Genomic DNA, 56,178 nt, shown 5'->3' with positions numbered 1-56,178 from the left:
GAAGCCGTTCCGGTCACCCATCTCATACCCGATGTAGAAACGGTACTTCTGCCAAGCCTCGTAGAAGAGTGCGATGGCTCGGTGACTGAAGATGTCCAGGAATGCATGGGCTGATCCGTCTCGCTGCACCAGCTTCCGATCGATCAGTATTTCTGTGTAGCAATGGGGAAGTACCCCGGAGGGGCCAGTCAATCCGAGAAAGCCCACCTCCATCTCCAGGGGGGTACCCTCCTTCTCTTCCTGGAGCATCCGAGTCTCGAATCGCTGGATTTCGCTGGAGGGAAAGGACAGCGAAAGAGGCGTACGGAATCGGAACTGGCGAGGGAGTTCGGCCTTGCTGCCCGAGGCTTTTCTCGAGAGTTTGAGCAGACGTATCGCCTGAAAGAAGCGGAATCGGAAGGGTTCCGATTTCAGGCGGTCCATCAGATCAGTGCTGTTTCTCCGGCCCTTGCTGGCCAATGGTGGACCTCGTCTTCCTGTTGTCGCGTGAACATGTGGAACTTTACGAAACTGTTGGGGGCACAGAAATACGCCAGGAACCGCTCCAGGATGCTGGCGAAGAGAAAGAGGTTGGAGCCCACGTAGCCGTTCTCATCGAAGGTCATGGTGACCTCCAGTCCTCGTGCGAAGCTCACAAATCCCGGCCCGGGCAGCCGGGCGGTTGTCGGCTTGGTTTCTACGGAAACGATGCCCTGGATCTGCTTGGCCATGGCCGGGGAATCGGTGTAGTTGTAGAGCCCCAGGATCTCCTGGAGGGCCTCCTTCCCGTGGGCGACCATGGACAGCTGGTTGATGGAAAGATGGGAGATGAGGCGCCATTGGAGCCCTGCTTTGGCGGGCATACGGAGGCTTGGCGTGGGTTTGCGCAGCAGGGCGACGCGTTTCACGATGCCATGGTTGGGAACCGTGAAGCCCTCCCCAGTGTTGCCGGCGCCTCCGAAGGGGATGGAGGCCGGCAGGTCCCGGTTCGTGCAGGTGAGCTCCAGGCTCAAGACTTCGGACTCCGGACGCACAGGCTTGAAATCGAGGTCCACCAGGGCGAGTTCCACATCGGTGCCCCGGTCGTCCCGGCGCGTGGAGGCCTCCCGGGTGGCGTACCAGTAATAGGACTGCTCCCGCTCGGTCGAAAAGTGGTTGATGGAATAGAAGGGCGGCACCTCTTGGTGGATCTCCTCCCCGAACCCCTTCTCGACCCGAGTCACGGCGTCGATGGAATAGACCTCGAAGCCGCCGACCTTCCGACCGTTTACCGTCACGGGATAGGTGGACTGCTGGTTGGTGATCCGGATGGGATCCCCGGCCTGCTGGAAGAGGTTCACGAGGGGGACGCAGCCGAGCTTGAAGTTCTGGGCATTGAGGGTTTGCAGGAGCCGCGTGTGGCGCTCCGTCTCGGCGTAATGGGAGAGGAGCAGCTGGATCTTCAGGCGGGAACCGGGGTGGCGCAGCTTGGGGTGATCCAGGCCGGTCACTTCGAAGAACATGAACTTGTCCGGGAAGGCGAAGTACTCCGTAAGCAAGCGGTACCCGGGAAAAGAACGGGTGTCGAAGTCCAGAAGCCCCTCTTCGGGGCTGAAGCCCACTGGGCGGAGGGCCTCCTTGGGGAGGATCACGGTGTGGGAGGGGTCGTCACTGCCATCGGTGACGCGGATGCCGATGAGCTTCGAGAAGATCAGCTCGTAGAGCAGGTGCATCAGCGGGGCGTTCCCGTCCAGGAAGAAGCGCAGCTTGTCCAGCTTCAGCGTCTCGAAGTTGAGGTTCGAGAGGGTGTTCAGCTCCAGGTTGATGACGGCGGCCGCCGTTGTCAGTGTCCGGAGGTGGGCCGAGTTCTGGGCCAGCTCCAGTCCCGCCCGGTTCAGGGCAATCGGCCAGAGGTCAAGGTCGTAGCAGGTCCGGAACTGACACTTCACTCCCTGGATTATCGGGGCCACGACCGGGTGGTGGCGCGGGATGGTGTAGCGTCCCGACAATTCCGGCTTGTCCGGGTCCGTGCTGATCTGGACGATCGTGGCCGAGGGGATGGGGCGCAGGTAGTGCGGGTAGAGCACCTGGATGAAGGCTTCGGTGATCTCGGGGTACTCGTCGTCCAGCTTTCGGTGGATCCGGGCCGTGAGGAAGGCGAAGGACTCAATGAGCCGCTCGACGTGGGGGTCCTCGCACTGTTCTCCGTCGATCTGGAGGCGGCGGCCGATCTTCGGATAGCGGAGGGCGAATTCCCCCGCCATCTCGCGGAGGTAGCCGAGTTCGCGCTCGTAATAGGGAAGCAGTTCCTCCAGCAAGGCTAGTCCTTCACTTGGTAGGTGTTCGAAGAGAGTTGGAGCATGGCGTCGAAGCTAACCGGTGGTCGTGTGGGGTGCACCCTCAGTAGGGCATCCACCCGGAAGCGCATCACATGGTGGGTGTCCCGGGAGATCTCCAGGGACACCTTGACGTTGGCGAGGCGCGGCTCGAAGCAATCGATGGTTTTGCGGAGGTTGTCCTGGAGGAAGACGCGGTCCTGAGGGTTGAGGAGGCTCAGGCTGCTCAGGTCACTGATGCCGAACATCAGGACCGACCCCTTGGCGAGGGGGAAGCTTTCCAGATTCTCCTCTCCCATGTAGGTCGATCGGGTATTCAGCAGGAGTTCGAGATCCCGAGCCACCGCGCGTTTGTAGCGTGCAACGTCGAACAGGAACTCGGACTGGGATTCGCTGGAAAGGTCTGGACGGTCGTCCATCAAACGGTCCAGCAGGGAGGAAGAGACCAGGGTCTGGCGGGAAGTCGGGTACGCCATGGGATCCGGCTAGGTGGCCGAGGGTGACTGAAGGATGGTCGTGACGGAGGTCAGCCTCTGGACCCTCTCCAGGTCCTTCAGCTGGGAACGAAGGACGAAGGTGAAGGTTAGAAAGAGGACGATCGCCACCAGGACCAGGAGGGTATAGAAGATCCACAAGGGAAGTTCGTGGCGAACGAAGTCGCCGAACTGGAAGCTGGGCTGCCAGTGGGGAGCGAATTCGGGCTTGGCCCCCCTCAGGCCGCTGATCTCCTGGCCGAGGCGGGCAATGAGGAAGCCCAGCTTGTCTTCGCCCTCCAGCAGATAGCGGCCCTGGAATCCGAGAAGGAGACAGGTGTAGAACACCTCCAATGTCTCAAGGTTCTTCTGGGGTTCAAGACGGAGACTCTCCAGCCGGTTGAAAAAACCATCCCCTGCGAGGTGCTCTCCAAAGAGCCGCAGTTGCAGGGGGCTGCGCTCCCAGGCGTCCCGGATCTCGAACTGTGAATTCAACACGATCTCGTCCATGAGGGCGCAGAAGGCGTACTTGCAGCTCTGGATGGCGCTGGCGCTCTTCCCGAAATTGGCGGCGTTGCGCTCGAACTGCGCCAGGAAGGCGTCCACGCGGCGGTTGAACTCCTCGGCGCTGTGCGGGGTGGTCCCGCTGCGAAGGAGAAAGAGGAGGTAGATGCCGTCCTCCATCAGATCCTTGAGCGGGGGCGCCTCGGGAGCCGAGGTGCCCATGAGTTCCTGGTTGATTTCAGCTGGGGAGAGGGTGGCTTCCATGGTTCATCTTTCTCAACGGAATACGGCGATGAGTTCGAGCTTCATTTCCGGGAGGGCGGCGGGGACGTAGATGCAGATGCTCCGGGAGGTGAGCATCCTGTCGTAGATCAGCCCGTGGGGGTCCATCTCGAAGTAGTGGTTCCCGATGCGCACCGGCACGGCGGCCGGGGTCTGGGTGACGTGGTTGAGGCGCACCCCGGCCATGGCGGAGTGAAGGATCTTCTCCACATCGTCCGGACTTCCCACCTTGAGCTTGAGGGGCACGTTCTCGATGATCTGGTTCGCCGGGTGCTCTGAAGACACGGACAGGTAGTAGTCCGTGTTCTCGGCGAAGCGGTCGCTTTCGAGTCGCCCCACAAAGAAGGAGGGCCGGGTGCTCACCAGGGGGATCACGGCGAAGCGGCTGGAGATCACGGTCTCGAGAAGTTCGCGGATCAGGGCATCGAGGCGCTGGAAGGTCTCGGTAAGTTCCAGGTGCTTGTAGGTCGGGATGTCATTCAGGGTGAGGGTCGAGGAGAAGGTGACCAGCTCTCCGGCCAGCTGAGCCAGATCCTTGTAGACCTCCTCGGGGTGGGCCTGAGGGAAGCGCAGGAGGTGGTTCAACAGGGGGAAGCTCCGGTTCACCGTGTGGAGCAGCCAGAAGGAGGCGATGTCCGAAGTGCCATATTCCACGACGCTCTTGACGCGTTCCCGATGGGAGGTCGTCAGGGACTGACTCTTGATCATCAGGATATCGAGGATCCTCCGGAGCGTGGCCATGACGGGCGGGGCGCCCTGGATGGACAGCAGCGGGGGCACGAAGGTTTCGTCCACAGCCCAGGCTCCCGTGGGGCGCTTGAGCAGTCGCGTCACGGGAACGGACAGGAAACCGTCCCGGTTTTCCTCCTCCATCAGGAGGGTCACGTTCACCTTGAGAGCTTCGATCTCGGATTCCAGCGCTTCCGTGAAGAGATCCACGGCCTGCACCTTCTCCGTGAGGTACCGCGCGGTGCGCTTCGTCTCGGTGCCAGGATTCGCGGAGTTGTGACCATAGGCATTGAGCAGGGGCAGGCAGGCGTGGACGACCACCTCGGAGCCCAGATTCGGGATGTCGTTCAGGCTGCGGGCCAATGGCAAAGGCTCCGCATGGGGGGCTTCGAAGAAGGTGCCGTCCTGGAACGCCATTTCGAGATGGCTGAAATGCATGAGTCCGCTGGCCAGGGCGTCCAGATCCACTTCCAGGGCGCGGACGCCCCAGGGATGCGCGTACATCTGGTTCAGGCACCTTCGCAACTGGGCGTCGAAATGAAGATCCTGCTGCTGGAAATGCTGAGGGCGAAGGAAGATGCCTTCACCCCACAGCATGCGATGCGCCTTGGTCACAGTGTCATCCAGAAAAAGAAGATTGGAGAAGCGAGGGGAATAATCATCAGGACCTCAGCGGGTCACGGGGTGCGGATGTGCGGAGGGTGCTAGGGCTTAGGGGGCGTGGAAGCCTCGGCCTGTCCCCCGCAATCGGGCTTGGCGTCCAGGGGCTGCCCCGGGATGGGCTCCGGCTTGCAACTGGTGAGGGAGAGGTAGCAGTCCTGCAATTCGATGGAAACGGGGCCCTTGTCCCTGCCCTTGAGCTTCAGCCTCTTTTTCTGCTCTTTGGTCGGTTTCAGGTCCTCCACCTTGACCAGGAAGCGCCAGTAGTTCGGATCCGGTTTCCGGAAGAAGCCGACGACGCCGACATAACGCGTGCCTGGAGGCAGGTCCATGGTCTCAGTCAGGTTCGAACCCGGCACCACGACGTATTCGGAGCGCCCAATGTACTCGGAGCCGAGCAGTTCCTGGTCTGTTCGCCCGCCAGCGAGAAGATCGAAAGCCAGCTTGGAGAACTCAGTCTTGTCCTTCAGGTAGTAGGTGCGCACCACTACGGAAAGAGGCTCACCACTGGTATCCCGGTTGACGGTCGCGGAGGCCTTCGCCTCCAGGATGACCTTGGTGGGCGGAGTCTGCGGGATGAGCTTGGGTGCCTTGTCGCAGGCCAGGGGGGCCAGCGCAAGAAGCCCAGAGAGGAGCAGCACTTGTCGGGTTTTGTAAACATGATTCATTTTCATTGGGCCCTCTAGTGATCCACGTCAGGGGGATGGTATCATGAATTGTTATGTTCTTTAGCCGATAACATTGTCTGCAAATGTGGCTAACTTGCCTCAATTCAACCAAAGCAAATTATCTAAAATACTATTTCTTCACTAATCTCTGCATGGATTGGGTTTTGGTAGGGTCGCTAAGAAAATGAATAAAACCTTGCTAGCTGAAAGCTGAAGAGCCCCTTGCTTCCTGTTCGTGGCAGGCATCGGGAATCGTCTGGTGGTCGGGTCGCTCGAGGGTGTTTTGTTGGTCTAATTGTTGTTTATAGGGAATATGATGAGAGCAGCCTCTGTTGTCCCTTCAGGTGTCATCCAGCCCTCGAAGCTTTGGAAATACCCCCTGGGGTTCCTCTTGCTGACGGCCCTTTGGGGGGGGGCGCTCTCTTTCTGTGCCAAGCCTGGCACCCTGGTAGCCAGACTCCCCAGGGGCGTTCGCATCGCCTTGGTCATACTGCCGCCCCTCGTGATCGCGGGCGGTCTATTCCTCTATGCCCGCCGACCTTCCGTTCGGAAGCGGGAGCGGGAGCAGGAGGAGCAGCTGGCGGCGGAGCGGGAGGCCGAACGGGAGCGCCAGGAGGAAGAGGCGCGCCAGGTGGAACTTCTGGTCCACAAGAGGTTCTATCTGGAGGTTCTCTCCCTCGGGTTGGCCGCGGAGCACCTCAGGCAGTCGGAGATATGGGAGGCGATCCGGGGTGAGGAGACAGCTTCCGTTCTTCCCGAGGACCCGGATCTGTACCCCATCCGGGTTGAAGCAAAGGAACGCGATGCCATGGAGCGGGAGGCGGAAATCCTGCAGGCGGCCCTGGGCTGGATGACAGACGAATGGTCCATCCCCACCTTCATCGCGGGCCCACCCCTCTCGAACCCCAAGATGGCCTCCCTCCTGGAGAGCAACCTCGCCGATGCCGTCACTCAGGCGGGACTGCCGGGCAAACCTCTGAATATCGTCGAATGCTTTCATGACGAGACCCCAGACCAGGTGATGGAAGCCCTCTTCGAATTCTTTGAGAACAACGCTGAAGTGCCTGCGGTGCTCCTCCTGGCCGAGGATGGCCTTGTGCTGAGGGACTGCCTCCGTGCGGAAGGGGCCCAGACCCTTCTTCAGGAAGGCAGCCGCAGCCCGCAGGATGTGGTGTGGTCCATGGTGGCCCTTGTGCTCGGTCGTCGGGATCGGCTTGACCCCATGCGTCGTCTGGTCCCCCAGGAGGCAGCCCCCGACAGCGTGTTCAAGCCCTTCTGGGAAAAGGAGCAGCCCAGGCGTTCGGCCAAGAGCTTTGAGCCCACCTCCTGGGTGCCCCAGGTCTGGTCCAAGCGTCTTCTGGACAGCTTCTCGAAAATGCCGGTCATGGGCCATCTGCACCGCCCCCAGTTCGTAACCTACGAGACGATTGGTGAAGCCTCCCGAGCCAAGGCCTTCCAGGAAAAATGGAACGAGCTCATGGATGGCCGGGCGAACGAGGAAGATCTCGCCCACCTCTTCTTCGACTATGGCGCCCCGGAGCAAGGGCGTCGGCTCACGCCCTTGAGCCGATCCCTGGGAGACTTCGACCCGGATTGGGATGCCTGCGATCAGGGGGTCAATCTGCACCGCAGCCTGGGGGATGCCGGATCAAACGGAGCCTTCCTGGGCCTCGCCCTGGCCGTGATCGCCGCCCAAGAGGAGGGTGGGATGGGGGTCAGCGTCAACTTGCGCCAGGAAGGCAAGGCGAGCCTCTTCATGGTTACGGAATCCATGGGAAAGCCGAGTTCCGGCAGCGAACAAAACCCACATCAGACTGCGGTCGCCTGAGCGCTGCACCCACGGTCAATGGAAGGAGTTGAAGATGCGAGGAATTATCCGATTGGGAGACAGCACGAGCCACGGAGGCAAGGTGATCAGCGCCTCGAGCCGCATGACCATCCTCGGGGTGCCCGTGGCCCTCTTGGGCGACACCTGCACCTGTCCTATACGAGGCCACAACAACTGCACCATCGTAGAGGGCGTTTCCACCCAGCTAGTGGACGGGATTCCCGTTGCCTTCGAAGGTTGCAAGACCTCCTGCGGCGCCACCCTGATATCCAGTATGGGGGGCGTGGGGTTGGTGTGAGGGAGACCTTGATGTCGTAGTTCGTGGTGCCATCGTCCGGCACGAAGCCGTCGGGCAGGCAGATGCCGCGCTCCGTGGGGATTTCAGGGGGCTTCTGTAGGTGGTAAATCAGTGTTCTGAGCGCCTTGATGCCCCATCCCCATGGCAGCAAGGGTACGCTTCCTGTCCCGCCTCCTGACCGCCCAGAACCCAAGGATCGGCAGGACGGCAGCCATGACCATGACCAAGGCTGCTAGGTTCTGGTGGAAGCGGACCATCCTTCTGGCTGCCCGCAGGAGCCAGGGCATCAGCCCCTCCCGGGCCAGGAAACTGGAGAGTTCGGCATAGCTCAGGCTTCCCGGAGTCGCTGCCCGGGCAGCCTCCGCCGACATCCCCGCCAGGATAGGATCCAGGTAGGCCTCCACCCTAAATCGCTTCAGTTCCTTGGTGGTCTGCTTCTGGGCCATGGAGCCGCCCAGGTCCACAAGGAGTTTCTGCAGCATGGGGCCCGCCGCTCCCTTGGCGAGCTCGGGCATGGCGGACTGGGCATAGACGTTCACCACCCCGAGGGCCCGATTGACGGCGACCTTGCCCACAGTATCCATCTCCTCCCGGAAGACCTTGACCTCCATCTTTTCCTGTCCCGCAGCGAAACGCTCTACACCTGTGCGGATCGTTTGAATGGCCTCCTCCTGCGAGGTGTGTGGTGCCCGCAGGGCCAGGGCGCAGGCGTAATGAAGCCCCCCGAAGAGCAGGGCTTCCCGTTTGCCGAACTCCTCACTGGCGAGGGCGACGACTGAATTCGTTTCCGCAAAATTCCGCACCGTGCGCCAAGCGCCCTCCCAGAAGCCCACATAGCCGCAGCCCAGACTGAACACCACCAGATGCAGGGCACACACACTGCCCCGCCACCACTTGGCATGGGGGCGTTCCAGCTTATAGCCTCCGCGGGCCCGCAACGCCAGGAAGATGCCGAGGCCCAGACCCGCCCCGACCAGGAGTCCAATAACGGTCCATCCGGTGATCGACCAGCAGGCTGACGTGGGCAGGTTCTGGGCTAGCCAGAGGAATAGGGTCTTGGACATGTCGTCACTCCCTTTCGAGGCTGGGTGCAAGGGCGCCATGGGCTGTCGGGTAATTGGGGCGAAGCAGCAGGTGTAAAATCGAGGTGCACATGATGGCTGGGACCGCCAGATTGAAGACCGGGATGGCCAGCAGGGCCATGAGGGCCACGCCGATCAGCAGCAAGGGCCTCCAGCGCCATCGGAGGCTGGGACGCCAGGGGGGCAGGGAGGGCATCCGTTTCGCAGCCACCGCGAATAAGGCGCGCGGGTGGATGTAGCAGCCCAGAAGGATCAGGGTGATCCCGGCGATCACGGGCACACTGAGGGCGAGCAGGATCAGGAACACCCGAAGAGTGGGGGATCTTCCCTTGATCTCGACGGGAGGCGTGGATGGGGTTTCTCCCCCATACCTGCGACCCACTTTGAGAAGCGTCTCGGAGAGGAGCAGACGGGGGGCTGTCAGGTAGATGCTGGTGGCCACCACGAAGAGAAAGGCCAGAACGACGAGCACCGCTACCACCATCGCCAAGACGATGAGTATCTGCAACAACAGCGGGAACCCGCCCCCGCCGCCAAAGTCTAAGATGCTCTCGCCCCGGAACATCGGCAGGCTCTTCGCGACCGTGAGCAGAACACCCTGGGCACTCGTCATGGCCAGCAGATCGGCAACCTCCCCAATCCGTCGGTGGAAGACTTGGCACAGCAGGGTCCAGAAGCCGAAAGCCCCCATGACCAGGAAGGCCGACCTCCATAGGAGGCGCCGGGAAAGCGCATCCCGTACCCCCAGACCGAGGCAGGTCCCCGCCTCACGCAGGGCCTTCCACCAAAGAGCGTTCTTCAGGCGCTTCAGATGCATGCGGTGGATCTCCGGGACACTGCTGCCGTGCTGTTTAAAAGTGGCTTAGGGCCACCCAGTAAATCCCTGTATTTTCAGGGATTCGCCGACACATCACCAGGGTTTCCAAGGAAGGAACCAATCGAGTTATGCCCTAAGGCGAAGTTACTTGGTGGTGGGTTTCAGCTTTTCGAATTCCGGCATCAACGGGATCGTGGGGCGCATGCGGAGGCTCTTGAGCAGGCCCTCATAACGGGAGTAGGTGACACTGAAGGGGGGTGGATTCTTCTTCAGGATCGGGGCACCCTCCTTATCCGCCGTGAAACAACGCAGATCCAGGGAGACGGTGGGCAGCACCTGGGAGTCCCCCCAGCCGCCGTAGCCGGTGTACATGAGGTAGGTCTCGAAGGGGGCTTTCCCCTTGGGGCGCTGGTGGACCACGATGCCACCCTGCTGGGCGGTGAGGGCACCGATGCGGGCACTGCGGGGGCCAATGCGATCGACCTTGTACCCCTCCAGCTCACCCCCTATGCCAGCCATAGCGCTGCTGGTGGAATGGAACCAGGCCGGTTCCGAGCCCAGCTCCCCCACCGTGGCGGTGCCCAGGGTGTAGATCACCCCCGGCGTGTCCTGGTAGCGGAGGGAGACCTTGATATCGTAGGTCGTGGTGCCATCGTCCGGCACGAAGCCGTAGGGCAGGCAGATGCCGCGCTCCGTGGGGATTTCGTAGAGCTTTCGCGGGCGGTAGGCGCGCACAAAGGCATCGAACTTGGGTTTGCGGATCTCCAGGGGAGGTTCGCCATCCCCTTGACTATCCATGAAGCAGTGCAGCCTGCCATCCCGCCAGAGGTAGGCATACAAGGTCGAGCCAGCGACATAGGCGACACTATCCGGGATTTCCAGGTCGTAGGGGTGCCACGCCTTCTCGATAGCTTTGCTCCTGGTTTCATTTTCATGGATATCGGTTTCCAGCTCCTGGAGGGATTTGGCAATGGCGATGGGATCCTCTTTGTTCGGGTTTTCCCTCAAGGTTTCGATGGTCCAGGTTTTACCCTCCGATTCACTCTTGAGTCTCTTGATGGCAAGGGACTTCCCCACCGCATGCAACTGGATCTGCTCTTCTAGGCCCTTTCTGGGCACGGGTCCCATGACCCTGATGGCGATGCGGCCCACCTGGGAGTGTTCATCCTCCCCAGCAATATCCCCAGGGAAGCCCTCATAGTTATGGTTTTCGGAAAAATCCCGCCAGGCGGTGTAAGCGATGCCCCATTCCATTGCCCGGGGGACATCGAAGACCAGCCGCCCCAGGCACTCCTGGCGGATTCCAGGCGGAGTGACGTAGCCCGGATGGGTGGCTTTCTGGATGTCCTCCAGGTCGGGGCCCTTGGGTCCCGGGGGCTGCTGGGCACAGCCCCGGGAGCAGCCCAGGACACTCAGGCAGAGCAGGATGGCGAGCCAGCGCAGGGTGGACATCATGCGGAGGTCTCCTCGGGGGTGGATTCGAGCTGGGCGAGCATGGGGCGTTCGGGCTCCAGGCCATCCAGGGTGGGAAGACCCTCCTTCTGGGCCAGAATGGTCAGGTTCTGCCCGGAGTCATTGCTCTCGCCCCGGGTCCATTCGATGGGGAGTTCCACGATGAAGCCCTGGACGCCCTGGGGGGCCTTTTCCGGGGCCCGGCCATGGTTTGCTGCCTTGGCACCGGTCTGCCAGGAGTTGGATTCGTCACGCACACCCACCCCCTGCCAGAAGGCCGCCTCGAAGGGCATGCGGTAGAGCATCTTTCCGCCCTTCGCGTGGTGGAGGCTGTCGTTGTAGCGCCATACGGGCCATATGGAGCAAGGCGGTTTATCATCTTTATGCGCGGGGGCCTGGAAGCGAGGGTCCGCGATATTGCGGGGGATGTGCCAGAAGGCTTCCTCGTAACGTTCCGAATTCACCCTGGCCACCTTCTGGATCGCCTTCCAGGTCTCCGGGGCAGCGGGCTTGTCGAGAACGCTGGCCAGGGCGCTGGCGGGCTTGTCGCTGCCCATCAGGCCGAAGATCTTCTTCCAGAGGTTCTTCCGCAACTCGTGAACACAGGCGCTGACCTTATGAGGGTGCCGACCATCGAGTTTCACCCCCACCTGGTTGGAATCGTGGATCATCACCGCCAGCTCTGAATCCCTGTCCCCCATCTCGCTCCGGTCGTTGATATTGGCGCTGCCCACGATGGCCACACGGTCATCGGCGATGAGGGTCTTGGAGTGGACGTAGACCTGCTCGGTCACGGGACGCCCACCGATCATCCCCCAGTTTCGAAGGTTCAGGAGGGTCAAGTAGCGTCTCCATTCGTCGCCCACATCATCGCTCAACTTCTTCAGTCCCATATTTCTCAGCTCACTTCGGATCTGCGCCGCGCCAGCATCCGAGGGCTTGAATCCCTTTTCCTTGAGCATGCGCTTTTCGAGGATGGCCCGGCGCACCCCGTTGATCAGGCTGTCGTGCCCATGGGAGAGCGACTGCATCGTCAGGTGCACCTGGGTCATGATGTTGAGGGTGTTGAGGGTGCCTTCCGGGTGAACGGGAATTACCAGGTACACGTGGAAGTCCCGGCCATCCTCCACGATAGCCTTGCGAATGCGCCACACCAGGGCCTGGGCGATGGGGTTGGTCACATGTTTCTGGTTGTGCCCAAGACCCGTTGTCGCCTTAACGGCGGCATGGTTTTTCAGGACATCCATGAGGTCCTTCCAGAAAAGAACGCCATCCCTGTCGCGCAGCACATCGTCCACCTTGGCCCAGCGGATGTGCTTGAGAATCTTGTCGAGGGGGACACGCTCGATTTCCAGCATCTTGGCGAACTTCTGGTATGCAGGGCTCCGCTTGATGTCCAGCAGGGCCCCCATGGGGCCGGAGTATTTTCCATGGGTGTCGCCCTTGGCACCATAGTCCGATTGGAAAAACTGGTTCTCGATGTAGATAAAATGCTGGGCGCTACGGATCACCTTCAGCATCGCCTTCAGGCAGTTGTCCTGTTTCTGGCCCTTGGTATAGGCCCTGGCGTTCCGGACGGTTGTCGGCACGCCCTTCGCGCGTACGATATCCTCCAGCAAGGCCGATGGGGCGCTGCGAAGAACCTGCACCGACGCGCCATTCTCGGCAAAGCTCTCTTTAGGGAAAAGTCCCGTGGGGATGCGCGGAGCCTTGACCTTGATTGCAAGATTGCAATGGATTAGTCGGGAGATTTGCTGGGTCAGCGCCTCAGCCCGCTCCCGGAACTCGTGATCATAGAGCCAGGCGATGCTGTTCCAGCGCTGGATAAAGTTCATGCTCAAGTCATAGACAGAGGGCCCCTGGATGCAGCAATGCACGTCGTGCCAGGGCATCCGAGGCTGGCACTTAGGGTCGACCACGGATTCACCTGTTGGGGCGATATGGGGAAGCTTTCCCAGATTGCGGTAGAGCTCTTTCCTGTTGGCTGCGGAGTCCCCCAGGACAGTCACGATGCCCAGAGTGAGAGCTTCAACCATGCTTCCCACCGTGTGAAGGTAGGACTGCGGCAACTGCTCAAGACTTGCGCCATTCAGCCATGCCACCACTGCGGTGGACGCATCTTTCACGCTGGCGCACCCGACCTCAACCAAAAACCGAAGGGTGTTCTTGGTGCCTGCGGGAAGCCTGCGCCAGGCTTGTCTGACTTCTTCGGCGGCGGCATCCACCGCTTTGTCCTGAAGACTGTATAGGAAATCCGGGACGATGCTGCTGCTGTTCCAGGCATCGGAGAGCATCTTGCTGCCATCCTTGATGCCACTGGTTGCTGTATCCTTCGCGTCCAGGACCTTGGCGAGCCAGGGGAAGGGCGCGGACAGGCCCCAGGCCACTGTTTCGGCTTTCCAGTTATCAGAACAAGCCGCAAGGAGTTCTGCACGGGTCAAGTGGTTGACTCTGTCCTCGTTGGTAACTGAATGCACGGGAGGAATACAGGAGTTGTACAACTCGTTATTCCTTCGCCACTCGGCATTGATGGAAAACCGATGGTCATCCATACGCCCATAGGCCAGATCAATCCCGCCGACATAGGCATATTTGTTGTCGATGATGACGGACTTCTGGTGATGGGAGAATGCAGCTCCCAGTGCGCCTCTCATGCCTGATTGCTGAATCGCTGGGAGCACGAAGGCACGCTTGCGGCCTTTGCTCCCGGCGTTTAGGTGGAGGATGGCCAATGTGGTCTCGAAATCCCCAGTATCCACTCCGACCTTGGGAGACATCCAGGGTAGTACGTAGATCTTGAGGTTCCTGTTTGCATCGAGCCGTTGTTTCAAACATTGAAAGAGCGTTTTATCATGACTAAGCATTACGTCGAAATTAATCTGCCATCCCGTTATGAAGATGGAACGCTCCGCAGAGGCAATCTTGGCGCACAAGTCATCAAAATAGGAAACGCCAGTCACAAAGAAGTTGATATTATTCCCGGACCTTAGAGGAGAAAAAGTCGGCCCCCAATTGGGCATTTCAGCCCGCGGCCCTCCGACGGATGACTTGCCAATTTTATTGGCCTCGAAGGGTGGGATTCCATCAATGATGCACCAATCTGGTGTTTTACCCGACTTTCGGGTTGAATTCCCGCTTTTATCTACTTTCTGATCAATGGCGCCAGGATTGCCCATGTTATTTCAACCCGCCTTTCAGGCGATTCAGCAATTCTGCTTTCGATTTGGTTCCAAACACGGCATGGGCGTGATCGATGACCGATTCAACGCCAGTCGAATAGAGGTTGGAACAGGTGTCCTGAGTGAAATCTGCTGCGCTCAGGGCATGAAGCAGCTTCTCGTCCTCGCTCCAATCATCCCGCTCCTGTGCCACAGCGATTTTTACGACATGGCCCGGGAATACCAGCCAAGTCCTGTCGGGGTTAGCGCAGTATGTCTTGGAAAGGAGTTCTTCCTGTGCGGTGCTCAACGGGATGTGTCCTTCGGAATCCGTTTCCCCCTCTGTAACCAGGTGTTCTTCGTCAATCCACGCTAGTCCGTCGGGTTCTGGGCCCCAGGCGATTTTCCATGGCGTGAAGGAAAGCGGGTGGCCGTTTGACCCGGACGTATCCGCAAGGTTCAGATCGAACTTGAACTGGCGTTCGGGTATGGATGCGCGAGGCATTTTGGGCAGGTCCACATTCGCCGTTCCTGCCCCCATCAACTTCATCCCCCCCGTGCGGAGTTCAAGGTTTCCCGGCATCTTGAGGGTGATCTTGCCGTCCTTGAGGAGGATCTCGCAGCCATTGGCGGCTAGGCGGATGGAGGTCTTGGCGAGGATTTCGACGCTGTTGTTGGCGCTGACGATCTGCACATCCTGGTCGGCCACCACGCCGATCTTCCCTTCGTGGGCCTGGATATCGATGTTGCCTTTGCCTGCGATGGCCTTGATGCCGGATTTGGCGGCGAATACCTGGAACGCTTCCTTGGCGGCCATCATGATGCGCTTGCCTGCGGCTACAACGGTGTCGCCGCAGCTGTCCAGATGGATGTGCTCCCCGGCGCTGGTGATAACGCTGGCGGGGGTGCTCTGGACGATGCCTGCGGGGCTGCTGAGGGCCAGGACGGGGTCGGCGAAGGCGGGGATTTCGTTGCCCTTGGTGGTCTCGGTCTTCTTGAGGGTCTCCTGGAGCTTTTTCGCGCTTTCCAGGGTGCCCAGGGCTTCGAGCTGGTGCTTCTCGGAGACCTCGCTCAGGGCCTTGGCGAGTTCCTGGCCCCCTTCAAGCTGGCTATGGAGCCCTGCGGATTCCAGGGCGGCGCTGCCGCCTTCGGTGCTGATCAGCAGGCCCTTTTCGCCCCGCAGGGCGCCGTAGGCTTCGCTCCGCAGTTCGAAGCCCGTGCCCTTGGGCTCCGCCAGGCCCAGGGCCCGGGGGTGCACGATGTGGCCCAGGTTCAGTTCGGTCTTGGCGTGATCGGAGGCCAGGCGCGCCCGCAGCTCGTTGGTGCTGTCATCGAAGAGAAGTTCGTTGCCCCCCGTGCCCTTGTGCATCTTGGAGCGCATGCCGGAAATGGCCTTGTCGCCCGGGAGGCTGGAGGCCAGGCTGAACATGGCGGGCTTGCGGCGGCCGCCGGGCAGGACGCCCAGGACCACGGGCTTGTCGGGGTCGTTGTTCAGGAACTGGATCAGCACCTCGTCCCCGGCCCGGGGGAGGAAGCCCCCGCCCATGCCCTGGCTGGACCAGGGCTGAAGCAGGCGCACCCAGGTGCAGTCCCGGTCGGTGCCCGTGGCCCCGGCCAGGGGGTGATCCTCCTTGCGGGTGCAGTGGAGTTCGACCTTGATGCGGCCCACCTCGTCGGTGTGGACCTCCTCGCCCTCGGGGCCTACCACCGTGGCGGTGATGGGGCCGGGGATCGGGGCCTCGATCTCCTCCGGCAGGATGGGGATGCTCTGGCGAAGGCACTCGAAGCGGTTGGTGTAGACCTGGGCAGCCTCGTGTCCTGTCTTCAATCCCCCGAAGTTGTTCTCGGCCTCCAGTTCCAGGCCAGTGAGAACAAAGGTCCGTTGGGCCTTGGGGTCGGCGTCGTGGACGGGGTGATCCTCCAGGACGAAGCTGGTGCCCACGCAGAAATCCCGTACGGTGCCTTCGCCCGCAAAACATTTGGTACGCTGCTCCCAGACCTGGGCCCGGCTGGTGGTGCGCTTTTCGTGTCCCGCCAGATCGTCGTGCTCCAGGGGGGCCTCGTGGCGGTAGTCCTCCAGGGTGGAGGCCAGGGCGTTGCCGAAGCTCCCCTGGTTCGAAAGGAGCTCCTCACTGGTGGTACTCAGCGAGCCATTGCTGTGATCCCAGGCGCGGCGGGTGACCTTGCCCACCTGGAGCACCCGCTGGGCCTGCCAGCTGGTGATGGTGTCGGCCTCCTCGGTGCCATCGGCCCGGTGGAAGCGCACCTCCCCGGCTTCGTTCTTGTCCAGGTCCCGGGGGTCGTCAAAGAGGATGAGGCTGTGCTGGGGGTGCTCGGGGCTGCTATCGGGGTGGGGCAGGATGACGAAGGAGACACCGATCTTGGCGAGGCGGCGGCGGATGAAGTCCCACTTGTTCTCGTCGCAGAGGAAGGCGAAGTCCCGGACGGGATAGGTCTTTGTCTTGAGGCAGCGGTTGTCGATGCTGAAGCAGGCGCCGAAGACCGGGTTTTCCTGGATCTCCTTGTTCAGCAGAAGCTTCACGATCTCAAGATCATTCTTCTGCATGAATATCTGGGAGCTGTGGCCGAGGCGCAGAGCGGCAGTGACGGGCTCCACCACCAGGCGGTAGGTTGATAATCCGCCATCGGAGCCCTCGCTGTGGACCTCGGTGATCACACCGGTGATGAAGCGTTTCCCGCCGCTGTCGGTGAGGATGGTGATTTGGGTCGGGACGCTAAGAAGCGTTTTGAGGGGGAAGTGGGCGTCCTGGGAGAAGACCCAAACTTCGTAGCGGAAGCCCCAGTTGACTCTTTCCTCTCCCTTGATGCGGTGGACCAGGAATTTGCCCTCGGGGATGCCGCTGTCGGGGGAGAAGCGGATTTCCAGGAGGCGGGTTGCCTGGCTGATGAATGCGTTCAGAAGGTCCGTGACGCTTTCGGGTAACTTTTGCAGACGGGAGGACAGACCGGAGAGGGCTGAGACAGAAAGACTCATGTTTGTATTCCTTCTAGGGTTCCGTTGGTTACTTCATGTTGTGCTTATTGCCTGGCCTTGCGTGTAATAATGATTAGCACATGAAATATAATACATGAAATAAACCTGAATGCACGCATGGAGCCAAGGCACCCTAGACCCCAGGCTGGAGCCCGTTCCGCGGGGCCTTTGCGGGCCCTACTCCGCTTTCCAGTGCTTCCGGATCAGCCCCTGGGTCAGGATCCTGAGGGAGGCGCCCTTGCCGGGGTTCCACTCCAGGAAGCTGGCCTGCTTGAGTTCCATGGCCAGGGTGCGGGCTTGGTCGCTCTCTGGATCCCGCCCAACGACGAGGATGGGGCAGCCCGGGGGCTGGGCTTCCAGGAGGGCCTTGGTCCGTCGTCGCTCTTCGCTGCCCATTCCTGCGGTGTCCAGGAGGAGGAGAAGGGGGGGCTGGGTCAGGGCGGTCCTGTAGGGGGTCATGACGGCAGGCACGACCCGCAACTCGTGCATGCCCTCCAGGGCCGCCTCGACCTGGGGGCCAAGGTGGGGATCGGTGCTCAGAAGCAACAGGCCTGCGGGCGGGGCCTTGGGCTTGGCGGCTTCCTTGGCCTGGGCGCGGATTTCAGTCCGGCTGTCCCACAGGCGCTGGGCCTCGGCGCGGCGGCCTTCCACCCACAGATTGACCAGGCTCAGGGTCGGTTCTTCCAGGGGGGGCTGGAACTCGAGGCCCAGGTAAGGACCGCTGCTGTGGCAGATCCGGGCGGAGGTGCTGAAACTGGGGCCACCGTCGAGTTCGAGGCTCGTTTGGACGATGCTGCCTGGCAGCCAGGATTCGGTGTTCCGGAAATCCTTCAGGAATACGCCAGCGCCGAGGACAGAGAGGTTCTCCAGGCCGAAGGACTGGATGGACACCCCGCCTCCTGCAATGCTGCCCATGGAGCCCCGGGACCTGGCCATTCGCTCGGCCCGGTAGGCCCTCCGCTGCTCGTCCACCCCCAGGACTTCGGGAACCGAGACCACCAGGGTCCGGCGGTGCTCCTCCTGTTCGTAGTCCAGGATCCGGGTGATTCCGCTGTAGATGGTGAGCTCCCAGGGGAACCGGAGCCGGAGCGGGTGCTTGGCCAGGGTGTTCTGTGCGACTTCGCGTCCCATGGAGGCCCGGATGCGCAGCTTGTCACCGTCCCGATCGAGAAAGCGGGATTCGAAGCTCAGGTAGGGAGTGGCCAGGAGCATGGCGGCCTTCCGCTCGCACAGCTCGCTCAGGACCTCGTCCCTCAGTGGGCCGGTCAGGCCGCCCTTCTGTCTCTTCTCGTTCGTCATGCCGTCTCAATGTTCACGGGGAGCTATGGGGCTTTCGCCGCCACTGGAGTGTCTGCGTATGATGCCCTGGGCCAGGCGTTCCAGGAAGGGGCCACGTTGGGGGCTCCAGGCCATGGCACTGGCAGCCTTCCATGCGCTGGAGAGTTCGAAGAGCGTGGAACCGTCAACCTCTGTGCCCAGGATGAGGACCGGCGCCTTCCCGGCGGCGAGTTCCACCAGGGTCCGGCTGCGTTTCCGCTGGTCCAGGCTGAGGTCGCGGATGTGGAAGATCACCAGCGATGGCTTGGAGGTCAGGGCGTCTTTCATGGACTGAATGGTGGGCTGGACTCGAAAGATGGAGCGCAGAACCCGAAGGGGCTCCCGAAGTGCCTCCTCCAGCCCTGGGTCGTCGCTCACCAGGAGGATGCCTTGGGGGGGCAGGGCGCTCTCGGGACTGGTGGCGCGGGGTCCCTTCATCTCCAGGCGTCGGGCCAGACGCTCCTGCTCCTCCTCCCGTCTCATGAAGACCCACCGCGAGAGGGGCTCCTGGACCGATCTGGGCAGGGGGGGGACGAACTCGATGCCCATGCGGCGAGTGTCCAGGTGGCGCACAATGGCCTCTGAATGAACCTGGATCTCTTCGGAGAGGGGAATGCTCACCGTGATCCGATCCTCCACCATGAGGTGTTCCACGCTCAGGTCACGCTGGGCCAGGAGCCTGGCGCCGGTGGTGCTCAGATCCACCAGGCCAGCCGTGAGGAGCTGGGCCTTGGGGGTGCTGAAGGTGGTGGTGACCCGGCCGACCCGTTCAGCCCGATAGGCCCCCCGCTGGTCGTTTTCAAGGATCTGTCTGGGGACGGAGAGGCGGAGGGTCCGCCGACCCTCGATCATGTCCAGGCCAAGCATCTTCACCGGGGCCTCATAGAAGCCCAGGCCATGGGGGAAGCGGATCTTGAGATCCGAGGTCCTCAGCCCGTAGACCGCATCCTCTCGGCTCATGGTGGCCTGGACCTGGAGTTCGCCGCCCTGGAGGGCCAGGAAGTTGGATTCGAAGCGCAGGTAAGGGGTATCGAGAACCAGGAGTTCCCGGCGGGCGCAGGCCTCTCCCAGAATCTCCCGGATCTCCTCTGTGTTCTTGATGACGCTGGCCAACCTGTCCTCCCAGGGGGTGATTCCTGATTATGATGGCCCTGCTCCCACTTTCATTGGCAAGAAACCGATTGTCCACGATGCTATGTTGAGTGCAGGCGACGGAGTCCTATGGCGGCGACAGTCATCACAGGGGAGATGGTGATCCGGGAGATCCTGGGCGTAGCTTGCGTCAACAAGGAGTTGATGATCCTGGTGACGCCTTATCTGAAGTTCGAATCGAGCTTTGTGCGTCTGGACTCTGATGCGATTCATGTCCGCATCGGCATGAGCGCCGAGGAGGTCATGTACGGTCTCCGGAATCCCGATCTCCGCTTCCGCTTCCCCCATCTCACCCAGTTCCTGGAGGGCCACACCCGCATGGTGGGCTTCGGGGTGCATGAGGGGCGGCGCACCATCCGGCTTTCCATTCCTCCCACCCTTCAGGATGACGAACTGAGGCGGAACTATCGGGTGGAACGGGTGGGCCGGGTTTCTGTGACCTTCAGCGACTCCAGGTTCGAACTCCACCAGGCTCAGCTCCAGAACATCTGTCCCGGTGGGGCGAGGTTCCTCAGCACCACCGAGAGCATTGAGGGCTTCGTGCGCACTGGAGCCAAGCTGCACGTCACCATCCCCCTCACGGAGGAGATCCACATCAACTGGACGGCGGTCGCTCGCTGGGTCCAGGATCGGGTTCTTGGCATCGAGTTCGTTCCTGCCCTTCCCACGGTGCTTCTGGGGGACCTGAGTCGATGGGTCTTCAAGAAGCGCGAGGAGGACAAGGAGCGCATCGAGCGGAGTGCCTCGGCTGCGCTCAGCGAAGTCGCCATGAAGCGGGGAGGCTCCAGTCAAGTGGTCCTTCTCTCGCTTTCTTCGGAGGTGGAGGACACCCTGAGGGCGATCCTCCCGGAGATTCCCGTCCTCAAGCGAGTGCCTCCCACCCTCCAGGCCCTCAAGGAGGCTGTGAATGAGGGAGCGGGTCTCTTCCTTCTCCACCTGCCCGGTGGCAACCTGGACGAGCGTCGCAGGCTCAAGACCCTGGCGGAATCTCTCGGGAAGCAGGCCCCCTTCGTGCTTCTGGGGACGGAGATCGAGAGCGGCCCCCTCTTCGAACTGGCCAACGATATGAAGGCTGCCAGCGCCTATGTCCTGGGGCCCAAGCCTGGTCCCTTCTTCCAGCGTCTGGTGCAGGGCATCCTCCGGCGACATGCCGAACCGCCCAAGGAGGGGTGATTGAAGACTCTGCTGGTATACAGCGCCCCCAGGAGCGGGGCTGGTGACGAATGGATGGACTTCCTGCCCATCGGTCTGGGCTACCTCCAGGCGGCCCTCAAGAGTCAGGGCTTCCCCTGCTGCCTGGCGAACCTTTCGGGCAAGTCGAACCGCGAGATCCTGGCCTACTTCCGGGAGCAGGGGGCGGGTCTCATCGGCGTCTCCATGTTCACCTTCAACCGTAAGCGCAGCTTCGAGCTTCTCAAACTGGCGCGGGAGGCCTGCCCCGGGGCCCTGCTGCTGGCCGGAGGCCCCCATCCTACGCATCTGGCGGCGGAGGTCTTCGAGGAGTGCCCCGCCTTGGACGCCATCGTGAAGGGCGAGGGGGAGGGCCCCCTCCTGGGCATCGTTCATCGCCGGAAGTCCGGGGAGGACTGGCGCCGCACCCCTGGGCTCATCCTCCGGGGGGGGGAGACGCCCTCCCAGCCGCCTCTGCAGAGCCTGGAGCTCATCCCCGCGGAGCACTTCGAGGCGGACTTTCTGCGGGATCCCCAGCAGCTTGCCTACCTCAGCACCTCGCGTGGCTGTCCGGCCCGATGCACCTTCTGCAACACCCCCGAATACTGGGGCAGCGGAATCCGTTTCCGCAGCCCCGTCTCGGTCGTCCGGGAGATGGAGCTTCTCCAGGCCGAGCACGGCCTCACCTATTTCAGCTTCCGGGATGACACCTTCACGGCCCAGCGGAAGCGCACCATGGAACTGATGGGCCTCATCCAGGGCTCCGATCTTCACCCTTTCTGGAACTGCCAGAGCCGAGTGAACCTGGTGGACGAGGAACGCTTGGTGGCCATGAAGCGGGCCGGGTGTGAATTCCTCCAGTTCGGGGTGGAACACGGCAGTGAGCGGGTGCTCAAGTCCCTGGACAAGGGCACCTCCATGCAGAAGGTCCGGGAGTCCATGGCGCTGGTGCGCCGGGTGGGAATGAATCTCGGCATATTCCTCATCACGGGCATCCCAGGTGAGACCTGGGAGGATGTGGAGCAGAGCGGGGCCCTGATCCGGGAGACCCGTCCTCACGATGTGCAGATCTCTCCCCTGGCGGTGTACCCCGGAACCCGTCTCTTCGCCCAGTACCGGGCCGAAGGCCGCATCAGCCGGGACTTCTTCCGGGCTGCGGGGGACGCCGAAGTATTCGCCAGGGTGGATGCCCACACCGAGAAGGCCCTGCAGCACCTGGACCAGGTGGCCCAGAAGACTAGGCCCAAGGCGGCCTATCGACCTGCCGATTTCGCCCAACAGAAGAAGTGGCTGGGGTACTGCGCCGTCACCCAGGTCCTCTGCGGCGAGGCGGCCGAGGGGGCCGGGCGTTTCCAGGAGGCAGAAGCGGAGTACTCGGAGATCATCCGTCGTGAACCAGGCAGCACCTGGGGCTTCCTAAAGCGGGCCCTGCTGCGCCAGTCCCTCGGCCAGTCCCGGGGGGCCCGGGAGGACGTGCGCGAGGTTCTGCGGCTTGTGCCCCGCCACCCCGAAGCCCATGCGCTGGCCCTTGAGCTTGGACTGGACTAATCCAATCCAGGCTCCGTCCGATGGATCTGGTGGCGGGGCCATGGGGGGGACACTTGATGGGTTGGGTTCGGGTGGTCTGCTCCTGGGTCCTCGCCCTGATGGCGGGCCTGGGTGGGGCGGCTGCCGAGCCTGAGGGACGATTCCGCTTCCGGGTGTATGGTCCGGAACAGGGGCTCAAGGACGCCACGATCAATTCCCTGGAGCAGGATTCCCGGGGCTTCCTGTGGATCGGCACCGAGACGGGGCTCCTTCGCTACGACGGGAGCCAGTTCCGCAAGTGGAGCCACAGAGATGGACTGCCCGAAAGCCTGGTGCTGCGTGTGGTCCAGGATCAGGGAGGGGGTGTCTGGGCTGTGACGGCCGGCCAGGGGGCTGCCCTGTTCCACGAGGGAACCTTCCGCCCCCCGATGGTTGGGGGGGCGCCTCTTCCCCCTGGCCCCTCTTCGATTCTGAGGGGCTGGGATGGGCGGGTCTGGCTTCTCCGCAAGGATGGTCTCTACCTGCAGAGCGAGCGGGAAAACTTCCAGCGAGTGGTGGATAGCCCTGTCGGGAAGCAGCGGGCCTTCGCGGCAAGTCCCAGCCGGAAGTCCATTCTGGTCTTCTGCGATGGGACCCTGTGGGAGTGGGCGCAGGGGAAGGGCGGCTGGGCGATCCGAGCCCAGTTAACGGAGTTCCCTGAGCCCTTTCTGAACGGGCTCGTGGAGGATGGCGCGGGGAGGCTATGGCTCGTGGGAACCCGGGCCCTCGGGTACCTGGATGGTGGTTCCACTCTTCACATGGTTTCCGGCATTCTGCCGGCCCCCGCCTACTCCGGCGGACAGGTGAAGCGGGATGAACTTGGGCGCGTCTGGGTGCCCACGAACAATGGGCTGCTTTGGGTCAGGGGCGAGGAACATGCCGTCATCGATCAGGCCAGGGGCCTGCCGGCCAAGTGGGTCAACGCCTCCCTTGTGGATCGTGAGGGAAATCTATGGATGGCCAGCGCCTCGCTCTCGAGGATGCTGGATCGTGGTTACGTCAGGACCTTCCATGAGGTGGACGGGTTGCCCAGTGATCTGGTCTGGAGCCTGTACCGGGACTCTCGAGGGAGGCTATGGGCCGGGACCAACAGCGGGCTGGCCTGGCTCGCCCCCAGCGGCTGGGTGAAGGTGCAGGGAACCGAGGGGATGGTGGTCTACTACCTTGCGGAGGATGGCCTGGGTCGTCTGTGGATCGCTCCCGCTGATCATGCCCCCCTCCTCCTGTGCCCTGGGCAGGACAGCCCCTCCGTTGCACCCCTGGGCCTCAAGGCGCCGATCCGCTCCCTGTACCGGGACCGCGGGGGATCGCTCTGGTTCAGCCCTCAGGAGTCCGGCGGGCTGGGTCGGGTGAGCGCGTCTGGAGATGTCGTCATCTCCGAGTCCCTTCCAGGGGAGCTACACAAAGGCAAGCTGGAGGTTCTGGCCTTCCTGGAGGACGGTGCCGGGCGGCTGTGGGTGGCTACCAACCAGGGGCTCTTCGCACGGGAGAACGGGGTCTGGCGGCGTTGGACCCAGCAGGAGGGTCTGAGGGCAACCGCACTGGACGGCTTGGGTCTGGCGGCAGACGGGGCGGTCTGGGTCTACTACACGGAGCCCTCGGGGGCCACGAAGGTGCTGCTCCAGAATGGCCAGCTCCGGGTTCTGGAGCACCTCGATGCCCAGGGGAGCCTGCCCTCGGACCTGGTTTATGCCTTAGGTGAGGATCCCAAGGGGACCTTGTGGGTTTCCACGGATCAGGGTGTGGTCAGGGTGCGCCAGAAGAGCAGTTTCCGCCTGGGGCGGGGGGTGGACCGTTCTCCGGATGAGGGCAACGGAGGGGCCATGCTGGTGGAGGGGAATGGTGATGTCTGGGTTGGCACCACCCGGGGATTGATACATCTGCTGGCCGGGAATGAACCGGTGCCTCTGCCCTCGCCCCTGGCGACGATCCTGCAGGTCTACTGGGGGGGGCAGCTCCGCCGCGAGGGAGAACACGGTGAGGTTTCCATTCCCAGGGCTCTGTCGACCCTGGAGTTCCGCTTCGCTGCTGCGACCTATGTGGATGAGCCCTCGGTGATCTATCAGGTCCGGCTGGTGGGTCTGGAGGATGGGTGGCGAGCCACGGATGTCCGTCAGGCCCGCTATCCCTCGCTTCCCGCCGGAGACTACCGCTTCGAGGTGCGGGCTGCATACCCTGGTGAGGCGTTCGGACCTTCGGCAACCTTCGCGTTCCACGTGGAACAGTTCTGGTGGAGGTCCTGGTGGGCCATTGCCGCCACGGTCCTCGTGATTGGCATTCTTGTCCATCTCTGGATCCGATGGCGGATCAGGCGTCTGGCCGAGGTCAAGGAACGCCTGGAAGCAGAGGTGTATGAGCGTACCGAGGCCCTTCGCATGGCCAACGCGTCCCTCCATGAGGCCAACCAGGCTCTGGAGAGCCAGAGCCTGACGGATGCCCTCACGGGCCTGCACAACCGGCGTTTCCTCTCCCTGCTCGTCGAGGAGGAGGCGGCTCAGGTGCTGAGGGTCTACCGGGAATCCCCGCTGGGCCGGGCTATTCCTAATCGGGATCTGGTTTTCTTCATGGTGGACCTGGACAACTTCAAGCAAGTGAACGATCGCTACGGGCATGGGGTCGGGGACCGGATCCTCCAGCGCACAGCTCAGGTGCTCAAGAAGGCCGCCCGGGAGTCGGATGCCGTAATCCGCATGGGCGGGGAGGAATTCTTGATCCTGGCCCGCAACTGCAGCCGCAGCGAGGCTCCCCAGGTGGCCGAGCGTCTCCGGAGCTTGGTGGCCCAGGAACTCCTGCACAACGGTGACGAGGTGATACGGTGGACCGCCTCCATCGGATTTGCTGCCTTCCCCTTCCAGCCCTCCGATCTGGACTGGGTCAGCTGGGAGCGGGCGACGGAGATCGCGGATGCCTGTCTCTATGCCGCCAAGAACTCCGGCCGTGATGCCTGGGTGGGCATCGAAGCCAGGGCTGGTCTGGACCGGGCGAAACACGGGGCCCGCATCCCTTGGGAGATGGGGACTCTGTTGGACGAGGGGGTGCTGGAGGCCGTTTCCAATCACAAGGATCCCTTCGGTCGGAGGAGTGGGCAGGTCTTCGGTTAATCCGGGGGGACCGCCCGGCCGCAAGCGGCCTCTGCGTCCCCCCGGACCCCCGCTCCTCACCCGGCGAAGCCGTGCTCGTCGCCGTGTCGGTCCGGGGGGGGCTGGCTGTTTGGCCGCTTCGCCTCATTCCGCGCCAACTCATGAATCAGTGCGGCTAGGCTATCTTCATGCGTCTCTTCGAAGCCTTTGTGGCCCATCGCTATCTCCGCACCCGGAAGAAGGGTGCCTTTGTCCGGGTCATGGTGCGCTTTGCCCGCTTCGGGGTGGCCCTCGGGGTCTTCGCCATGGTGGTGGGCATGGCCATTGGCAACGGCTTCCAGAAGGAGATCGAGCGCAACCTCTTCACCGCGACAGCCCCCTTCACGGTGGCTCACCGTCTGGGTGAGATCCCGGATACCGCCGATGCCCTCCGGCGGATCCGGGCTACCCCCGGCGTTGTGGCCGCCAGCCCCTTCCGCCTGGAGAAGGGCCTTTTGAAGCTCTCGGATGCGGGCACCCCTGCTAATCCCGTCCAGGTGGTGGGCATCGACCCCACCACCGCCCGCCGGACCAGCAGCATCCTGGAGCAGGTGCGCCCGACCCCCGTGGAGCAGCTCCGGGAGGGAGAGATCCTTCTGGGCAAGGGGGCCGCTGATGCTGCCCAGATTCCTGTGGGAGCGACGGTGGCTGTCGTCTTCGTGCGGCTGGACGTTGGGCTCTCCGGCTTCCAGCCCCGGATGATGGCCTTCCGGGTGGCGGGCACTTTCGAGAGCCACATCAGCGAATACGACAAGAACTGGGCCTACATCCACATCGAGGACGCCAAGCGCATCGCCGCCACGGATCAGGCGGAGATGATCGGCGTGCGCACCCAGGACTTCCAGTCCATCAATGCCGTGAAGGGCTCGGTGCTGAAGTCCCTGGGGGGGGGCTTCATGACCCATGACCTTCGTGACCAGAATCGCCAGCTCTTCTCAGCCATGCGTCTGGAGAAGTGGATCGCCAGTGCCCTCCTGAGCCTGATTGTCCTGGTATCAGCCTTTAATATTGTGGCCAGCCTCGTGATCCTGGTGACGGAGAAACGTCGGGATCTGGGGGCCCTCCTGGCTCTGGGGGCTACGCCCCGCCAGATCGAGCGGATCTTCGAGCTCCAGGGACTCCGTATCGCAGCCGTGGGCACCGCCTGGGGCATGGCGGTGGCCATCCCCTTCTGCCTCATCGCCGACCGTTTCAAACTCATCCAGCTCCCGGAGGCGGTCTACGACTTCCTCACCTATCTGCCCCTCAAGCTGGCCCCGGGCGACCTCTGCGTGGTTGCCATCTTCCCCATGGCGGTGGCCTGGCTGGCCTCCCGCTACCCCGCCCGTCGCGCCTCCAGCGTGGACCCTGTCAATGCCCTGAGAGCGGAGTGACCCATGAGCTGCACCCCTGAAAATACTTGGTCCGACTATCTCTTCCTGGACACCGAAGCCGGGGGGCTGGATCCCCGCAAGCACAGCCTGTTGAGCCTGGGGCTTGTGGTGGGTGGTCCCCAGGGCGTCAGGCACAGCCTGGAGATCCTCATCAAGCACGACCCTTATGTGGTGACCGAGGGAGGGATGGCGGTGAACCGCATCAACCTGGAGAAGCACACGGCGATGGGCCTTGCTCCGGAGCAGGCCCTGGTGGTGCTGGACATCTTCCTGGCCCAGCACTTCCCCCATGCCTGCCGCCCCATCACCCTGGTGGGTCACAATGTCAGTTTCGACCGGGACTACCTGGGGGTCTTCCTCGATAGCCAGGGGCGTCTTCTGGAGCCCCGCTTCGGCCACCGCGTGATCGACACCCATAGCATCGCCGCGGGGCTGCGGGATGCCGGGAGGCTGGACCTGCCTCACCTGGGCTCCAGCGCACTCTTCGAGCACTTCGGCATCGTAGTGCCCGATGAAAAGCGTCACACCGCCCTTGGTGATGCGCTGGCCACCTTCGAGCTTTACTGGAAGTTGGTGGAGCACATGCGATGATCGGCCAACGCCTCTCTATCAGGGGAATCTCCAAGACATATCAGGGGGCGGAACACCCGGTATTCCAGGAGTATTCCCTGGCGCTGGAGGCCGGGTGCCTTTGCGCTCTGGTGGGGGTCTCGGGTGTGGGCAAGACCACCCTCCTCAACTGCATTGCCGCCATGGACCACTGGGAGGAGGGGACCATCCAGGTGGGCGAGGACGAGGTGCCCCTGAACCAGCCGGAGGCCGGGGCCCTCTATCGCCGCCGTCATGTGGGCTTGGCCTTCCAGCAACCCCACCTCCTGCCGGAGTTCACGGTGCTGGAGAACCTGCTGATGCCCCTGCGGATCTCCGGCGACCTGAACCCGGAAGGAGAAGCCTGGGCCTTTGAGCTTCTGGACCGTGTCAATGTGCCGGAACTGGCCCACCGCCTCCCCGGCACCCTCTCCGGCGGTCAGGCCGCGCGGGTGGGTCTGGCCAGGGCCCTGGTGCGCAGGCCCAGCCTATGGCTCCTGGACGAACCCACCGGCAACCTGGACCCCGAGACCGCCGAAGAGGTCTTCGGCTTCCTGCTCAAGCTCCACGGCGATCTGCGCCCCACCACCCTCATCGTTACCCACAACCCAGCCCTGGCCCAGCGCTGCGAGCGGGTGGAGCGGCTGGGGAGGGCGCTGCAGGGCTGATCCCTCGACGAGGTGAGGACTGCTTTCCCGGCAAGGAACCCGTGACATGGATCACACCGGCCGATAGGCTTAACCTCGAGAAGGTCTGCGGGGATCTCTGCCCAGGTGGACGGCTAACAAGCCGCCGACTGCCAGGCTTGGAAGGCGAACACCGGGGGGGTCAAGGGATGGTATTTAGGGTTGCGAACCAATTGTTTTGGCTCCTGATTTTTGTCCTTGCCACTCGGAACAGTGCTCACGATACCTTCCGGGTCCTGATCAATGCCCTTGTGTGCGCTCTGCTTGGCTACGGGATGGACCGCACAATCCGCCGGGTGCGACAGGCCAGCAAGCCCCGGTAGCTTTTCCCGGGTTCCCAGTCCGGATGCAGAGTGGGGATGGGAGAATGCGGTTGCGACTGCATGACTCGTCACTGCTACTCTGTTCTTTCGGAGTGTGGATGTCCTTCTCGTGTTCGTTGTTCAACCTGGATCTATTGGCGGAAGAAGTCGGGAGGGCTGAGGTCTAACTCAGCCCCGTCTTCGCTTTGCGTGTTACGCCGCCCCTGCCAAGGGTCGGCTTCCATTTGCGCCTCTTCAGGAACTTCGAACCATGTTTCACAATCTGCTTTCCGGGGCGGCCGCGACGCCGTGCCCTGACGTTCTCTTTTCCTCCCTCCGCCCCTTCGGTTGGAACGAGGCCATGGCGGGCTCGCCCCTTCCATCGGGATGCCTGCCTGCTCGAGTGCTGGCCGCATCTCGGGGCCTGCTTCTGGTTCAGTCGGCTGGTGGTGAAGGCTGGGCCATGCCCTCAGGTCGCTTCCTGAACCGCCTCTCGCAGGGGGGGCTCCAACTCTGCGCTGGAGACTGGCTGGTGGTGCAGTTCAAAGGCACCACCTGCCTGGCCCATGACCTCCTGCCGCGCCGCACTCTTCTGGCCCGCCAGGAGGCAGGTCCCAGTGGGCGGACCCAAACCTTGGCCGCCAACGTGGACAGGGTGCTGCTGGCCATGGGCCTTGATCGGGACTTCAACCCCGCCAGGCTCGAACGCCTTATCGCCCTGGCCTGGGGTAGCGGTGCCGAACCGGCGGTGTTGCTTACAAAGGCCGACCTCGTGGATGCTCCAGCGTCCTATGTAAGCCGTATCGAAGCATGTGCTCCGGGCATTCCCGTCCTGCCAATCTCCGTGCCGACGACCCTCGGTCTGGAGGCCGTGCGTTCTCTCTTCGAGGAAGGCCGCACTGCGGTGGTTCTGGGCTCTTCCGGGGTTGGCAAATCCACCCTGCTCAATGCCTTGCTTGGCTTCGAGGGCAGGAGGATCCAGGCCGTTCGCTCCTCTGACGGGCGGGGGCGCCACACGACTTCACTCCGGGAGCTGTTCTTGCTGCCGACTGGAGGGTGCCTCATCGATACGCCGGGCCTGCGGGAGGTGGGCATGGTGGCCGGATCATCGGACTTGGAATCCACCTTTTCTGACGTGGAGGGATTTGCACAGGACTGCCGTTTCCGGGACTGCTCTCATCAGGCGGAGCCTGGTTGTGCGGTGCAGGCCGCCTTGATGGAGGGATGCCTCGATCCGGTCCGCTACCAGGCTTTCCTGCGTTTACGTCGTGAGGTTGAATACGCCGAAGCCCGATCCAGTGAGCGACTATGGCGTGAGTAAGCGTTCAGCCCCCGCAGGGGGATGGACGCTTACAAATTCAGTCCATATGAGCCATTAGGTTGTACTTTTCGTTCAGGGTGGCCATGCTCATGGAATGAGCGAGAACGAGCGTCAGCTGATCTCTGAAAACCAGGCCCTAAAGGCAATGGTGGAACAGCTTTTGGGGCGCGTGGCGGATCTGGAGGCGCGCATCACCCAGAACTCCGGCAACAGCTCCAAGCCCCCCAGTTCGGACATGGGTAGGAAGCGCAAGCCACCGGTAGATCCGAGTGGACGGAAGCGCGGCGGTCAGCCGGGTCACGCCGGAAAGACCCGGGAGCAGGTTCCGCCCGAGGAGGTGGATGAGGTGAAGGACGCCGATCCCGAGGCCTGCGAGCGTTGCGGGGAATCCCTGGAGCAGGCCCCCCGGCGGGATGCCATCATCCGGCAGTTCTGCGAGTCGCCAGCGTTCCGGGCCTTCATCACGGAGCTGAGGCAGTGGTCCAAAGCTTGCCCCCGGTGCGGGCATGTCACCCGCGCGGCTGCGCCGGTGGGGACCCCAAAGGGTGCTTTCGGCCCCCGTCTCCAGGCGCTCACCGGGGTGCTCTCGGGGCGCTTCCGGCTGACCAAGCGGGAGATCATGGTGATGCACCGATCCGTCTTTGGCGTGCGGATGTCCCTGGGTTCCGTGGCGGCCTGCTGCAAGTCGGTGAGCGAGGCTGTGGCCCCGACTGCCAGAGCGATCCACGAAGAGGTGAAGGCCTCCCCAGTGGTGCACGCCGATGAAACGGGGTTCGGTCGCTGCGGAGAGGATCGGATGTGGCTCTGGGTCGCCGCAACGGCGGAGGCCGAAGCCTTCCGACTTCTGCCAGGACGGGGCCAAGCGCAGGCCAAGGACATCCTCGGCGAGGACTACCCGGGCATCATCCAGCGCGACCGATGGAAGCCCTACGAGAAGTTCCTCAAGGCCAAGCACCAGCTCTGCCACAGCCACATTCGACGTGACGTGCAGGGGATGTTGGAGAGCAAGGGTGAGACGGGAACCCAGGGCTGCATGCTGAAGCTGGCCAGCGACAAGGCTTTCCATCTGTGGCACCAGTGTGAGCAAGAGGAAATCAGTCGGGAGGAACTGGCCAAGGGGACACAGTCGATCCAGGCGGAGATGCGGGAGCGGTTCGAGATCCTGGCGAAGCACCCCGATACCACCAAGAAAGCACGGGGGACAGCCAACGATCTGCTCCGGCAATGGGATCGACTCTGGACCTACCTGACCCATGAAGGGGTGGTGCCGACCAACAATGAAGCCGAGAGGGCGATCCGCAAGGCGGTGCTGTGGCGGAAGGTGAGCCTGGGGGTGGAGAGCGAGCATGGCGCCCGCTTTGTGGAGCGCATGCTGACCCTGGCAGGCACGGCCCGGAAGCGCGGCGTGGACCTGCTGGAGTGGCTGACTCAGGCCATGAAGGCCAGCCTCGTCGGAATCGCCGCACCGGATTTCACAGCCTGATGCGGTCCCCGTGGAATCAGAAACCCCCTCCATGCGGAGGGGGCTGAACGGCTACTGGCGTGAAAGGGAGCAGCGATGGAAGGGCATCGCGAAGCAGCAACGCCAGATGAAGAAGGTATGATTCATGGCTGCCAATCCTGACCGCAAGCATCGCGCTCGCTCTAGTAGCTCCCTGGTGGCCAACGAGGCCTTCCTGTGCGCCCACTGTGGGAATACCGTCCCTGCCGAGGCCGTTGGTGAGGCTTCTCGTCGATTCTGGATGTAGGCATTTTGTAGGGAATGGGCCCTGGAAATGGTAGAATCGGGCCTCGAAATCGGCTCTTTGAGAACGTGCAATCCCAATACCGAAAACCCCCGAATCCTTGCGGATTCAGGGGTTTCACTGGTGCCTCGAGACGGAGTCGAACCGCCGACACATGGATTTTCAATCCATTGCTCTACCAACTGAGCTATCGAGGCGCATCAACCAGCTTACCAGGGTCGGTCGCTTTTTCAAGTGTGAAGTGGGCGTGGCTTGCGGCATTCTGGAGTCTTCGGAGTGGACGAGCCATGGCTGCCAATATCAAAAGCAAGGAAATTCAGGTCCAGAAGCCTGCCCAGAGCCTGCAGGCCTTCCAGCGGAACCTAGCCTCGGGTCACGAAGTCCAGGAGGGGCTGCTGAAGCCGGTGCTCATCGGGGTCGGGGCGGTCCTGGTGGTGGTGGTCGCCTTCTTCGGCATCCGGGCTTGGCGGGCCGGGGCTGTGGAACGTCATGAGGCTGCGGTGGGTGAGGTGGTGATGGCCGCCCAGGGGAACGGGTTGACTCCGGTTCCCACCCAGGACCTGGAAAAGAGGATGCGGGAGAACCTGCCCCGCCTGGAGGCCCTGGCCAAGGCGGCGCCTTCCTCCCAGCGCGCCGGCACAGAGGCCCTGGTGGCCGCCTGGAAGCTCTCCCTCGATGGAAAGGGGGCTGTCCCCCTCAGGGGTTCCGAGCCCTGGGACCGCCTGCGGGCCGCCCAGAAGGCCCTGGCCATGGGCCAGGACAAGGAGGCTGCCCAGGTTCTGGCTTCCCTTCGCAAGGACGCCGGGCCGGACACCCCCTGGGCTTCCCTCTTCTGGGATACCCAGCTGGAGCTCGACAGCCTCCAGGGGAACCGTGAGCAGGCCTGGAAGGACCTGGCGGAATTCAAGACCCGCTTCAAGGATAAGGGCGACACCCGGAAGGCGGAGCGCATCATCCAGGGCATCTGATCTGCGGGGGCTGCCGTGCGGATGTACGACCTGATCCATGCCAAGAAGACGGGTGGTGCGCTTGCGCCGGAGCAGATCCAAGCCTGGGTCCGGGGCGTGGTGGACGGCAGCGTGCCCCCCGAACAGAGCGCGGCCCTGCTCATGGCTATTTGTTGGCGGGGCATGGATACGGAAGAAACCCTGGCTCTGACCCTGGCCATGCGGGACTCCGGGGATCGGATGGACCTTTCCGCCATTCCCGGAACCAAGGTGGACAAGCACAGCACCGGCGGGGTGGGGGACAAGACCACCCTCATCATCGGTCCTGTGGTGGCGGCCTGCGGGGTGCCCTGCGCCATGTTCAGCGGCCGAGGCCTCGGCCACACGGGTGGGACCGTGGACAAGTATTCGGCCATTCCCGGGCTGCGGGTGGAACTGGAGCCTGAGGCCTTCAGGGAGAGCCTCCGGGCGACGGGTTTCGCCAACAGCGCCCAGACCGGGGACATCTGCCCGGCGGACCGCCGCCTCTATGCGCTGCGGGATATCACGGCCACGGTGGAGTCCATTCCCCTCATCACCGCCAGCATCATGTCCAAGAAGCTCGCCGGGGGGGCCGACGCCCTGGTGCTGGACGTGAAGTGCGGCGGAGGGGCCTTCATGCGGACCCTGGAAGAGGCCCAGGCCCTGGCCAGGAGCATGGTGGACGTGGGGCGGGCCCACGGGATGCGGATCAAGGCTCTCCTCACGCGGATGGAGGAGCCCCTGGGCTGGGCCATCGGGAATGCCCTGGAGGTGATGGAGTCCGTGGAGATCCTCAAGGGGTGGCACGGTGAATGCCCTCTGGCCCAGATGAGCTTCCGCCTGGCGGGGGAGATGTTGGTGCTCGGTGGTGTGGCCGACGGAATCGAGAGCGCCATGGAAGAGGTGAAGCGGGTCGTCCACTCCGGGGAGGCCATGGAGCGTTTCCGGGCCTGGACCCGGCACAACGGCGGCGATGTCCGCTGCCTCGACGACTTCTCCCGTCTGCCCCAGGCAGGGCAGCGGGTGGAGATCCGCTCCGGCCGCAGTGCCTGGATCGAGGCCCTCGACAGCCGTTCCCTGGGCATCCTCGCAATGGAGCTGGGGGCGGGGCGGCGCAATCAGGGGGATGTCCTGGACCTGGGGGTGGGCCTCAAGGTTCACGGAACTGTGGGGGGACGGGTCGAGGCCGGGGATGTCCTTTTCACGATCTACGCGAAGGCTGGCGTGCCGATCGATCCCGACCGCTTCCTTGCGGCGGTGTGCTGGTCGGAAACGCCACTTGCCGCTTCCCCTTGGCTCCTGGGAGTGGTGGAATAGCCCGATTCCCAGGAGATCATCGTGCGATCCTCCATCCTCTTTCCCGCCGCCCTGGTCTCGCTGGGAGTGGCTGCCCAGGCCCCGGCTGACCTGGTCCAGTGCTACAACGACGAAGTCCCCGCCGTGACCCGGGCCCTGAAGGACCTGAGATACCGGGAGGCCTGCGCCAGGGCGGACGCGCTGGTGCCCTCCCGCCCGCCTGTCTTCCAGCCCAAGGAGATCGGGCAGAGCCTGGAATCCGGGAAGGGCATGCTGGCGATCCTGAAGCTCCAGGCGAACACCCTGGCTGTTTCGGGTCAGTGGGAAAAGGCTCGGGAGGTCTGCCGTCAGCGCGTGGCGTATGCCGAGACCTTGCGAGGGGAGCTGAATGGCGCCCTGGCCTCTCTGGAGGCTGATTGGAAAAGGACCCTGGACGAGGGGCGGGCCTATCTTGCCGAGAATGAGGGCCGCGCCGCTGAGCTGGAGAAGAGGCTCCTGGCGCTCCAGGCTGACATCCAGGCCTTCAATGAGAAGAAGGTGAAGCTGGACTCCAGGCAGCTGGCGGACCTCAAGGCCCGGGCAGCCCAGGCCCCAAAGCAGGAAGAGCTGCTGGGCGAGATGAAGGGGAGGGTCGCCTGGCACCGGGACGCCGTCCCGCGCCACGAACAGTTCGCCCTGAAGTGCTCCGAGTTCCGGCAGGCCGTGGATTCCCAGATCCAGGAGGCCAGGGTTGCTCTGGACAAGGTCGAGGGGAGCCTGAAGGGGCAGGCGGCCGAGATCGACAGCTTCAACAGGGGCCAGAACGCCAGACAGCCTCGTCCCAAGGTGCCGGTCACCGGGGCGAAGGCCTGGGTCGCGGCGGTCATGAAGGTGCCCGGCAATCTGAGCAAGCTCCCGACGTCCCAGGAGCAGGCCAACATCCTGCACCGCTTCCTGGTGCTGGACCCGGAGAACCAGGCGGCCGCCAGGGCCCTGGCCAACCTGGAGCAGGGACGGGAGCCCTTCTCCGATGGGAAGGTCGTCCAGAAGAAGCCTTCCCCCAGCAAGTAGCCAATCGGAAAAGGAAGCAACATGTCGATGCACCACGCCCTCCTCGTCCTGGTGCCTGCGGCCCTCATGGCCCAGGCTCCGCAACTTCAGAGCTTCTCCGGACGCCTTCGGGCTGAGGCTCCCGGGGTGGAGAGGCTCCTGGTGGAGTGCAGAGCCATCGAGGCCCGTGCCAAGGCCGAAGCCCTTCTGCCGGGCCAAGTGGCCGCCTGGGATGAGGCCGATCCTCCTGCCCAGCTGGCCAGCTATGGGGCATACCGGGAGTACCTGTACGCCTATGCCCTGGCCGCGAGGGCTGCGGATGCCTCAGGGGACTGGGAGCAGGCCCTCAGCTATTTCCAAAGGGCCCAGGACCTCGCCAGGACCAACGCGGACAAGGTGGCGGCGAGGTTCCCGGCCCTCGTGAGCTACTACCGGGATCTTGTGGAGCGGAGTCGCAGGAGCCTGGCCGAGAATGGCGACTACATCCAGTCCCTGCGCGCCAAGCCCAACCCGGATGCCGGTGAGCTCCAGCAGCTGGAGCTGGTCCAGAAGGAGGAGGAAAGCCTCGCGAAGAATACCAAGAGTGCTCAGGCCTTCGAGGGGTACCTGGAGACCGCCAGGAAGGAGGCGGACTACTACACCCGTTGCGCTGAGAGGGAAGATTCGCAGATCAAGGCCCTGGAGAAGTCTCTGGCTGAGTATGCCTTCGCGAACGACAAGGTGAAGTTCGTGGAGGGCATCATGGGCTCCAAGGGGTATCTGGAGGCCCAATACCCTGACAAGGCTGCGCGGGTGCGCTTCCTGTACCGGATGCGGAGCCTGGATCCTGCCAACCGCCGAGTGCTGCTGGAGATCGATGCCCAGACGGGGGCTCGCTTGGCCCCTGCGGAAACGCCAGCATCCAGGAGGCGAAGGAAGTAGGTTCCACTCATCGTTTTTTCTAATGGGCTCCCTCTACATCGCTAATCAGACTAGAATCGAGGCAGAGGAGCCGCTGTGAACGCCGATCTTACTTCTTCCCTCTTCGATATCCAGCTTGTGAGTACCAGGCTCTCCGACGAGGAGCGCCAGAGGCGGATGGTGGCTCCCGGCTTCGGCAAGACCTTCTCCGAGCACATGATCGTGATCCCTTATCGCGAGGGTGAGGGTTGGCTTCGGGGGCAGTTGAAGCCCTACGGTCCCATCTCCATGAGCCCGGCCGCCAATGTGCTGCACTACGGCCAGTCTGTCTTCGAGGGTTTCAAGGGCTACCGCCAGCCCGATGGCGGCGTGAAGTCCTTCCGTCCCATCTGCAACGCCAAGCGTTTCAACACCAGCGCCCACCGGTTGGCCATGCCCGAGATCCCCGAGGACCTCTTCTGCGCCGCTGCGGATCTCCTGGCGACGGTGGATCAGGCCTGGATTCCCGAGGCCCTGGACCCCGAGAAGCTCCACGACAAGAGCTTCTACTTCCGTCCCTTCATGATCGGCCAGGGGGAGTACCTGGGGGTCGGGTCCGCATCGGAATGCCTCTTCATGATCATCGGCGGCCCCGCTGGATCCTACTTCAGCGGCGGCATCCACCCCGTGACCATCTGGGTGGAGGAGGAGTACGTCCGGGCCTCTCCGGGGGGAACGGGTCAGGCCAAGTGCGGTGGCAACTACGCCGCCAGCCTGCTGCCGGGCAATCTCGCCAAGGCGAAGGGCTGTGAGCAGGTGCTTTACCTGGATGCCATCCACCGGCAGTACCTCGAAGAGTTGGGGGGCATGAACGTCTTCCTGGTGCTGGAAGAGGGGGGCCGCACGGTCATCGCCACCCCCGAGAAGACCGGTACCATCCTGGAGGGTGTCACCCGGGAGAGCCTCATCACCCTGGCCAAGGAGCTGGGTTACGAGCTCTGCGAGCGCCGCATCTCCATCGACGAGGTCGAGACCGCCCATCGCGAGGGGCGCCTGAAGGAGGCCTTCGCCTGCGGCACTGCGGCCGTCATCAGCCCCATCGGCACCTTCAAGTCCCGCCGCGGGGACTGGGTGGTGAACGGGAACCAGCTCGGCCCCATCTCGATGGAGCTGCGTGGAGCCCTCCTGGACATCCAGTACGGCCTGAAGCCCGACACCCATGGGTGGATGCACAGGATCGTGTAGGGCCCTTAGCTTTTCTAGTCTAGTCCCAGCCGCTTCTTGAGCTGTGGGGCGGCGCCGCGGCTCACTTCTACCTCGGCACCCCCGGCGAGGCGCACCAGGAGGCGCCCGGAGTCCAGGGGCTTCAGGCCCACAATGGCCTCCGGGCGGATCAGCAGGTGGCGGTGCCCCTTCATGACGCCGTGTCCTTCGAGGGCGGCTTCCGCTTCCGCCAGGGACTTCCAGGTGGTGCGGAGGCGGCCGTTGGCGTGGGCCCAGACGCTCCCGTCCTCGTACTCGAAGTGGGTGGTCTTGGAGAGATCTACGAGCACGATGCCCTCTCCCGCCTTGACTGGGTAGCGGAAGGGGCCGGAGGGCCTGACGGGCGTTTCCGCAGACGGCACCCGGGCCATCCTCAGGCGCTCCAGGGTCATGGCCAGCCGCTCTGCAGAAACCGGCTTGAGGAGATAGTCCACGGCGGCCTGCTCGAAGGCCTTCACGGCGTGCTCGGCAAAGGCCGTGACGAAGACTACGGGGAAGCGGCCCTCCAGTTCGGCCACAACCTCCAGGCCGGAAAGGCCGGGCATCTGGATGTCCAGGAAGAGGACGTCGGCATCTCCGCCGCCTTCGAGCCACTCCATGACCGCCAAGCCATCCTCCAGCTCGGCCACGATTTCACAACCCTGCTCCCTGAGAAGGCGGGCTAGACGCTTGAGGTTGTAGGGCTCATCCTCTGCCAGGGCGGCGCGGAGCGGGGTGCTCATGGGCGTCTCCCGAGCTTGAGGAGGGCGCGGGTCCAGTCCCCCTCCCGGGAGAGGCTCAGGCTGGCGGTGGGTTCGAAGAAGGCCAGGCGTTCTCTCAGGTTCCGCAGGCCCACGCCTTCCTTGATGGGATCCGCCAGGCCTGCGCCGGTATTGGCCACCTCCAGTTCCAGACCACCCTCGGTGGGGGCCAGGCGGATCAGGACTTCGCCTCCTCCGCGGTGGGGGGCGATGCCGTGCTTGAGGGCGTTCTCCACCAAGGGTTGGAGCATCAGGGGGGGGAGCTCGCGGCTCTCCAGGGCCGGATCCCAGTCCCAGGTGACCCGCAGGCGTTTGCCTAGACGGATCTGTTCCAGGGCGAGGTAGCGCTCTACCATGGTGCGCTCCTGGGAGAGGGGTGCGCGGTTCCGGGCACTGTAGTCCAGCAGGTCCCTGAGAAGGCCGGAAAGGTTCAACAGGGCCTTCTCTGCGGCTTCCGGCTCCTCGCGCACCATTTCCGAGAGTCCGCTGATGGCGTTAAAGAGCACGTGGGGATTCATCTGGGATTGGAGAACATGCATCCGGGCTTCGGTGGCGGCCTGCATTGCCTCGTGTTCACCGGCCTCTGCCCGCTCCTTGTTGGCCAGGAGCCAGCCGATCAGCAGCCCCAGTCCCATGAAGGAGACCCCGCCCAGGATGGGCTTGGGGTTGAAGGGCAGGGGAGGCCGCTCTTGGGCCTGGCGGGGAGGGTGGCCGGGGTGGGGTCGCTCCTTCCTGTGGAAGACAAGGGTCACGCTGACCAGGGCCAGGGCCCAAACCGCATTCCAGACGAGGGCCTGAGCCAAGCCCCTGGGGAATGAGGCCAGGGGACGATCATCCCCACTCCACTGCCACGGCATGGGGAAGATCATCAGGATGACGAGGCTCCCATACAGTGGGGACAGGACCAAGTGGAGATGGGTGTCGCCCAGGCCGAAGCTCCAGGGGACCAGGGTCCAGAGGGCGCAGACGGCCAGGATGACCCCCCAGTAGAGTGGGTTCCGAAGGCGCTTCAGGGTCGCCTTGAGGACGGCTGGTGCTCGCATGCAGTCAGTCTAGCGGAGAGGCTTCCTGGACCACGAACCGTTCGGTCCCCCTTTTCTGTCATTCGATCCTGGCCTGGTGCGTTTCGGTCCGGGTAGCCCTGAAACATGTCTCGGAAGCTCCAACATGGATGGGTGGACCGATGAATCCCACTTAGGAGAACGCTATGACCCTTCGCACCATTGCCACCCCCCTGACGATCGGCAGCTTCATCGTGGTCTGCCTCACCGGACTCTTCATGCTGTTCGGGATCCGGGGCCTGACCGGTCCTGTGCATGAGGTGACCAGCATTCTCTTCGTGGTGGGAAGCATTCTCCACATCGTCATCAACTGGAAACCGACCCTGAACCACCTAAAGAAGCCCCTGGGAGCGACGCTTGCCATTGTCTTCACCCTTATTTCCGTGGCGTCGGTCATTCCTATGGGTGGGAAGAGGCAGAACCCGAAGCAGGTTCTCGGGCAGGCCGGCGAAGTGATTCTGGACCAGAATCTCCAAGGGGCGGCTGTGATCACCAAGCAGTCTGAACAGGAGCTGATGGGCAAGCTCATCCAGGCCGGATTCAAGGCCGTCGACTCCAAGGCCACCCTCCGGGAGATTGCCAAGGCGAATGGCCAGACCTCCCTGGTTACCCTGGCGGCCATCCTGCCAGCCAAGGCTGGTGGGTCCCACGAATAGCATTCTGCAGGAGCTCGAGATGAGAAAAGGCACGCATGGCGTGCCTTTTCTCATTCATAGGTGAGGACTTCCTTCTCTTCGCGGTAGGCGAAGATCTCGGCGAAACGGCCCCAGGCCACGATGGTCTCGAAGGTGTGCTCGGGATCCTCCATGGGGAGGCGGGTGGAGATCTCCTGGATGAGCTCCTCCTTGGGGAGTTCGCCTTCCCGGAGGTCCAGCATCTCCCGCACGACCCGGAAGAGCTTGAGCTCCAGGAGCTGATCGCGCCAGATGAGCTTGCGCTCGTCCATGCCGGCTTCCACGAATCGGTGCCCCAGGGGCGTGAGGTGGACACTCCGCTTGGGGGTCTCCACCAGCTCCAGCATCTCCAGGCCCTTGACGGCGGTGAGGACCTTTTCGAAGGGGACGTGGGTCTGGGCTACCACCTGGAAGATGTCGCAGCTCCCGCCCTGGGTGGCCAGATACTCGAGGGTGCCCAGGAGGTCGGCGTTGAGTGCGTAGGGCAGGGACTCCACGATGTCCTGCTCGACGCTGGGCTCCACCGTGGTGACGGCGATATCCGGCAGCTCGGTGCTGGTGATGATGTCGTGGAGCTGGTCCACCAGGCGGAGGAACTCGGGCGAGCGCATCTCCCGGGGGCGGGGCAGGGGATTCTCCACGATGGTCCGGATGCGCCCTGGGTTGGCGGAGAGGACCACGATGCGGTCGGCCATGTAGGCCACCTCTTTGATGTCGTGGCTCACCATCAGGATGGAGGAGGGGTTCTGCTCCCGGTCGTCCCAGATGTCCAGGATTTCGGCCCGGAGGCCTTCGGCGGTCAGGGCGTCCACCTGGCTGAAGGGTTCGTCCATGAAGAGGATTTCGGGATCGACTGATAGGGCCCGGGCCATGCCCACGCGCTGCTTCATGCCGCCGGAGAGCTCCCGGGGATAGGCCTCCTCGAAGCCCTCCAGGCCCACCATGCGGATGGCGCGGTTGGTGCGTTCCTTCACGGCAGCCGGGGCCATGCCCTTGGCCCGGAGAACTGCCTCCACGTTCTGCTCGATGGTCATCCACGGATAGAGGGCGAAGCCCTGGAAAACCACGGCGACGTTGGGGTTCAGGCCCTCCTGCTTTTCGCCCTTGTAGCGCACTTGCCCCTTGGTGGGCTCGATGAGTCCGGCGAAGATCCGCAGGATGGTGGACTTGCCGCAGCCGCTGGGACCGATGAGGGCGATGACCTCGTTGGGGCGGATATCGAGGTTGACGTCCTCCAGGACCCGGAGGAGCTTGCCGTTGCCGCGGTCAAAGGACTTCTGGATGCCGCGGATTTCCAGGATGGGGGTGGCGTTGTTCATGGGGGACTCGGCTTATTTCGTCAGGGAGAACTTGGTGTAGGCGAGCTGGTAGCAAGGCTTCCATACGAAGCGGCTGAAGAGCACCACGATGGCCGACATGAGGAGCACGCCTGCGGCCAGCAGTGCCAGCTCCTTGTGGTAGGCGGCCTTGCTGACCTCGGCCCCTAGGCCGAAGGTGCTCAGGGTATGCCCCTTCAGGTCGTAGTACTCGGCCACGATGCTGGCGTTCCAGGCACCTCCGGCAGCAGTCACCCAGCCCGTCACCAGATAGGGGAAGATGGCCGGGAGGTAGAGGACCTTCATCCGGTGCCAGGGGGGGAGACGGAAGCTGGTGGCCGCCTCCTTGAGATCCCCTGGGATGGCCATGGCTCCGGCGATGACATTGAAGAGGATGTACCACTGGGTGCCCAGGAGCATCAGGATCACGCAGCCGTAGCCGAGGCTCACCCCCAGGTGGAACAGCACCGCGAGCACCATTGGGAAGAGCATGGGGGCGGGAAAGCTGGCGGCCACCTGGACCAGGGGCTGGAGGAGCTTGGACAGGCGGGGGGAGAGTCCGATGGCCAGCCCGGCTGGCACCGCCCAGAGGGTGCCCAGGATGGTGGAGGCCATGACCCTGGTCAGGGTCAGGAGCCCTGCCTTGAAGAGCATCCACCATTGGGCACCCTGGACCCTGCCCAGGAACTTCACCATTTCGATGGTGGTGAAGACGACCAGGAGCAGGAGGGCAGCCAGGGCGGCATTGGCGAACCAGCGGTGGATGCTCCAGCGGTGGAGGGCCCAGCTCCCTTTCCCCTTGCCTCTCTCGGGGCCTGGCTTGGGGTGGTAGCGTCGCTGGGCACGGCTGTGCTCCACCCATCTCAGCAGGCGGGAGCGTCGCATGAGTTTGAGGAGCCAGCTGTGGGCGGTGTCGGCCTGAGCAGTCTCTTCCACCCGGAATCGCTGGGCCCAGACCACCACGGGGCGCCAGAGGACCTGGTCCAGGAAGACGATCATGGTCACCATGGCCACGATGGCTGCGATCATGGCCCAGCCGTTGCCGCGCTCAACGGCGACACTCATGTACGAGCCCAGACCTGGAAGGCGGAAGTCCTGGTCACCCAGTTTGAAGGCTTCGGTGATCATCAGGAAGAACCACCCACCGGCCATGCTCATCATGCTGTTCCAGACCAGTCCGGAGGTGCCGTAGGGGAGCTCTACCCACTTGAAACGCTGCCACCAGTTGAAACCGAAGACCGTAGCGGCCTCATGCATCTCATTGGGCACCGACTTGAGGGAGTGGTAGAGGCTGAAGGTCATGTTCCAGGCCTGCCCAGTGAAGATCATGACAACGGCGGCCATCTCCAGCCCGAAGTTGCTTTGGGGGAAGAGGGCGGCCAGGGCCAGCACCAGGCCTGGCATGAAGCCCAGGACCGGGATGCTCTGGAGGATGTCCAGGATGGGCACCAGGAGCTTCTCAGCCCGCTTGTCCTTGGCGGCCCAGAAGGCGTAGACCAGGGTGAAGAACAATGACAGGACGTAGGCAGCCAGGCCGCGCATCATGGAGAAGAAGGTGTACTTGGGCAAGGACCAGACCGAGAGGTTGATCTCCACGACCGGGCGCTTGGCCCCGGTCCACTGGTGTCCGAGTTGCACCAGCCCATAGAGCAGGGCGCAGCCCAGGAGAATGACGAACAGGTCTACGTACCGGCGGCGCCGGAAGGGGTAGAATAGGGCATTGGTCTGGCCCCAGACAGTATCAAGCAGCTGGTTGAGCATCGTGTTCCGCGATGGGTTGAAGGGTACGTAACAAGTTGGAGGAACAGGCAAAACCCCCCCATATAGAAAGGGTAGCCTCCCGGAGGCTCCAATGGTGGAAAAGGGGTGTGACCGATAGAATGTTGAAAACAGGAGCATGCTTGACCGGTCAGTATCCAGCACAGATCCTCGGGTTGGCGCTCATGCGTGGCTTGTTGAATTGTGACGACCTTGGTCGGGCAATGGGGTCCTGGGCCGGAGACGGGGCGGCCGAGCTTCTGCTGCGTCTGGATTCCCTGGGCATCCTGGACATGGAGCAGCAGGGGCTGCTGGCTCAGGATGTGTCATCCGGGGAGAGCACGGGCGCTGTCCCTGCCGTGACTTGGCAATCCCCTTCTCCACAACCCTCCGCCCAGCTGTTCAAGACGGCTACTGTGCTGCCCTCATGGGGGCACTACCGGAACCTCCGCTTCATCGGTGAAGGGGGAATGGGGCGCATTTTCCAGGCCTATGACCCGAGCCTGCGCAGGGTGGTGGCCCTCAAGATCCTGCGTGGGGACTCGCCAGAGCTGGTTCTGCGCTTCCTGCTGGAAGCCCAAAACCAGGCTGCGGTGGAGCATCCCAACATCTGCCGGGTCTACGAAGTGGGGGAGTGGCATGGCTATTCCTTCATCGCCATGCAGTTCATCGTGGGGGAGAGCCTGGATTTCCTCGCCCCGCGGCTTTCCCTGCCGCAGAGGGTGGAGGTCATGAAGACCGTGGCGGAGGCCATCCATGCCGCCCACGGCCAGGGGCTTATCCATCGGGATATCAAGCCCGCCAATATCATGGTGGAGCGGGAGGGGAACGGCCGCCTCAGGCCCTACGTCCTCGACTTCGGGCTTTCCCGGGGGCCTGATGCCTCCGGGTTCACGGTTACCGGTCTGGTTCTCGGAACAACCCACTACATGGCCCCGGAACAGGCCAGGGGCGACAATCGACTGCTGGATCGGCGGACGGACGTGTATTCCCTGGGAGCGACGCTCTATCGGACCCTTTGTGGCAGACCTCCCGTTGGGGATTTCGAAGGGACAGAGGCAGATGCCTGCACCCAATCCTCGGATCCGGTCAGTCTGCACCGCATGGACTCCGCCATCCCCAAGGACCTGTGCACCATCGTCCAGAAGGCCATGGAGAGGTCCCCGGATAACCGTTATGCTTCCGCCGAGGCTTTGGCGGAGGATCTCCGGCGCTTCCAGGAAGGGGAGCCCATCCTGGCGGGGGCGCACTCTCTGGGATACCGATGCCTGAAGTTCATCCGCAAACGAAAAGCCCAGTTCGTATTCGCCGCTGTCGCCCTTTGGGTTGTGATTCTCTTCGGGGCCATGGCCGTGGGTGCGCGGCTCCGGGCGGCAGAGCAGGTCCAGCTGGCCCAGCAGCTGGGCCTGGAAGCCATGGGCCTGGAGGCCCGGGTCCGATCCATCCACCTCCTCCCCTTTCACAACATCCAGACAGACATGGTCCCGATCCGGAAGCAGATCGAGAGCATGCGCGAACGGGGGGCCCATCCGGGGCAGGCCGCCGAGGGCCCCATCGCATACGCCCTGGGGCGGGCCAGCTTGGCGGGGGGGGAGCCTGAAGCTGCTCTGCTCCACCTGGAGGCAGCCTGGGGCCGGGGGGGGCGGACGCCGGACGTGGCCTATCGCATGGCCATGGCCTTGATCCGCATCCAGTGCCATCGCCCGGAGGAGGGTCGAATCTGGACCCCCCGCATCGTGGCGAGCCTTAGGGAGAGCCGGGGAGCCACTCTGGAGTCCGCGACCTTCATCGAGGCGCAGCTGGCCTTCTACGAGTCCCGTCTCGGCCGGGCTTCGGAGTTGGCGGAAAGGGCTCTGCTGGACGCGCCTTGGCTATACGAGGCCAAAGCTCTGCAGGCTGAAATCCATATGGCGGAGGCGGGAAAGCTTCAGGATGAAGAAGCGGTGCTCCAGGCCTTTATGTTGGCTTCAGACAAATTGAAGGCGGCCCAGGCCATGGCGCCCTGTGATCCCCTCCTGAGGGAGCTGGAGTGCCGTCGTTGGGAGAAGGAACTGACATGGCGCAAGTCCCGAGGGCTGGAAGTCGCCCCTGCACTCCAGGCTCTGCAGGCCGCAGGAGAAATCAGGGCAAAGCTCCGACCCGCCTGATCGGCGAACCATGTGCGACCGACCGGGCGGTCCCAGGCGGGTGCCGGAGCTTCCTGACATGCGCGGCAGGCTTGGCCTGCAAGCATGTGGGGGTCCGGGGGGACGCAGAGGGAGCGAAGCGACCGGGCGGTCCCAGGCGGGTGCCGGAGCTTCCTGACATGCGCGGCAGGCTTGGCCTGCAAGCATGTGGGGGTCCGGGGGGACGCAGAGGGAGCGAAGCGACCGGGCGGTCCCAGGCGGGTGCCGGAGCTTCCTGACATGCGCGGCAGGCTTGGCCTGCAAGCATGTGGGGGTCCGGGGGGACGCAGAGGGAGCGAAGCGACCGGGCGGTCCCCCCGGAACAGTATTTATTCCGTCCAGGGGCACTCCGCCCAGGGCCAAGTGATCGTGCCCCGGCGCCCACCCTCCTTGCGTAGAAGGCGGACCGGCCCCAGCACCATCTCGTGGCTTACGGCCTTGAGCATGTCGTAAAGCACCAGCAGCCCCGTCGAGACCCCGGCGATGGCCTCCATCTCAATGCCGGTCCGGCCTTCCACCGAGACCTCCACCCGCAGCCAGGCCCGGCGGGTCTGGGCCTCCCAGTGGTGGGCCACCGTGACGCCATCGACAGTCAGGGGGTGGGCCAGGGGGATGAGATCAGCGGTGCGCTTGACCCCGCCGATGGCGCCGATGCGAGCCACAGACCAGGGGTCACCCTTGGGCCCACCACCCTGGGTCAGGGCCTCCGCACAGTCCTCACTCAGTTCCAGGCATCCCACAGCTACGGCCCGTCGTCGGGTGATGGCCTTGTCCGAGACATCGACCATGGTGGGACGCCCCTCAGCGTCCAGATGGGTCAAGGGATTCATTGGGCCTCCGGGGCGGGGAAGAGTTCAAGGAGAGTGGCCCTCAGGGCCTGGGTATCCGGCGCGAAGGCTAAGGGAGTGTAATCCATCATGCTGGCCTGATCGTAGAATCCGTGTCCAACCGCAACCCGGGGTACCCCGGCCCGCTGGGCCATTTCCATATCGAAGGGGGTGTCCCCCACCATGACCGCCTCTTCGGGCTTCAGGTCATGGGCGGCCAGACAGCGCTCCAGACTCTCGGGGTGGGGCTTCCCGTGGGTGACTTGATCCGGGGTGATTATGGGATCGAAGCGGCCAGTCCACCCAAGGCGCTCCAACTGCCTGAGAAGGGGCAAGGTGCGCTTGGAGGTGGCCAGGGCCATGGGGATGCCCTTTTGTGCCAGTTCGGAAAGCAGGTCGTCCATGCCAGGGAAGGCGCGCAGGAGGCCCTCGTGCTCGGCATGACCAAACCCCCGGTAAGCCTTCAGGACCTCATCAAAGCTCAATCCGAGGGAGCCAAAGCTGCGCTGGATGCCGACCTCCACCGGCAGCCCCACGTATTTGAGCCACTCCTGCATGAGGGTTCTGGGCAGGCCCAGCTTATCCAGGGCATGGGTCATGCCGGCCTCGATGAGGGGACGGCTGTCCACCAGAGTTCCATCAAAATCCCAGACGATCAGCTTCAAAAGGGCCTCCCAACCTCTCCATCCTATCAACGGGACTCCCATTGAGGCGGATCCCTGAGACAATGGGCTCCCTGATGGATGGAGTCCCGATGACAAATCCCATGTCCCCGACCGAACGCCTAGTGGTGGCTCTCGATGTGCCCAGTGCCTCGGAGGCCCTGAGGCTGGCGGAAGCCCTGAAGGGGCGGGTCGGGATGCTCAAGATCGGCTTGGAGCTCTTCTGCGCCGAGGGACCCGCCTTTGTGAAGTCCGTCCAGCGTTTTGCCCCCGTCTTCCTTGACCTGAAACTGCACGATATCCCCACCACGGTGAAGCGGGCTCTGGAGACCCTCCTGCCCCTGGACCCCCGGCTGATCAACATCCATGCCCAGGGGGGGCCGAGCATGATCCAGGCCGCTGCCGAGGCTGTCCGGGCCCATAGGGGCCGGGGGGGGCAGACAGAACTACTGGCCGTGACGGTGCTGACGAGCCTGGATCGGGAGGCTCTCGCCGCCTATGGCCTCGCCATGGAGCCTGCGGAGCTGGCCCTCAATCTCGCCACCCTGTCCCAGCGCCATGGAGCTGATGGCGTGGTCTGCTCTGCCTTGGAGGTCACCCAGCTCCGTCAGGCCTGTGGCAGCGGCTTCTCCTTCCTGACCCCCGGAATTCGTCCCCGGGGGGCGGATTCCCAGGATCAGGCCCGGGTCGTGACCCCGGACCAGGCACTACGGAATGGATCCACTTGGCTGGTGGTGGGGCGTCCCATTACCCATGCTCCGGACCCCGCGGAGGCCGCTGACCGCATCCTGGCGGACATGGCTCTCGCCTAGAATCGCCAAAGCCATGAGCAGCGCCACCCCCCTCGTCTTCCGTCCCAGCGCTGCCCAGCGTGCCATCGCCGTGCTCCTCTGTGCCGGTTCATTGATGATAGGGATCCGGGCCATGCTGCTCCTCGTCCAGGGGCTCCCCCGCCTCCTCTGGACCATCCGAGTGGCTGAGGCCTCCCAGGAGGCGACGCTCGGCCTGTGGATCATCATGGGCGTTTCCATCGGGGCATGTCTTGCTGCCGGAGCGCTCCTTCTGCTGGCAATCATGGGGCTGATGCTCATCGAAGGGTGCCATGTCCTGGTGGACGAGCTTGGGATCGTGGTGGACTTCGACTCCCTTCCCGGGCCTCTGGCGCGAAAGCTCGGGGCCGGTCGCTTGACCTGGAAGCAGGTCAAGGATGTCGAGAAGCACCGTTTCTTCTTCGTGATCACTGGGGACCAGGAGGGGCCAATGCGGCAGGTGCACCTGAGATTCCTGATGGTGGACGAACTGGAGCGCCTGATGACATTGATCTTCGAGCGCAGCCCCAACCTGCACCATCCCGGATGAAAATGGTGGGATAGTCTTAGGAAAGACTCTTGAAAAGAAAGGTCGCTGTCATGCTGCTCGTCCGTCCTCTGATCCTCGCCACTTTGATGGTGCTTCCCGGTGGTGCGCAGTCCGTCTCTGACCGGTTCCGGGAGAACTATGCAACCTGGGAGAAACGGCTGGAGAAGGGAGATGGCTCCGGGGTGAGGAAGGCGGCAGAGGCCGTGATCCAGAAGGAGGGGGCTGCTGTGAATCCCTCTGACTACAACGAGATGCGTGCCCTGGTGGGGGCCATGGATGTGGCCGCCCGGGCCTGTGTGCTGGACGGTGCCTGGGAGGATGCCGTTCTATACCTCCAGAAGGCCAGTTCCACCGCCGCCGAGAACCTGAACAACGCAGAGGCGACCTTTGGCAAGGTTCGCAAGGAGCACGAGCAGAAGCTCCAGGACTGGAAGGGCGCCGTGGCCCAGCAGGAGAAGCGCCTCAAGGATCTGGAGGCCCAGCCCGGTCTGACCGAGGCCCAGATGAAGCTGCGGGGTCAGATCCGCGCCTTCCTGGAGGAGCACCGCACTGCCATCGACCACAGCGAGAAGGCCCTGAAGGAGATCGATGGCCTGCTCTCCCAGATCCGCAATGTCCGGGTGGCGTATGAGAAGTCCCTGGAAGAGTGGAAGACCTTCCTTGAGAAGGAGAAGCTGGAAATATCCCAGGTGGGCTCCAGCGCCAAGTACGTTGCCGAGAAATTGCCCCAGGTGCGGGTGGACGAGACCAAGCCCTTCTTCGACCGTCTAGCTTATGCCCGGCGCCTCAAGCGCCTGGATCCCTCCAATCCCGGCTGTGCCGAGTTCGTCAGCTCCCTGGCAGGCTCCGAGGAATCGACTCCCACGAAGGATGCCAGCCCGGCCAAGGCCAAGAAGAAAAGCTCGAAGCGCCGCTGATTCGAAGACGGGCCCACCTTGGTCCCACACCCATGGCCAAGGCCTACTGTCAGAATACCCACCCCACCATCACTCTCACGAAGGATGTGGCCGGGGGGTCCCCCGCGTCCGTGTCGGCCCCCGTCAGAGACGTGTGGTAAGCGGCCTCAAGGACCCAGCGGGAGCTTCCCCCCATGGGGAAGGTGTGCCCGAAGCCCAGGGTGCCCCCCAGGCGTGACTTGTGGGTGGTGTATGTGTCGTCGTAATTGACCTCGCCATAGCTTCTGTCAAAGCGCTCGAAGTCGGCCGACAACCCGCCGAAAAGGTAGGGCCCTCGCATTCGGTAGGCGCTCTCCGGGAAAATGTGTATTCCGATTATCCACATGCCTCCGAAACCAGGAGGCGGACAGGGTGAGGCGGGGTATTTGTGACTGCGGCGAACAAGGCAGGGAAGATGGCCTGGAGGTTGAAGCGGCGATTGAAACGGAACTGGTGTTCGGCAAGGTATCTGGGCAGATGCCGGGCGCTGCACCAGCGACAGACGCCGAGGATGTTGCCCTTCAGGTTGGAGATGACGGTGTTCACGGCCTGAAAGGCCTCCATCTTGGAACCCTTCCAACCCCCTTCACTTTTGATGGGTTCGTGGGAGGCTCCAGATGCGGCCACGCCACGAAAGCAGTGAAGGCCATCCGATACGACGTGAGTTCCAGGGTCCAGGGCCTTCTTGGCCCATGCCTCGATCGTCTCAATTTTGAAGTCCGTCACGGCTTTGAGCACGGTATAGATGACCTGCCTGTGGTTCTCCATCGCTGTTTGGACCGCAACCAGGAAGGGCTGCTTCCCGGGAGCCCCACGGCCACGCTTGCCTCCGTGGGTAGCTCCACCCGCATAGGCATCATCGATCTCAACCCGATCCTTGAGCTTCCGGCTCGATTCCGCAGCACTCATGGCCGCAAAGGATCTTCTGCTTCAGGTAGTAGGCAGTGGGGTATCTGACACCCAGATAACGCTTGAGTTCCAGGGCAGAAATGGAGTGTTTGCCGTGTGAAAGCCGATACATGGCCTCGAACCAGGTCCTCAGTGGGAGGTGGCTGGACTCCATGACGGTCCCCACGGTGACAGATGTCTGGTGGTGGCAAGCCTTGCACTGGAACAACTGCCGAGGAACCAAGAAGTAAGCCCCGCCACTACCACACTTCGGGCATTGGAACCCGTGTGGCCACTTTGCCTTCACCATTGCGTCCCTGCACTGCACTTCTGTGCCATACCGGGCTTGGAAATCCCGAAAGGACAGACCCTTCTGGAACTGGATCCGATTGATCGCCATGGAACACCCCCATGACTCGAAGGTTCGGTCCCATGGCGCGACAAATCCTGTCCAAAACCCGCCTCACCCAGAGGTTTCGGAGATACATGGATAATCGGGATGTGTATTTCACCACCTAGGCTGACGATGCTGTGCTCCAGATTGATGTCGTCATACCCCACGGCCCTGTTTTCTCCCGAATGGTACTGCCCCGCGAGGACGGCCCGGAAAGCCACATGCTGGTCAAGGGGGAAGCTGGCGCTGATCTGGCCGCCGATGCCCATATCGTAGGTCTCCCTCTCGGTATAGGTCTGGCCGACATAGGTGCTCTGGCTGAAAGCTCCCGTGGGGAATGAAAGATTGAGACCCAGCCCGATGCGAGGTTCCTGGGTCTGGGCTGCCAGGCTGGCGCCCAAGAGGAGGAAGAGGGGGAGTTGGATGCGCGACATGAATCACCTCAGGGGGGTAGCCCAGGCAAAGGGCGGGCCATTTGATTCCACGCACCAAATATAGGCTCTTGTGGGTGTTTGGGGCGTCGCCTGAGCTTCGGAACCCACGGATTGGAGTGGCGCGAAATGCTTCATGTGTGGCGTGGATGCAACACCGGGCGATACTCTGGTGCCAACGCTTAGGAGGAAGTCATGGCCTGGAAACAGTCGTTGGCCAAGATCAAGCAGGATCTCAAGGCCATAGAAGGGGAACCCCCCAAGGCCTCGCCGCCTCCCAAGGTGGCCCCGAAGAAACCTGAAGAGGTCAAGCCTATGGAGGAAGAGGATGCCCTCTTCCTCATGGCCATGGGGGCCAAGTCCCAGGCCAAGACTCCCAGGAAGGCTCCGGTGGTGGCGTCCCCGAATCCAGTGGCGGCTCCTCCCGAAAAGCCCAGGGATGAAGATTTTGGTGAGGCCATGGCTTCCCTCAAGGGCATGAAGGGCATTGGGCGCTCGGAGGTGGTGGAAAAGGCTGAAAGAAAAGAGGAGCCTGCTCCCGAGGTGCTGGCCGTCCAGGCGGCGCCTCCGGTCCCCGAGCCTCCCCCGGCTCCCCCGGAACCGGTGGCGGCGCCTCCTGTTCCACTTGAGTCAGAGGCGGCCCCTCCCGCTCCCCGGCGCATTCACCTGGCCGCTGGCATGGCCATTGAGGTGGATGGTGCCATTGATCTCCGAGGGCATTCCATCGCCGATGCGCGGGAGCGTCTCAAGGAGCGGGTCCTGGATAGCGTGTGTCTCGGATGGCGGACCCTGCATGTGACGCTGGGGGATACCGAGGAACGGCGGGAAGCCTTCCTGGACTTCCTCACAACTGTGGGTCCCCGCACCATTGAACGCTACGCCCAGGCCCCCATTCCCATGGGTGGGGCATCGGCCTGGATCCTGTACCTCGGAAAGCCCTGAAACCCTGGAGCCATTCATGAGTCTGCTTGTTGTCGGCAGTGTTGCCTTTGATGATCTGGAAACGCCCTTTGGAAAGCAGGACCGCGTGCTGGGGGGCTCGGCGAGCTACTTCTCTCTCAGCGCAAGCCGCTTCCATCCTGTCCAGGTGGTTGCTGTGGTAGGGGAGGACTTCGGACCCGAGCACTATCAGGTCTTCGAGGGGCGGCCCATCGACCTGGCGGGCTTGGTCCGCAAGCCGGGCCAGAGCTTTCGTTGGAAGGGGGCCTACGGGTTCGATCTCAACGAAGCCCAGACCCTTGAGACCCATCTGAATGTCTTCGCCGGGTTCCACCCGGAATTGCCATCGGCATTCCAGAGCGCGCCCTACCTCTTCCTGGGGAATATTGATCCGGTGCTCCAGCTTGATGTCGTGCGGCAGATGGCCCACCGTCCCCGTTGGATTGCCATGGACACGATGAACTTCTGGATCCAGGGGGCTCCCGAGGCCCTGAAGGAGACCCTCCGAGAGGTTGACATCCTGCTGGTGAACGAGGGCGAGGCCCGAGCCCTGGCCGGTGAGCACAACCTTCTGAAGGCCTACCGGAAGATCCAGGCCATGGGGCCCCAGATCCTGGTGGTCAAGCGCGGAGAATACGGCGCCGTCCTCATGACGCCGAGCGAAGTGTTCATCGCCCCGGCCTTTCCCCTGGAGGATGTCTTTGATCCCACCGGCGCTGGAGATACCTTTGCCGGTGGCTTCCTGGGGCATCTGGCTCGGGAAGGGCGGATGGATCTGGACACGCTCAAGTGCGCTATCCTCCGAGGTGCAGTCCTGGCCAGCTTCACGGTGGAAAGATTCGGAACCCAAAATTTAGAAGTTGTGACCGAAGAGGCGATAAGAGAACGTCTGAAAGCTTTTTCCGCGATGATTCGGGTGAATGGGCTATAATTCATTTGCCTTTCCATGGGAGAAACCGATGCATCAGCGAACCCGGCTGTGTGCGTTCACAATGATGACTTGCGTGGCCCTTGCTTTGGCCGCCCAGGACGTCGAGCCTCCCCGAGTCGGGGAGCCAATCAAAGTGGCCCCACACTTCTCCAAGTGGGACTACCCGAAGGAGGTCGTGCTGCCGACAGATGCCCAGCTTCACCTTGTGGAGAAGGGCGATACACTCTGGGATCTCGGGAACAAATACCTGAGCAACCCCTACGCTTGGCCCAAGATCTGGGAACAGAACAAGTGGGTCAAGGATCCCCATTGGATCTATCCTGGGGACCCTCTCACGATTCCGGCGGTACGTGTCGTCGGCGGGGCCGGAGCGCCCCCCAGGGCCGGTGACGATGTCCTGAATCTCCAGCCGGATCGGAGCCTGACCCCGAAACCCGCTGTTCCGGAGTGGGCGTATACCTTCCAGGACTTCATCCAGCTTCCCTACCTTGTGCCGGAAGGTGCCGAGGCCCACTTGGCCGCCCTCAAGGCGCTCAAGATCGTGGACAGCGACAATCCCGTGCGCCAGAACCTCGGGGATGGTGACCGGATCTATCTGGACGGAGGCCAGGATCGGGGCGTCAAAGAAGGCACCCGCATGATCATCCTCAAGGTGGCGGCAAGGAAGATTCCCCACCCTGACGACGCCCGGGGATGGGGTTCGGTCGGCGACGTGATGCAGCAGTGTGGCGTGGTGCGGATCCTCAAGGTCAACCCCAAGGGATCCATCGCCCTGATTGAGAAGTCCATGGACGGGATCGAAGTGGGCGATCATCTTGCCGAATACGCAGAACCCGCCAACATCCCGCTGCGTCTCCGGAAGGATATCGCCGAGCCTATTCCCATGGGCAAGACCGTGGGCAAGGTCATCTACTCCAGGGAGAATCACGAATCCTTCAGCGGCGGTGATCTCGTGATCATCGACAAGGGGATCAAGGATGGATTGGCGGTGGGCAATGTCCTCCTGTCGATCCGGGAAGTGACTTGGAATGTGAACAACTCCACAGAGAAGACCAACCGCTACCTGGGCCAGTTGATGGTGGTCCGGGATGGCGAAAACTTCTCCACCTGCCGCATCCTGCGCAGTGTCGAGGAGATGCACGTGGGAGACATTGTCACCCGTTGATATCGGGCCTCAGTTCGATCACAACCCTCTCACCTCGGGTGGGAAGACGGTAGGGGTGGGCCACACAGGTCCACCCCTTTGGTTTGGGCTCCGCAGCCCAGTCTGGCCCCTTCATGGCGAAGAAGGGGGCGCTGGGAGCACTGTGGCGCCCCCACCAGCCCATCAGGAGTTCCAGCGTGCCCACGGCCTTGGCCACGCCAGCCTGGGCCTGGAGAGGGGGGAGGTTCTCGGCCAAGCCTGGGCAGGGCTTCAGGTTGTCCAACCCGAGTTCCAGGACTGCCTGCCGGACAAAAGCCATCTTCTTCCCGACCTTGTCGATGGCCGCCACCCGCAGATCGGGGCGGCAGATCGCGATAACGGTGGCGGGGATCCCCATGCCTGTGCCGAAATCTGCCACAAGGGCGCCGGGGGGAAGATGCGCCAGATGCGGTAGAAGAGCTGCCGAATCCAGCACCAGCTCCTCGAAGCGCACTTCTGGCGGGAGTGCCGTCAGGGCATGGGTTCTATTCCACCGGTCCAGCAATGCCAAGTATTGGTCGAGACGGGGATCAGTAGGGGGGAACATAGCAGTGGTCATGCAATAAAAGTATCGGATGCTGGTGATCGCCGCCAGGGCCAAGCTCGGGAAGCCATTGGGAGGGGGGGACTCCTGCCGGGGGAAGGCCCTAATAGATGCTGGGATGTCTTGTATATTCATAGCCATAATCGTCTTTAGGCGTTGACATTCCAAGGCTTTTTACCAATAATTCTGCAATCAGACTAGAGAACGAATACGAAGGGAGTCGAAATGAATGGAAAAGTTGTTGAATTCAAAGTTGATTGGTCTTCCCGAAGCAAGCTTAGGGGGCCCGGGGAAAGGTCCCTGGGGGCGCTTCTGGAGGGACTTCGGCAGCAGCTCGCTCCCCAGGCAGAGGGCCTCTCCATCTCCTACGTCGACGACCGCGTCATGCGGAGGTTGAACCGGGAACACCGCGGAATCAACCAGACTACCGATATTCTGAGCTTCCCGGCTGAACCGGAAAAAGGGGCCTTCCAGCACCTGGGAGATTTGGTCATCAGCCTGCCTGTGGCAGAGAAAATGGCAAAAAAACTCGGGGTCAGCCGCAAAAGGGAGATAGAGACCCTGGTTATCCATGGATTCCTCCATTTGTGTGGGCACGACCATGAAACGGATGGAGGGGAGATGCTGGAGCTTCAGGCCAAGCTGGAGCGGGAGCTGCTGGAAGAGGAGCCTCTGCCCATGTCCTTGAAGCGGGGGCGGAAGCCTGGCAGCAAGGTCAAGGTCTTGAAGAGTGGCTCCAGGGTCGTGGTGACGGGGCGGGCCGCCAAGGCTCTGGCCCGGAGCCAGGAAGTCAAGAAGGTCAAGCCCGCCAAGAAGGCGGCCGAGGCGCCAGCCCCCAAGGCGAAGGCCACTCGGGGCCCCGGGCGGCCTCGCAAGGTGGCAGCGGCTTCGGCGGCCCCAGCAGCAGCGCCCAAGCGGCCGGTGCGGCGTAAGCGTGCCGTCCGGGTTCGCAGCGGTGTCATCTCCTAAAGCTCCTGTGGCTTGGCTGCTCTGGAAAAGGTAAAATAGGCGATTGGCCCCATCCGGGTCTTCCTGGGAGAATCTGTGATCCACGTAATGCTGGGCCTCGGTGCGGCCCTTGTTGTTGTCTTATTTCTCACATTGTTGAAGATGCATATCCTGATCTCCCTGCCTCTGGGGATCATTGCTGGAATTGGCCTCTTCATCTACCTCGGCCGGAGGGTCCAGGGGGAGCTTGAGAAGATCTTTAATCGCGCTGGGGAACTCCTGAAGAAACAGCAGTTCGATCCCGCCATCGCGATCATGAAGGAGGGCTACCGCTTCTCGCGCTGGCAGTTCCTGGTCAAGGGTTCCATTGATGGCCAGATCGGCGTGATTCAGTACCTCCGCAAAAAGAACGAGGAGGCCGAACCCCTCCTTCGCTCCGCCGCCATGAACCACTACATCGCCAAGTCGATGCTCGGCATCCTCCAGTGGAAGCGCGGGGAAAAGGCTGAGGCACGGAAGACCTTCGAACTGGCCATGAAGTCAGGCAAGAAGGAGAGCCTCGTGTACGCCGTCTACGCGTACGTCCTCATGGAGATGCGGGAGCGGGACAAGGCCATTGAGGTACTGGGCCGTGGGCTGACCTTCTGCAAGGGCGATGACCGTCTCCAGAGCAATCTCACCCTGATCCAGAACAACAAACCGATGAAGATGAAGGTCTACGGCGAGCAGTGGTACCAGTTCCTCCTGGAGCGCCCCATGCTCCGGCAGGAGCCCCCACCCTATGCTCGGGTTTCGAAACGCGGTATTCGTGGTTAACCTATGCTCTGTGTGTAATTAGTAGGATTTTAATCGGGAGTCTCAGCATGTCCGGCCACAATAAATGGTCAACGATCAAGCACAAGAAGGGTGCGGCCGATGCCAAGCGCGGCAAGATCTTTACGCGCATCCTCAAGGAAATCACCGTGGCTGCCCGTCTGGGTGGTGGTGATGTCGGTGCCAACCCCCGCCTGCGCCTGGCTGTGGATCAGGCCAAGGCCAGCAACATGCCCAAGGACAACTGGGAGCGGGCCATCAAGAAGGGCACCGGCGATCTGGACGGGGTCAGCTACGAAGAGGTTCAGTACGAGGGCTATGGCCCTGGCGGTGCTGCCATCATCGTTGAGGCCCTGACTGACAACAAGAACCGCACCACGCCAGAGATCCGCAGCTACTTCGCCAAGTTCGGCAGCGACCTGGGTGCCCTTAACTCCGTGTCCTACATGTTCACCAAGCAGGGCCAGATCGTGGTCGATCCCAGCGTGGACGAGGACAGGATCATGGAAGTGGCCCTGGAGGCCGGTGCTGACGATGTCGAGAGGCAGGACGAGGCCTGGATCATCACCACGGCTCCCGAAGCCTACCAGGCGGTC

The 56,178-nt window shown here is 62.9% G+C and carries 48 protein-coding genes, 1 tRNA gene and 2 pseudogenes (2 of these 51 cut by a window edge); 27 read left to right on the top strand and 24 right to left on the bottom strand.

Annotation, left to right across the window (positions count from 1 at the left end):
* The 6 genes from tssG to tssJ form a co-directional block, all read right to left on the bottom strand.
* Nucleotides 1-423, bottom strand: partial view of a type VI secretion system baseplate subunit TssG gene (gene tssG / locus HOLFODRAFT_RS0211200; protein ID WP_052572547.1) — the beginning only. 561 nt of this gene lie to the left of the window's left edge; the window shows 423 of its 984 coding nt (coding positions 1-423); it begins with the start codon at nt 421-423; its stop codon lies beyond the left edge, outside the window.
* A complete protein-coding gene (tssF, locus tag HOLFODRAFT_RS0211195; protein WP_005032959.1) occupies nt 423-2,276 on the bottom strand; it encodes a type VI secretion system baseplate subunit TssF in 1,854 nt (617 codons plus the stop codon). The genes tssG and tssF overlap by 1 nt, the downstream gene beginning before the upstream one ends.
* A gap of 2 nt (nt 2,277-2,278) precedes the next feature.
* Nucleotides 2,279-2,770, bottom strand: coding sequence for a type VI secretion system baseplate subunit TssE (tssE, locus tag HOLFODRAFT_RS0211190; protein WP_005032960.1), 492 nt, complete (start codon nt 2,768-2,770; stop codon nt 2,279-2,281).
* A gap of 9 nt (nt 2,771-2,779) precedes the next feature.
* The gene (gene icmH / locus HOLFODRAFT_RS0211185; protein ID WP_005032963.1) at nt 2,780-3,535 is read right to left on the bottom strand and encodes a type IVB secretion system protein IcmH/DotU; all 756 of its coding nucleotides are present in this window, start codon (nt 3,533-3,535) and stop codon (nt 2,780-2,782) included.
* Nucleotides 3,536-3,547: 12 nt separating this feature from the next.
* Nucleotides 3,548-4,897: a type VI secretion system baseplate subunit TssK gene (gene tssK / locus HOLFODRAFT_RS0211180; protein WP_026939252.1), complete on the bottom strand. Its 1,350-nt coding sequence runs from the start codon at nt 4,895-4,897 to the stop codon at nt 3,548-3,550.
* Between the two features lie 89 nt (nt 4,898-4,986).
* On the bottom strand, nt 4,987-5,616 hold the full coding sequence (gene tssJ / locus HOLFODRAFT_RS23110; RefSeq protein ID WP_005032967.1) for a type VI secretion system lipoprotein TssJ: 630 nt from the start codon (nt 5,614-5,616) through the stop codon (nt 4,987-4,989).
* A 385-nt stretch (nt 5,617-6,001) separates the two neighbouring features.
* Here tssJ and HOLFODRAFT_RS0211170 point away from each other — a divergent pair, with 385 nt between their 5' ends.
* Together HOLFODRAFT_RS0211170 and HOLFODRAFT_RS25310 are read left to right on the top strand one after the other, a co-directional pair.
* Nucleotides 6,002-7,438 (top strand): type VI lipase adapter Tla3 domain-containing protein, encoded by a 1,437-nt coding sequence (locus HOLFODRAFT_RS0211170; RefSeq protein ID WP_158412953.1) that lies wholly within the window; start codon nt 6,002-6,004, stop codon nt 7,436-7,438.
* A 34-nt stretch (nt 7,439-7,472) separates the two neighbouring features.
* On the top strand, nt 7,473-7,736 hold the full coding sequence (locus tag HOLFODRAFT_RS25310) for a PAAR domain-containing protein (protein ID WP_005032971.1): 264 nt from the start codon (nt 7,473-7,475) through the stop codon (nt 7,734-7,736).
* An 83-nt stretch (nt 7,737-7,819) separates the two neighbouring features.
* Here the strand turns inward: HOLFODRAFT_RS25310 and HOLFODRAFT_RS0211160 are convergent, their stop codons facing one another.
* The 7 genes from HOLFODRAFT_RS0211160 to HOLFODRAFT_RS0211130 form a co-directional block, all read right to left on the bottom strand.
* Nucleotides 7,820-8,800, bottom strand: coding sequence for a hypothetical protein (locus HOLFODRAFT_RS0211160; protein WP_005032974.1), 981 nt, complete (start codon nt 8,798-8,800; stop codon nt 7,820-7,822).
* Nucleotides 8,801-8,804: 4 nt separating this feature from the next.
* Nucleotides 8,805-9,635, bottom strand: coding sequence for an EI24 domain-containing protein (locus HOLFODRAFT_RS0211155; protein WP_005032975.1), 831 nt, complete (start codon nt 9,633-9,635; stop codon nt 8,805-8,807).
* Nucleotides 9,636-9,779: 144 nt separating this feature from the next.
* Complete coding sequence (locus tag HOLFODRAFT_RS23105) at nt 9,780-11,090, bottom strand: T6SS immunity protein Tli4 family protein (protein ID WP_005032977.1); 1,311 nt, start codon at nt 11,088-11,090, stop codon at nt 9,780-9,782.
* Complete coding sequence (locus HOLFODRAFT_RS20735; RefSeq protein WP_158412975.1) at nt 11,087-13,741, bottom strand: phospholipase D-like domain-containing protein; 2,655 nt, start codon at nt 13,739-13,741, stop codon at nt 11,087-11,089. The genes HOLFODRAFT_RS23105 and HOLFODRAFT_RS20735 overlap by 4 nt, the downstream gene beginning before the upstream one ends.
* A gap of 523 nt (nt 13,742-14,264) precedes the next feature.
* Nucleotides 14,265-17,240 carry a type VI secretion system Vgr family protein gene (locus HOLFODRAFT_RS0211140; protein WP_005032981.1) on the bottom strand — a complete coding sequence of 992 codons (2,976 nt, stop codon included), beginning with the start codon at nt 17,238-17,240 and terminating at the stop codon, nt 14,265-14,267.
* A 177-nt stretch (nt 17,241-17,417) separates the two neighbouring features.
* Entirely contained in the window at nt 17,418-18,539 is a 1,122-nt protein-coding gene (locus HOLFODRAFT_RS0211135) for a hypothetical protein (RefSeq protein WP_005032983.1), read from the bottom strand.
* Between the two features lie 6 nt (nt 18,540-18,545).
* Complete coding sequence (locus tag HOLFODRAFT_RS0211130) at nt 18,546-19,670, bottom strand: PilZ domain-containing protein (RefSeq protein ID WP_005032986.1); 1,125 nt, start codon at nt 19,668-19,670, stop codon at nt 18,546-18,548.
* A gap of 108 nt (nt 19,671-19,778) precedes the next feature.
* Here HOLFODRAFT_RS0211130 and HOLFODRAFT_RS0211125 point away from each other — a divergent pair, with 108 nt between their 5' ends.
* From HOLFODRAFT_RS0211125 to tnpC, 8 genes are all read left to right on the top strand, one after another.
* Complete coding sequence (locus HOLFODRAFT_RS0211125; RefSeq protein WP_005032988.1) at nt 19,779-20,882, top strand: PilZ domain-containing protein; 1,104 nt, start codon at nt 19,779-19,781, stop codon at nt 20,880-20,882.
* On the top strand, nt 20,883-22,427 hold the full coding sequence (locus tag HOLFODRAFT_RS20730; protein WP_005032990.1) for a B12-binding domain-containing radical SAM protein: 1,545 nt from the start codon (nt 20,883-20,885) through the stop codon (nt 22,425-22,427).
* Between the two features lie 56 nt (nt 22,428-22,483).
* Nucleotides 22,484-25,546, top strand: coding sequence for a ligand-binding sensor domain-containing protein (locus tag HOLFODRAFT_RS0211115; RefSeq protein WP_244432666.1), 3,063 nt, complete (start codon nt 22,484-22,486; stop codon nt 25,544-25,546).
* Between the two features lie 167 nt (nt 25,547-25,713).
* Complete coding sequence (locus HOLFODRAFT_RS0211110) at nt 25,714-26,937, top strand: FtsX-like permease family protein (RefSeq protein WP_005032994.1); 1,224 nt, start codon at nt 25,714-25,716, stop codon at nt 26,935-26,937.
* A 3-nt stretch (nt 26,938-26,940) separates the two neighbouring features.
* On the top strand, nt 26,941-27,528 hold the full coding sequence (locus HOLFODRAFT_RS20725; RefSeq protein ID WP_005032997.1) for a 3'-5' exonuclease: 588 nt from the start codon (nt 26,941-26,943) through the stop codon (nt 27,526-27,528).
* Complete coding sequence (locus HOLFODRAFT_RS0211100) at nt 27,525-28,193, top strand: ABC transporter ATP-binding protein (protein WP_005032999.1); 669 nt, start codon at nt 27,525-27,527, stop codon at nt 28,191-28,193. Before HOLFODRAFT_RS20725 ends, HOLFODRAFT_RS0211100 begins: the two co-directional genes overlap by 4 nt.
* A gap of 783 nt (nt 28,194-28,976) precedes the next feature.
* A complete protein-coding gene (gene rsgA, locus HOLFODRAFT_RS20720; RefSeq protein ID WP_158412950.1) occupies nt 28,977-29,834 on the top strand; it encodes a ribosome small subunit-dependent GTPase A in 858 nt (285 codons plus the stop codon).
* A gap of 94 nt (nt 29,835-29,928) precedes the next feature.
* Nucleotides 29,929-31,317, top strand: coding sequence for an IS66 family transposase (tnpC, locus tag HOLFODRAFT_RS0211085; RefSeq protein WP_005031572.1), 1,389 nt, complete (start codon nt 29,929-29,931; stop codon nt 31,315-31,317).
* Nucleotides 31,318-31,700: 383 nt separating this feature from the next.
* Here the strand turns inward: tnpC and HOLFODRAFT_RS0211075 are convergent.
* Nucleotides 31,701-31,776: transfer RNA gene (locus HOLFODRAFT_RS0211075), tRNA-Phe, on the bottom strand.
* 90 nt (nt 31,777-31,866) lie between these two features.
* On the opposite strand from HOLFODRAFT_RS0211075, the gene HOLFODRAFT_RS0211070 reads away from it, so the two are divergent.
* From HOLFODRAFT_RS0211070 to HOLFODRAFT_RS0211050, 5 genes are all read left to right on the top strand, one after another.
* Nucleotides 31,867-32,547 (top strand): hypothetical protein, encoded by a 681-nt coding sequence (locus tag HOLFODRAFT_RS0211070; RefSeq protein WP_005033006.1) that lies wholly within the window; start codon nt 31,867-31,869, stop codon nt 32,545-32,547.
* A 21-nt stretch (nt 32,548-32,568) separates the two neighbouring features.
* Nucleotides 32,569-33,864, top strand: a complete 1,296-nt coding sequence (locus HOLFODRAFT_RS20715) for a thymidine phosphorylase (RefSeq protein WP_005033007.1) — start codon at nt 32,569-32,571, stop codon at nt 33,862-33,864.
* Between the two features lie 21 nt (nt 33,865-33,885).
* Nucleotides 33,886-34,893 carry a hypothetical protein gene (locus HOLFODRAFT_RS0211060; protein WP_005033009.1) on the top strand — a complete coding sequence of 336 codons (1,008 nt, stop codon included), beginning with the start codon at nt 33,886-33,888 and terminating at the stop codon, nt 34,891-34,893.
* 21 nt (nt 34,894-34,914) lie between these two features.
* A complete protein-coding gene (locus tag HOLFODRAFT_RS0211055) occupies nt 34,915-35,793 on the top strand; it encodes a hypothetical protein (RefSeq protein WP_005033011.1) in 879 nt (292 codons plus the stop codon).
* Between the two features lie 75 nt (nt 35,794-35,868).
* Entirely contained in the window at nt 35,869-36,996 is a 1,128-nt protein-coding gene (locus tag HOLFODRAFT_RS0211050) for a branched-chain amino acid aminotransferase (protein ID WP_005033013.1), read from the top strand.
* Nucleotides 36,997-37,010: 14 nt separating this feature from the next.
* Here HOLFODRAFT_RS0211050 and HOLFODRAFT_RS0211045 read toward each other — a convergent pair whose 3' ends face one another.
* A complete protein-coding gene (locus tag HOLFODRAFT_RS0211045) occupies nt 37,011-37,736 on the bottom strand; it encodes a LytR/AlgR family response regulator transcription factor (protein ID WP_005033015.1) in 726 nt (241 codons plus the stop codon).
* Entirely contained in the window at nt 37,733-38,797 is a 1,065-nt protein-coding gene (locus HOLFODRAFT_RS23100) for a sensor histidine kinase (protein ID WP_005033017.1), read from the bottom strand. Before HOLFODRAFT_RS23100 ends, HOLFODRAFT_RS0211045 begins: the two co-directional genes overlap by 4 nt.
* Nucleotides 38,798-38,961: 164 nt before the next feature.
* On the opposite strand from HOLFODRAFT_RS23100, the gene HOLFODRAFT_RS0211035 reads away from it, so the two are divergent.
* Nucleotides 38,962-39,471, top strand: a complete 510-nt coding sequence (locus tag HOLFODRAFT_RS0211035; protein ID WP_005033019.1) for a DUF4405 domain-containing protein — start codon at nt 38,962-38,964, stop codon at nt 39,469-39,471.
* Between the two features lie 50 nt (nt 39,472-39,521).
* On the opposite strand, the gene HOLFODRAFT_RS0211030 is transcribed toward HOLFODRAFT_RS0211035, so the two are convergent.
* Both HOLFODRAFT_RS0211030 and HOLFODRAFT_RS0211025 read right to left on the bottom strand, forming a co-directional pair.
* Nucleotides 39,522-40,808, bottom strand: a complete 1,287-nt coding sequence (locus HOLFODRAFT_RS0211030) for an ABC transporter ATP-binding protein (protein WP_005033022.1) — start codon at nt 40,806-40,808, stop codon at nt 39,522-39,524.
* Nucleotides 40,809-40,820: 12 nt separating this feature from the next.
* Nucleotides 40,821-42,566: an ABC transporter permease gene (locus HOLFODRAFT_RS0211025; RefSeq protein ID WP_005033025.1), complete on the bottom strand. Its 1,746-nt coding sequence runs from the start codon at nt 42,564-42,566 to the stop codon at nt 40,821-40,823.
* A 221-nt stretch (nt 42,567-42,787) separates the two neighbouring features.
* Here HOLFODRAFT_RS0211025 and HOLFODRAFT_RS20705 point away from each other — a divergent pair, with 221 nt between their 5' ends.
* Entirely contained in the window at nt 42,788-44,710 is a 1,923-nt protein-coding gene (locus tag HOLFODRAFT_RS20705) for a serine/threonine-protein kinase (protein WP_052572544.1), read from the top strand.
* A 347-nt stretch (nt 44,711-45,057) separates the two neighbouring features.
* Here HOLFODRAFT_RS20705 and moaC read toward each other — a convergent pair whose 3' ends face one another.
* Together moaC and HOLFODRAFT_RS23095 are read right to left on the bottom strand one after the other, a co-directional pair.
* A complete protein-coding gene (gene moaC, locus HOLFODRAFT_RS0211015; RefSeq protein ID WP_005033029.1) occupies nt 45,058-45,558 on the bottom strand; it encodes a cyclic pyranopterin monophosphate synthase MoaC in 501 nt (166 codons plus the stop codon).
* A complete protein-coding gene (locus HOLFODRAFT_RS23095) occupies nt 45,555-46,220 on the bottom strand; it encodes an HAD family hydrolase (RefSeq protein ID WP_052572543.1) in 666 nt (221 codons plus the stop codon). The genes moaC and HOLFODRAFT_RS23095 overlap by 4 nt, the downstream gene beginning before the upstream one ends.
* 101 nt (nt 46,221-46,321) lie before the next feature.
* Between HOLFODRAFT_RS23095 and pyrF the strand changes: the two genes are divergently transcribed.
* From pyrF to HOLFODRAFT_RS0210995, 3 genes are read left to right on the top strand one after another with little or no spacing between them, the layout of a single operon-like run.
* Nucleotides 46,322-47,029 (top strand): orotidine-5'-phosphate decarboxylase, encoded by a 708-nt coding sequence (gene pyrF / locus HOLFODRAFT_RS0211005; RefSeq protein ID WP_026939251.1) that lies wholly within the window; start codon nt 46,322-46,324, stop codon nt 47,027-47,029.
* 13 nt (nt 47,030-47,042) lie between these two features.
* Nucleotides 47,043-47,576 carry a hypothetical protein gene (locus tag HOLFODRAFT_RS0211000; RefSeq protein ID WP_005033036.1) on the top strand — a complete coding sequence of 178 codons (534 nt, stop codon included), beginning with the start codon at nt 47,043-47,045 and terminating at the stop codon, nt 47,574-47,576.
* A 29-nt stretch (nt 47,577-47,605) separates the two neighbouring features.
* Nucleotides 47,606-48,493: a hypothetical protein gene (locus HOLFODRAFT_RS0210995; RefSeq protein ID WP_148300426.1), complete on the top strand. Its 888-nt coding sequence runs from the start codon at nt 47,606-47,608 to the stop codon at nt 48,491-48,493.
* 49 nt (nt 48,494-48,542) lie between these two features.
* Here HOLFODRAFT_RS0210995 and HOLFODRAFT_RS0210990 read toward each other — a convergent pair whose 3' ends face one another.
* The 3 genes and pseudogenes from HOLFODRAFT_RS0210990 to HOLFODRAFT_RS24865 all read right to left on the bottom strand — a co-directional run bounded on the left by HOLFODRAFT_RS0210990 (nt 48,543) and on the right by HOLFODRAFT_RS24865 (nt 50,227).
* Nucleotides 48,543-48,812, bottom strand: a complete 270-nt coding sequence (locus HOLFODRAFT_RS0210990) for a hypothetical protein (RefSeq protein WP_148300425.1) — start codon at nt 48,810-48,812, stop codon at nt 48,543-48,545.
* Nucleotides 48,813-48,847: 35 nt separating this feature from the next.
* A pseudogene (locus HOLFODRAFT_RS25805) lies at nt 48,848-49,799 on the bottom strand (IS1595 family transposase).
* Nucleotides 49,703-50,227, bottom strand: a complete 525-nt coding sequence (locus tag HOLFODRAFT_RS24865) for a hypothetical protein (RefSeq protein ID WP_005031342.1) — start codon at nt 50,225-50,227, stop codon at nt 49,703-49,705. The pseudogene HOLFODRAFT_RS25805 and the gene HOLFODRAFT_RS24865 overlap by 97 nt, the downstream one beginning before the upstream one ends.
* Before the next feature lie 192 nt (nt 50,228-50,419).
* Here HOLFODRAFT_RS24865 and HOLFODRAFT_RS24525 point away from each other — a divergent pair, with 192 nt between their 5' ends.
* The 3 genes from HOLFODRAFT_RS24525 (at nt 50,420) to HOLFODRAFT_RS0210965 (ending at nt 53,259) form a co-directional block, all read left to right on the top strand.
* Nucleotides 50,420-51,166: a Smr/MutS family protein gene (locus HOLFODRAFT_RS24525; protein ID WP_005031343.1), complete on the top strand. Its 747-nt coding sequence runs from the start codon at nt 50,420-50,422 to the stop codon at nt 51,164-51,166.
* Nucleotides 51,167-51,182: 16 nt separating this feature from the next.
* Nucleotides 51,183-52,094: a PfkB family carbohydrate kinase gene (locus tag HOLFODRAFT_RS0210970; protein WP_005031344.1), complete on the top strand. Its 912-nt coding sequence runs from the start codon at nt 51,183-51,185 to the stop codon at nt 52,092-52,094.
* A gap of 133 nt (nt 52,095-52,227) precedes the next feature.
* Nucleotides 52,228-53,259, top strand: coding sequence for a LysM peptidoglycan-binding domain-containing protein (locus tag HOLFODRAFT_RS0210965; protein WP_158412948.1), 1,032 nt, complete (start codon nt 52,228-52,230; stop codon nt 53,257-53,259).
* On the opposite strand, the gene HOLFODRAFT_RS23080 is transcribed toward HOLFODRAFT_RS0210965, so the two are convergent.
* Nucleotides 53,249-53,824 (bottom strand): 16S rRNA (guanine(527)-N(7))-methyltransferase RsmG, encoded by a 576-nt coding sequence (locus HOLFODRAFT_RS23080; protein ID WP_158412947.1) that lies wholly within the window; start codon nt 53,822-53,824, stop codon nt 53,249-53,251. The genes HOLFODRAFT_RS0210965 and HOLFODRAFT_RS23080 overlap by 11 nt on opposite strands.
* Before the next feature lie 222 nt (nt 53,825-54,046).
* On the opposite strand from HOLFODRAFT_RS23080, the pseudogene ybeY reads away from it, so the two are divergent.
* The 4 genes and pseudogenes from ybeY to HOLFODRAFT_RS0210945 all read left to right on the top strand — a co-directional run.
* Nucleotides 54,047-54,406 (top strand): annotated as a pseudogene (gene ybeY / locus HOLFODRAFT_RS25800) (rRNA maturation RNase YbeY); the annotation flags it as partial.
* 36 nt (nt 54,407-54,442) lie between these two features.
* The gene (locus HOLFODRAFT_RS25295; protein ID WP_244432616.1) at nt 54,443-54,790 is read left to right on the top strand and encodes a hypothetical protein; all 348 of its coding nucleotides are present in this window, start codon (nt 54,443-54,445) and stop codon (nt 54,788-54,790) included.
* Nucleotides 54,791-54,931: 141 nt separating this feature from the next.
* Entirely contained in the window at nt 54,932-55,585 is a 654-nt protein-coding gene (locus HOLFODRAFT_RS0210950; RefSeq protein WP_026939249.1) for a hypothetical protein, read from the top strand.
* A 47-nt stretch (nt 55,586-55,632) separates the two neighbouring features.
* Nucleotides 55,633-56,178: the 5' portion of a YebC/PmpR family DNA-binding transcriptional regulator gene (locus tag HOLFODRAFT_RS0210945; RefSeq protein ID WP_005031349.1), read on the top strand. Its footprint extends 186 nt past the window's final position; the window shows 546 of its 732 coding nt (coding positions 1-546); its start codon is at nt 55,633-55,635; the stop codon falls past the right edge of the window.

This window comes from Holophaga foetida DSM 6591 (assembly GCF_000242615.2).
Taxonomy (GTDB): Bacteria; Acidobacteriota; Holophagae; order Holophagales; family Holophagaceae; genus Holophaga; species Holophaga foetida.
The sequence above is the reverse complement of the archived record's forward strand: the minus strand, read 5'-3'. Positions and strand labels throughout refer to the sequence as shown.

Excerpts from the sequence above, each read along its gene's own strand:
- HOLFODRAFT_RS0210990 (WP_148300425.1), bottom strand. The coding sequence starts at position 48,812 with ATGCGAGGGCCCTACCTTTTCGGCGGGTTGTCGGCCGACTTCGAGCGC.
- HOLFODRAFT_RS0211110 (WP_005032994.1), top strand. The coding sequence starts at position 25,714 with ATGCGTCTCTTCGAAGCCTTTGTGGCCCATCGCTATCTCCGCACCCGG.
- HOLFODRAFT_RS0211000 (WP_005033036.1), top strand. The coding sequence starts at position 47,043 with ATGAGCAGCGCCACCCCCCTCGTCTTCCGTCCCAGCGCTGCCCAGCGT.
- HOLFODRAFT_RS20725 (WP_005032997.1), top strand. The coding sequence starts at position 26,941 with ATGAGCTGCACCCCTGAAAATACTTGGTCCGACTATCTCTTCCTGGAC.
- pyrF (WP_026939251.1), top strand. The coding sequence starts at position 46,322 with ATGTCCCCGACCGAACGCCTAGTGGTGGCTCTCGATGTGCCCAGTGCC.
- HOLFODRAFT_RS23100 (WP_005033017.1), bottom strand. The coding sequence starts at position 38,797 with ATGCGAGCACCAGCCGTCCTCAAGGCGACCCTGAAGCGCCTTCGGAAC.
- HOLFODRAFT_RS0211135 (WP_005032983.1), bottom strand. The coding sequence starts at position 18,539 with ATGACGAACGAGAAGAGACAGAAGGGCGGCCTGACCGGCCCACTGAGG.
- HOLFODRAFT_RS25295 (WP_244432616.1), top strand. The coding sequence starts at position 54,443 with ATGCTGGAGCTTCAGGCCAAGCTGGAGCGGGAGCTGCTGGAAGAGGAG.
- HOLFODRAFT_RS0211035 (WP_005033019.1), top strand. The coding sequence starts at position 38,962 with ATGACCCTTCGCACCATTGCCACCCCCCTGACGATCGGCAGCTTCATC.
- HOLFODRAFT_RS20735 (WP_158412975.1), bottom strand. The coding sequence starts at position 13,741 with ATGAGAGGCGCACTGGGAGCTGCATTCTCCCATCACCAGAAGTCCGTC.
- HOLFODRAFT_RS0211025 (WP_005033025.1), bottom strand. The coding sequence starts at position 42,566 with ATGCTCAACCAGCTGCTTGATACTGTCTGGGGCCAGACCAATGCCCTA.
- HOLFODRAFT_RS0211115 (WP_244432666.1), top strand. The coding sequence starts at position 22,484 with ATGGGTTGGGTTCGGGTGGTCTGCTCCTGGGTCCTCGCCCTGATGGCG.
- HOLFODRAFT_RS20705 (WP_052572544.1), top strand. The coding sequence starts at position 42,788 with ATGGGGTCCTGGGCCGGAGACGGGGCGGCCGAGCTTCTGCTGCGTCTG.
- HOLFODRAFT_RS0210970 (WP_005031344.1), top strand. The coding sequence starts at position 51,183 with ATGAGTCTGCTTGTTGTCGGCAGTGTTGCCTTTGATGATCTGGAAACG.
- HOLFODRAFT_RS0211125 (WP_005032988.1), top strand. The coding sequence starts at position 19,779 with ATGGCGGCGACAGTCATCACAGGGGAGATGGTGATCCGGGAGATCCTG.
- HOLFODRAFT_RS25310 (WP_005032971.1), top strand. The coding sequence starts at position 7,473 with ATGCGAGGAATTATCCGATTGGGAGACAGCACGAGCCACGGAGGCAAG.
- moaC (WP_005033029.1), bottom strand. The coding sequence starts at position 45,558 with ATGAATCCCTTGACCCATCTGGACGCTGAGGGGCGTCCCACCATGGTC.
- rsgA (WP_158412950.1), top strand. The coding sequence starts at position 28,977 with ATGCCCTCAGGTCGCTTCCTGAACCGCCTCTCGCAGGGGGGGCTCCAA.
- HOLFODRAFT_RS0211045 (WP_005033015.1), bottom strand. The coding sequence starts at position 37,736 with ATGAGCACCCCGCTCCGCGCCGCCCTGGCAGAGGATGAGCCCTACAAC.
- HOLFODRAFT_RS0211070 (WP_005033006.1), top strand. The coding sequence starts at position 31,867 with ATGGCTGCCAATATCAAAAGCAAGGAAATTCAGGTCCAGAAGCCTGCC.
- HOLFODRAFT_RS0211160 (WP_005032974.1), bottom strand. The coding sequence starts at position 8,800 with ATGTCCAAGACCCTATTCCTCTGGCTAGCCCAGAACCTGCCCACGTCA.
- HOLFODRAFT_RS20715 (WP_005033007.1), top strand. The coding sequence starts at position 32,569 with ATGTACGACCTGATCCATGCCAAGAAGACGGGTGGTGCGCTTGCGCCG.
- HOLFODRAFT_RS0211155 (WP_005032975.1), bottom strand. The coding sequence starts at position 9,635 with ATGCATCTGAAGCGCCTGAAGAACGCTCTTTGGTGGAAGGCCCTGCGT.
- HOLFODRAFT_RS24865 (WP_005031342.1), bottom strand. The coding sequence starts at position 50,227 with ATGTCGCGCATCCAACTCCCCCTCTTCCTCCTCTTGGGCGCCAGCCTG.
- HOLFODRAFT_RS0211055 (WP_005033011.1), top strand. The coding sequence starts at position 34,915 with ATGTCGATGCACCACGCCCTCCTCGTCCTGGTGCCTGCGGCCCTCATG.
- HOLFODRAFT_RS0211030 (WP_005033022.1), bottom strand. The coding sequence starts at position 40,808 with ATGAACAACGCCACCCCCATCCTGGAAATCCGCGGCATCCAGAAGTCC.
- HOLFODRAFT_RS0211100 (WP_005032999.1), top strand. The coding sequence starts at position 27,525 with ATGATCGGCCAACGCCTCTCTATCAGGGGAATCTCCAAGACATATCAG.
- HOLFODRAFT_RS23105 (WP_005032977.1), bottom strand. The coding sequence starts at position 11,090 with ATGATGTCCACCCTGCGCTGGCTCGCCATCCTGCTCTGCCTGAGTGTC.
- HOLFODRAFT_RS24525 (WP_005031343.1), top strand. The coding sequence starts at position 50,420 with ATGGCCTGGAAACAGTCGTTGGCCAAGATCAAGCAGGATCTCAAGGCC.
- icmH (WP_005032963.1), bottom strand. The coding sequence starts at position 3,535 with ATGGAAGCCACCCTCTCCCCAGCTGAAATCAACCAGGAACTCATGGGC.
- HOLFODRAFT_RS23080 (WP_158412947.1), bottom strand. The coding sequence starts at position 53,824 with ATGTTCCCCCCTACTGATCCCCGTCTCGACCAATACTTGGCATTGCTG.
- HOLFODRAFT_RS0210950 (WP_026939249.1), top strand. The coding sequence starts at position 54,932 with ATGCATATCCTGATCTCCCTGCCTCTGGGGATCATTGCTGGAATTGGC.
- HOLFODRAFT_RS0211140 (WP_005032981.1), bottom strand. The coding sequence starts at position 17,240 with ATGAGTCTTTCTGTCTCAGCCCTCTCCGGTCTGTCCTCCCGTCTGCAA.
- tssJ (WP_005032967.1), bottom strand. The coding sequence starts at position 5,616 with ATGAAAATGAATCATGTTTACAAAACCCGACAAGTGCTGCTCCTCTCT.
- tnpC (WP_005031572.1), top strand. The coding sequence starts at position 29,929 with ATGAGCGAGAACGAGCGTCAGCTGATCTCTGAAAACCAGGCCCTAAAG.
- tssE (WP_005032960.1), bottom strand. The coding sequence starts at position 2,770 with ATGGCGTACCCGACTTCCCGCCAGACCCTGGTCTCTTCCTCCCTGCTG.